Genomic DNA, 55,420 nt, shown 5'->3' on the forward strand with positions numbered 1-55,420 from the left:
GCACCGACGCCGAGGAGCTGTTCGCGCAGATGGTGCTGACCGCCGGCCCGACCGGGCTGCTCCCCGAGCAGTACGACCCGCTCGCCGAGCGCGGCCTGGGCAACCACCCGCAGGCGTACAGCCACCTCGGTCTGATCCGCTGCGCCCTGCTGCTGGACAACATGCTCAAGCAGTAGTCGACAGCTCGTGTGACGGGGCCGGAGCGCATGCTCCGGCCCCGTTGGTCACTGCGGGTACGGCAGGCTCGGTTGCCACCCGTACAGGTGGGCGTCGAGGTCGGTGGGCACCGTCCAGTGCGCGTACGGCAGCACCGCGCTGCTGCCGGTGTGGATCAGGCGCAGTAGTGGGGCGTCGCCGGTGTGGTCGAGCGCGAGCTTCGGTTTACGGGCCGCGCCGACGCCGCCGAGGCCGAACAGGACAACGGAGTCCTGGACCGGAAGCCCCTGTGCCTGTCGGGCGTCACGCCAACCCCGGTACGCCGCGTCCAGCCGCCAGGGCGCGAGGTCGGCGAGACCGCGGTACAGGTTCGCCACCCAGGTCGGGGTGAGTTCGGCGTCGGAGAGCCGGTACGGCACCCCGGTCAGCAACGCGTCGAGCTCCGGATCCGTCTCCACCCCGGCGTTGGTCAGCGCCTCGGGCAACGCGCCACGGCGGACGGCCGCTACCGCAGGGGCGGCCTGCTCGACCCGATCGACCTGCCAGCGAAGCCCTGCCGGGGTGTTCGCCGCTCGGCGGTCCCACAGCCAGCGGGCGTTGTCCCAGCGGTGCCGCTGGTTGGCCGGGATCAGGTCGTCGATGCCGAAGACCAACTCCTCACCCTCGACCCGTGCGGTGAGCCACCGGCCCCGCAGGTGCGACCGCTGCTCGCCGTAGCCGGCCAGTGCGACCACCGCGGACCGCAGGTAGGCGCCGGTGTTCCCGCGCGGGAAGTGCCAGCACAACGAGGACGCATCGAGGGCGTCGAGGTCGGACGCGGCCTCGTCCGACACCACGCCGACCCGGACCAGTGGCGATGCCGCACTGGCCTGGCGATTGTCGAACTGTCGACGGTCCCGGCGCTGACGCATCTCGGCCCGCTCGACCGACGGGCTGACCGAGTACGCCGCCTTCTTCCCGGCCCACCGCAGCGCCTCCGCCCCGGCCGCCTGCGGGTCGCCGAAGAGCCGGAACGCCAGCAGCTCGTGCTCGTCGGACCCGTCGTCCTCGGTCACCTGCAGCTCGTACACCAGGTCGCCGGGCGAGTCCAGGTTGTAGGCGGTGTGCGGGTCACGGCCGAACTCGTTGCCGACGAGCGAGTCGCCCGGCTGTTGGCGATAGCCACGGACCACGGTGACCAGGACGGCCCAGGAGCCGTCCGCGTCCGCGCACCTCAGAGTCCGGACCGGAGCATCGCGCCATCGCGAGGGGAGGTCCTCGAAGCTGGTGGTCAGGCCGGGACGCCCACATCGCAGCGCGACCGGGGTGAGCAGTTCCGTTCGCCACGTCTCGTGAGGGTCCTTCAGGGTGAGCATGAGCGACATTGTGTCCACAGCGACCGACAACCGCCGCAGCTGGCAATCTTGGACGGTTTCCGCTACGCGCCAACGGAAACCGTCCAAGATCTACCGGGTCAGTGCCCTCCGAAGCCCGGGTCCGCCGCCGGACGGGTCACCGCCGCGTCCGGTCACGTGTCAGCCGTCGAGCGCGCCCACCACATCGCCCACCACGACGACGGCGGGCGGGCGTAGGTCGGCCGCACTCAGGTCGGCCGCGACAGCGCCCAGCGTGGACCGCAGGACCCGTTGGGTGCCGGTGGTGGCTTCCTGGACGACTGCGGCCGGCGTCTGGGGCGACCGACCGTGGGCGATCAGGGTGGCCGTGATGGCCGCGAGGTTCTTCAACCCCATCAGGATCACCAGGGTGCCGTGCAGACCGGCGAGGGCGTCCCAGCGCACCAGCGAAGCCGGCGCGTCGGGTGCCAGGTGCCCGGAGACCACGGTGAACTCGTGCGCCACCCCCCGGTGGGTGACCGGGATGCCGGCCGCGGCCGGCGCGGCGATGGAGCTGGTCACCCCGGGCACCACTGTCACCGGCACGCCGGCGGCCGCGCAGGCCAGCAGCTCCTCGCCGCCGCGGCCGAAGACGTACGGGTCACCGCCCTTGAGCCGCACCACGAAGGCGCCGGCCAGGGCCCGGTCGACCAGGATCTGGTTGATCTCCTCCTGGGCCCGGGACGGACCGTAGGGAATCTTCGAGGCGTCCACCAGCTCGACGTCCGGGCGCAGCTCGTCGAGGAGCAGCCCGGGCACCAGTCGGTCGGCGACCACCACGTCGGCCTCGGTGAGCAGCCGCCAGCCCTTCACGGTGATCAGCTCAGGGTCACCCGGCCCCGCCCCGACCAGCGCCACCCGCCCGGCCTGCTGCCCACCGGTCGTCCCGGTGGAAGCGTCGGGCCGGCCAGCGATCCCGTCCGGTGCCAGGCGGACGGCGAGGAGGTCGCGGATCGCGTCGCGAACCGTCATCGCCCGGCGCGGGTCGCCGCCGCCGAGCACCGCCACGGTGACCGGGCCGTGCCGGGTCACGGCCGGGGTCCAGGCGGTGGCGGCCGTCCGGTCGTCGGCCCGGACACAGAAGATCCGCCGCTCGGCGGCGACGGCGCTCACCGAGGCCGCCGCTATCGGGTCGTCGACCGCGACCTGGACCAGCCAGGCGCCGTCCAGGTCCTCGGGCACGAACCGGCGCGGCACCCAGTGCAGCCGACCCGCGTCGGCCCGGGCACGCAGCGCCGGAGTCAGCTCCGGCGCCACCAGCAGGACGTCCGCACCGGCGTCCAGCAGCGCGGGTACGCGCCGGGTGGCGACCGCGCCACCACCCACCACGACCACCCGCCGCCCGTGCAGCCGCAAACCCAGGGGGTACGGATTGGAGGTCACGCCGCACCACCGAGGCGGACGGCTCGTTCGCTGCGCGTGCTCACTTTTCGGCCACCCCTGCGGAGTCGAAGGTGGCCACCTCGTGCAGCACCCGGACCGCGCCGGTGACCACGGGCAACGCCAGCAGCGCGCCGGTGCCCTCACCGAGGCGCAGCCCCAGGTCGATCAGCGGGTCGAGGCCGAGGTGGCGCAGTGCGACAGTGGCACCGGGCTCGGCCGAGCGGTGGCCGGCGACCATGGCGTCGACCGCCGCCGGGGCGAACGCGGCGGCGGCGAGCGCGGCCGAGACCGCGATCACGCCGTCCAGCAGCACCGGCGTGCGGCGTGCTGCGGCCCCCAGGATCAGCCCGGCCAATGCGGCGTGCTCCAGACCACCGACGGCGGCCAGCACCCCCAGCGGGTCGGCCGGGTCGGGGGTGTGCCGGGCCAGGGCGGCCCGCACGACCGCGACCTTGTGCGCGTACGTCGGGTCGTCGACCCCGGTGCCCCGACCTGTGGTGTCGAGCGGGTCGGCGCCGGTGAACGCGGCGATCAGCACGGCGGCCGGTGTGGTGTTGCCGATGCCCATGTCCCCGGTGAGCAGGATGCCGGCACCGGCGTCGATCAGTTCGTCGGCGATCCGGATGCCGGTCTGCACCGCCGCCAGCGCCTCGTCCCGGGTCAGCGCGGCGGTCACCGTGAGGTCGCGGGTGCCCTGGCGGACGGACGCGACAACGAGCCGGGGCACTGCCGGGTCGAGCACTGCCGGATCGAGCACGGCCGGGTCGGTGGGCAGCGGGGTGGCCACGCCGACGTCGACCACTGTGACCGAGGCGCCGGCCTGCCGGGCGAACGCGTTGACCACCGCTCCACCGGCCAGGAAGTTGCCGATCATCTGCGCGGTGACCTCCTGCGGCCAGGGGCTGACCCCCTGGGCGTGCACCCCGTGGTCGCCGGCGAAGATCGCCACCGCGGCCGGCTCGGGCAGCGGTGGCGGGCAGACTCCGGCCAGGCCGGCGAGGCGTACCGAAAGCTCCTCCAGCGCGCCCAGCGATCCCGCCGGCTTGGTCAGCCGGCCGTGCAGCTCCCGGGCGGCGGCCATGGCCCCTTCGTCCGCCGCGCGGATCGCCGCAATCGTGGTCTCCAGCATCATGCCTCCATGGTCTCGCGCAGCACGTCGATGAACGCGTCGGTGGTGTTTCGGTCGCGTACCGCCACCCGCAGCCAGTCCGGGCCGAGGCCGGGGAACGTGTCGCCTCGGCGCACCGCCCAGCCGCGCTCGCGCAGGGCGGCCCGGATCGGTGTCGCGCCCGGTAGGTGCAGCAGGACGAACGCGCTGGCGGGACGGCCGACGACGCGTACACCGGGCAGTTCGGCGAGGCGCGCGACCAGGTGCTCGCGGTCGGCGGCGAGCTCGGCGGCGATCGCGCGTTCGGCCTGGACCGCGACGGCGCTGGCGCAGGCCGACGCGGCCGCCAGCGCGGGCGTGGAGACGGCCCAGAGCGGCTGGACGGCGGCCAGCCGGGACAGCAGCTCCGTGGCGCCGATCAGGTAGCCGATCCGCAGGCCGGCCAGGCCCCACGTCTTGGTGAGGCTGCGCACCACGAGCAGGCCGGGCAGGTCGCGGCGTTCGGCCAGCGACTCCGGTTCGCCGGGGTGCCCGGGGACGATGGTGGTGTCGGCGAACGCCTCGTCGACAACCAGCACCCGGCCGGGGCGGGCCAGCGCGGCCACGGTCTGGGCGGGGTGCAGCACCGAGGTCGGGTTCGTCGGGTTGCCGATCATCACGAGGTCGGCGTCGGCGGGCACCCGGGACGGGTCGAGCCGGAAGCCGTCGGCGGCGTCGAGCAACACCCGCTCGACCGGGTGTCCGGCGGCCCGCAGCGCCGCCTCCGGCTCGGTGAACTGAGGGTGCACCACCACGGGGCGGTGCACGCCACGCAGCGCCTGGGCGATCAACACGAAGCCCTCGGCGGCGCCGGCGGTGAGCAGCACCTCGTTCGGGTGACGGCGGTGTCGGGCGGCGACCGCCGCCCGGGCCGGCGCCGGGTCCGGATACCGGGCCAGGTCGGTCAGGGTCGCGGCGATCGGGTCGGCCAGCCAGGCGGGAGGACGCGCCCGACGGACGTTGACGGCGAGGTCGATCAGGCCGGCGGTCGCCTCCGCGTCGCCGTGGTGGGCGAGGTCCGGCTCGACCCCGGTGGGTGGGGCGACCGCGCTCGGCTGATCAGACATGTCCGCGATCCTGCCGGGAAGGTGGCCGGTGGGACAGTCGATCTCAGCGTAAGCCGCGTCACCACTCGCCGGTTTAAGAGTTCTTCTCATGTACGAATCGGAAATGTCATAACTTGGCCAGGTGAGCAACCGACCCCTTGCTGCCGCTGGTCGTCTTGTCCCTCTCCTCCGCGCCGGACTGATCGCCGGAATCGTGATCGCCGCCGTCGCCTATCCACTGGTCGCCCTCACCGGGCTCGGCGCGAAGGCCACCGCGCACGCCGTGGACCAGAAGACCCGGGTGCTGAAGACCGCCCTGCCCGCCGAGACCTCGTACGTCTACGGCCCGGACGGCAAGACCGTGCTGACCATGTTCTACGAGGAGTACCGGCAGTACACCAAGCTGTCGGACATGTCGCCGAACATCCAACAGGCGATCGTGGCCGCCGAGGACTCCCGCTTCTACCAGCACCACGGCGTCGACCCGAAGGGCGTGGCCCGGGCCTTCGTCTCCAACGCCCGCTCCGGCGGCTCCCAGGGCGCCTCGACCCTGACCATGCAGTACGTCCGGATGGCCCTGCGGGACAGCGCGACCACGCCCAAGGAGGTCCAGGAAGCCACCCAGCAGACCAGCATTCGCAAGGTCAAGGAGATGCGGATGGCGCTGGACCTGGAGAAGGAGTTGAGCAAGGAACAGATCATGGAGCGCTACCTGAACTCGGCGTACTTCGGGCACCGGGCGTACGGCATCTACGCGGCCAGCGAGATCTTCTTCTCCAAGACCCCGAAGGACCTCACGCCGGTCGAGGCCGCCACCCTCGCCGGACTGGTCAAGTCCCCGTCCGAGTACGACCCGGCCGACTCCGACCAGAAGGAGGCCACCGGGCGGCGCAACTACGTGCTGGACCGGATGAGCCAACTCGGCTACCTCTCCCCCGACTCGGCCGCCGCCGCCAAGTCCGAGCCGATCCGGCTCAGGCTGACCACCCCACCGCACGACTGCGCCGCGGTGGCGGAGAAGTACAACAGCTGGGGCTTCGCCTGCGACTACCTGAAGAACTGGTGGAGCGCGCAGCCCGCGTTCGGGGCGAACCGGCTGGAACGGATGGACAACCTTCGCCGGGGCGGCTACCGCATCGTGCTCAGCCTCGACCCGAAGATCCAGGAGGCCGCGGAGAAGAGCGTGGGCACCAAGGAGGCCACCGGCAGCCCGTTCGCCAACGGCATCGTGGTCTCCGAGCCCGGCACCGGGCGGGTGAAGGCCATGGCGGTGAACCGGACGTACTCGCTGGACCTGGCCGAGAACCCGCAGAGCTCCAACCCCGAGGCCGGGCCGAAGGTGAAAGCCAACTACCCGAACACTGTGGCACCGCTGCTCGGCGGCGGTGACCTGGCCGGCTACCAGGCCGGGTCGACGTTCAAGATGTTCCCGATGTTGGCCGCGCTGGACTCGGGGATGACCCTCTCCACCTCGTTCAACGCGCCGTACCGCTACAAGTCGGCAGTGTACGACGGCTGGGCGCCCTCCAACGCCAGCGGCGCCATGACCGGCCAGCAGACCATGTGGTCCGGCTTCGGCAAATCGGTGAACACGTACTTCGTGTGGCTGGAGGAGAAGGTCGGCGCGGACCGGGCGGTCCGGTTGGCCGAACAGCTCGGGCTTCGGTGGCGCACCGACGTCGACCGGGAACAGGCGTCTCCGGCCAAGGCGAAGAAGTGGGGTGCCTTCACCCTGGGCGTCTCCGACGCCACCCCGCTGGAGATGGCGAACGCGTACGCCGCCATCGCGGCCGACGGCCGCTACTGCGAGGCCATCCCGGTGCAAGCGATCATGAACAGGGACGGCACACCCGCCACGTACGCCACCCCGGGCGGTCTGCACCGCGAGGTGGCCAAGCCGCGCTGCCGGCAGGTGGTGAGCGCGGACGCCGCGCGGGCGGCCACCGACGCGGCCCGCTGCCCGACCGGAGACACCCCGGCGCGCGGCAGCTGCGGCGGATGGTCCACCGCCGACAGCGTGCGGGGCACCGTCGGACGCCCGGTGGCCGGCAAGACCGGTACGACCGACAGCACCCGATCGGCCTGGTTCGTGGGCTACACCCCGGAGTTGGCCGCGGCGAGCTTCATATCCGACCCGGACAACCCGTTCAACGCGGTCGGTGACGGGCAGTCCCAGATCCCGATCAAGGCGGTTTCGGAGACCCTGCGCGACGGCCTGAAGGGCACCCCGACCCGCCAGTTCACCCCACCGTCGGACGCCATCGTCGGCTGACCGGCGCGAGAGTCAGCGCAGGTCGGCGGGGCTCGGCGCGACTCAGCGCAGGTCGGCGGCGACGAACGACCACAGCTCCAGATCCACCCGGCCGCCGCTGACGAACCCGGCGTTCCGCAGCAGACCCTCGTAGCTGAACCCGGCCTTCTCGGCGACCCGGCGCGAGGCCAGGTTGCCGGGAGCCACCCGCAGTTCGACCCGCTGGAAGCCGTGCTCCAGGATCAGCGCGATGGCCACCGCGTCGACCGCCTCGGCGGCGAAGCCGAAACCCCGCGCGTGCGCAGCCATCGCGTAGGAGATCTCGGTGAGGCGGGCGCCCCAGTCGGTGCGCCGGGTCCACAGCGAGCCCACCACCTGGTCGTCCTCCCGCCGGAGCACCGCGTAGTGGTCGCCCTCCCCGCTGTCGCGCCGCTGCCGGGCCAGATCGGTGCACCAGGCCAGCCCGTCGATCGGGCCGGAGTCGTCGGGCAGCGGCAGCCAACGCCGGGTCAGCTTGTCGGCGAAGATCTCCCCGGCCGCCGCCGCGTCGGCCGCCGTGAGCTGACGCACCTCGGTACGCGGGGTGGAGACCGTCAACGCCGGGAAACGGCGCACCGCCACCTGACCGATCACACCGACACCTCGCCCGGCTGCGCGGGTACCACCTCGCTCGTCGGGTCGGCCGCCGCCGCGGCGACCAACCGGGCCGCCGTCGCCGGATGGCTCGCCCAGTGCAGAGCGAGCTGCGAGGCGTGCACGTTGCGCCAGACGAAGCCCTCCGGCGCGCCGCCGTCCCAGCTCCAGGCCGGGCGCTGACCAGCGCGCGGGGTGAGCACCGCACGGTGTGCCTTGTGCCCGACCAGCACCGTGCCGGTGGCGGCGACCACGCTGTCGGTCTGGGCAGTCGCCTCCCGGTAGCCGGCCACCACCCCGTCGCGGCTGACACCGACCGCGTCCAGGACACCGCACATCGGCAACCCGTCCAGTTCCCGCGCCAGCCAGAGCAGCCCGGCGCCCTCGGCGATCACCGGACGCCCGGTCCGCGCCAACTCGGCCACCGCGATGCAGAGCCGCCGGTTGGCCGACAACTGCTCGGCGTACGCCTCGGGCAGCGCGCCGCCGACGACCAGCGCGCGGGTGCCGACTGGCAGCGCCTCGTCGCGCAGCGGGTCGACGACGACGACCTCGGCGCCGGCGGCCCGGAGCAACTCGGTGGTCTCCGGGTGGCTGAAGCTGCCGCCCGGCCCACCGGCCACCGCCACCAGTGGGCGGTTCGCCGGGGGTGTGAACGTGCCGAGGGCCTCCTCGGGAGACCAGGCCGGTGCCGGCAGCGCCGGGGCGGAGCGGGCCAGCCCGAGCAGCCGTTCCAGGTCGACAGTGGCGGCGACGGCCTCGCCCAGCCGGCGGACCGCACGGACGGCGTCGGCCGAGTCGTCGACCACCGGTGCCACCCCGTGCCGCCGCGACGGCAGCACCGCCGGCAGGTCCTGTCGACGCAGCGCGCCGTAGACCGGCACCCCCACGTCGTCCAACGCCTCGCGCAGCATCCCCTCGTGTCGCGACGACGCCACCCGGTTGAGGATCACCCCGCCGAGCCACAACTGCTCGTCGTACGAGCGGAAACCGTGCACCAGGGCCGCCACCGACTGGCCCATCGCGGCCACGTCGACAACGAGCACCACCGGGCTGCGCAGCGCGGCGGCCGCGGCGGCGGTGGACTCCTGCTCGGGACGGCCACCGACCGAGTCGTACAGCCCCATGCTGCCCTGCACCACGGCCAGCCCGGCACCGGCGGCACCGTGCGCCACCAGCGGGGCGAGCCGATCGAGGCCGACCAGTCGGGGGTCGATCACCCGACCCGGCCGACCGGAGGCGAGGCCGAGGTAGGCGGCGTCGACATGGTCCGGCCCGAGCTTGAACCCGGCGACGTCGACCCCTCGCTCGGCCAGGGCGGCGAGCAGCCCGATCGCCAGCGCGTTCTTACCGTGCCCGGAGGACGGCGCGCTGAGCACCAGGCGCGGCACGACGGTCATCATCGACTCCTCGCGAGCGGCGGCGGGTACGCGACGGGACGACCAAGGCCGATCCGTCGGCGTGACGATACCCGCCCGGCTGGAGGCGCGAGCACCGCCAACCGGGGTGGGCGGCCCGGCCCTGGCAGTGCCCGAGGCGTCGACCCCGGCGCGGTCCGGCCCGGTCCAGGTCAGTGGCGCCGGTCATACGAGTAGCCTCGGTGCCGTGTACCGGTTCCTGCTGAGCCCACGCTGGCTGGGCGCTCTCGCGCTGACCCTGGTCGCGGCCGCCGTCATGGTGTTCCTCGGCAACTGGCAGCTGGACCGCTACCGGGGGCGCACCGAGGTCAACGAGCGGATCGACGCGGGCCAGCGGATGGCTCCCGTGCCGCTCGCCGACGCGCTGCGCGCTCCCGCCGGCGGTGCGGGAACAGCCGGTCCGGCCCCCGCCGAGGACAAGGTCTGGACCCGGGTCACCGTCACCGGCCGGTACGACCCCACGAACACCGTGCTGGTCCGCGGCCGGACGGTGGACAGCCGGGTCGGTTTCGAGGTGCTCACCCCGCTGGTGCTCGCCGACGGCACGGCGCTGCTGGTGGACCGGGGCTGGATCCCGCCGGCGCCCGGTGGGGCGACCGCCCAGCCGTCGGTGCCGGCCGCGCCGACCGGCGACGTGACGGTGGTCGGCCGGGTGCACGAGACCGAGAGCGGCGCCGGCGCGGTGGCCCGACGCGACGGGCTGCTGGAGATCCGGCGGATCGGGGTGTCGCGGCTGGCCGGCGAGCTTCCCTACCCGGTCTACGGTGCGTATCTGCTGCTCGACGAGCAGACCCCGGCAGCCGATCCGGTGTTCAAGGCGGTGCCGGTGGGGCACGCCAACAACTGGCAGAACTTCGGCTACGTCGTGCAGTGGTGGCTGTTCGCGGTTATGGCCCTCTTCGGCTATGGCTGGGTGGCCCGTCGGGAGGCCCGCCGGGCCGCCGGCATCGGCGCCACCTCGGCTCCGCTGGACCGGGCCGCCGAACCGACGCCGACCGCTTCCGCCTGACCTCGCCCGGTCAGCCAGTCAGGCGGCCGGCGTGGATGGCACGGACCGCGTCGATGGTGTCCGCCTCCGCGGCGGACTTGTCGTCGCGATAGCGCACCACCCGGGCGAACCGCAGCGCCATCCCACCGGGATAGCGCGAACTCGTCTGCACCCCGTCGAAGGCGATCTCCACCACCTGCTCGGGCCGGACCCGGACCACCCAGTCGCCGCGTTCCACGGCGAGGTCGAGGAACCGCTCGGTCTGCCACCGCAGCAACTCGTCGGTGAGCCCCTTGAACGTCTTGCCGAGCATGACGAAGTCACCGGTGCGCGCGTCACGCGCACCCAGATGCAGGTTGGACAGCCAGCCCTTGCGTCGGCCGCTGCCCCACTCGACGGCGAGCACCACCAGGTCGAGGGTGTGCCGCGGTTTCACCTTGACCCAGGCGGCACCGCGCCGGCCGGCGTCGTAGGGGGCGTCCGGCGCCTTGACCACCACGCCCTCCTGCCCGGCGTCGAGCGCGGCGGCGAACGCGGCGGCGGCCTGCTCCGGGCCGTCGACCTCCATCCGGCCGACCAGCAGCGACGAATCCACCGAACCGGCGAGGGCGGCCCACCGCTCCCGGCCGGGAAGGTCGATCAGATCCTCACCGTCGAGGTGCAGCAGGTCGAAGAAGTACGGGGTGAGCACCGTCGCGCCCGTGCTGGCGGCCGCCGCGAGCACCGCCGGGGCGACCGGTGTGCGCCCGGTGGTGCTGGGGGTCGTGCGTCGGGCGGCCCGGCTCGACGTCTGCTGGAACGGCAGTGGGCGGCCGGTCTCGTCCAGGCCGATCGCCTCGCCGTCGAGGACCAACTCCCGGCCCGGCAGGGCACGGACCGCGGCGACCACCTCGGGCACCCGGGTGGTGATCTCGTCGAGGCTGCGGGTGAACACGGCGATGTCGGCGCCGGAGCGGTGCACCTGGATGCGGATGCCGTCGAGCTTCACGTCGACCACCGCCGGCGTGCCGGTCGCGGCGAGCGCCTCGTCGACCGAGGGGGCGCTCTGCGCGAGCATCGGCGCCAGCGGGCGGCCAACCTGCAGACCGAACCCGGCCAACTCGGCGGCACCTCCGGCCAGCGCGGCCACCGCCACGGCCCGGAGATCACCGGCGAGCAGCAACGCCCGGCGGACCGCCGCCACCGGCACCTCGGCGGCCCGGGCCACCGCGTCCGCGAGGAGCCCGGCCTGGGCGCCCTGCCGTAGCTCGCCACTGAACAGGCCGGTGAGCAGCCGCTGCTCGTCGGCTGTCGCCGCCGCGTAGAGGGCACCGAGCAGCGCCCGACGCCGAGCCTGTGAGCCCGAGCCGTGCACCGCGGCGATCTGCGCGATGGCCGCGTCCACGGCGGCCACCGTCAACGTCGGCTCGGCGGCCGGCGGTGGCAGGTCGCGCAGGCTCGCGTAGCCGACGCCGGTCTGCCGTTGGCGCAGCTCACCGGCGAGATAGCCGGCGCCGGGCTCGACCTCGCCGGGGTCGAGCCGACGCAGCGCGTCAGCGAGCAGCTCCACCTTGGCCCGTCGGCCACTGGTGGCGCCGACGGCGGCCGAGGTGGCTGCCAGATCGAGGAACCGCACGCAGCTCATCCTGCCAGTCACCTCCGACACCGCCCGGGCATTGCCGTGCCCGGGCGGTGTCGGCAGGGTGCCACCCACTCACGCGGGCGACGGTTCAGGCGGAGACGGGTTCCTCGATGCGCAACCCTCGGGCGCGGACCTCGCCGGCGACCCGGGAGAGCACCGAGTCGAGGGCGACCAGTGCGGCGGAGAGCTCACCGAGCTGTTCGTTGAGCGTGTCCTCGGACCACGCGGAGACATCGACATCTCCCAGCGCGCTGACAGCGGCCCCCAACCGGGCCATCACCTCGTTCGTACTCATGTACGAAAGGCTATAACAGCCGACCATCCGACACGCCGTAAACTCCCAGATCAGGCCCAAAGTTGCCGTTCTGACACCTAACCGCCGACCGCCGCCACGTTGCGCAGGAGCAGCGCCTCGGCGAGGCAGACCCGGGCGAACTCCCCCAGGTGCAGACTCTCGTTCGGGCCGTGCGCGCGGGCGTGCGGGTCCTCCACGCCCGTCACCAGGATCGCCGCCTTCGGAAACATCTCCTGGAAGGTGGCGATGAACGGAATCGAGCCGCCGACGCCGATGTCTACCGGGGCGGTGCCGTCCCAGGCGGTCCGGAAGGCCGAACGGGCGGCATCGAACATCGGCCCGGACGCGTCGATCACGCACGGGTCGCCGTCGTGTTCGAAGGTGACCGTCACCTGCGCACCCCACGGCGCGTGCTGCTCCAGGTGCGCGCGCAGCGCCGCGTACGCCCGCTTGGGGTCGTCGCCCGGGGCGAGGCGGACGTTGAGCTTCGCCTTCGCGGCCGGGACCAGGGCGTTCGGCGCCTCGCCGGTGGACGGCGCGTCGACACCGAGGATGGCCAGCGCCGGCTTGGTCCAGAGCCGGTCGGTGATCCGGCCGGTGCCGATGAACTGCACGCCGTCCGCGAGCCCCGCCTCGGCTCGGACCCGGTCCTCCGGGTAGTCGACGGTGGCGCCCTCCCGGCCGACGAGGCCGTCCACTGCCACGTCACCGGCGTCGTCGTGCAGCGTCGCCAACAGCCGGACCAGCGCGGTGAGCGCGTCCGGCACGGCGCCGCCGAACATGCCGCTGTGCACCGCGTGGTCCAGCGTGCGCACCTCGACGAAGCAATTGACGATGCCCCGCAGCGAGGTGGTCAACGCCGGTACGCCGATGTCCCAGTTGCCGGAGTCGGCGATCACGATGACGTCCGAGGTGATCTCGTCGCGGTGCTCGGCCAGGAGTTGCTCCAGCGAGTCGGAGCCGTACTCCTCCTCGCCCTCGATGAAGAGGACCACGCCGACCGGCAACGCGTCACCGTACGCGCGCAGCGCCGCCACGTGCGCCATGATGCCGGCCTTGTCGTCGGCCGCACCCCGGGCGTAGAGCCGGCCGTCCCGTTCCACCGGCTCGAACGGGTCGGACTCCCACAGCGACCGGTCGCCGACCGGCTGGACGTCGTGGTGGGCGTAGAGCAGCACGGTGGGCGCGCCGGGCGGGGCGGCCCGACGGCCGATCACCGCCGGCTGGCCGCCGGCTCGTACGATGTCGACGTCCAGGCCACAGCCACGCAGCAGCTCGGCGACCGCCTCGGCGGAGCGTTCCACGTGCGAGTGGTCGAAGCCCTCGAAGGCGATGCCGGGGATGCGGACGAGGCGCTCCAGGTCGGCCCGGACGCCGGGCATCTCCCGCTCGACGGCGGCCCGCACCTCGGACTCGGACATGATCGGTGAGGTCATGACCGGCATCGTATGCCGGCCTTACCGGGGCGTGCCGGCGGAGCCCGTACCGTCACCGCTGTCCGCGGGGCCGGCGCCGGCCCGCGCGCCCGGGGCGGCCCGCCCGGCGCGGTGTGCGCGGCCCGCCGCCTCGGTGGCGGCGTCCATCCAGGAACGGGCCCGACCGGCGGTGCCGCCCACCCACTCGCCGACGTCGCTCGCGCCGTCGCCGAGCCGGCGCAGCAACCCGACCAGCGGGTCTGTGGAACGGCTGAACTCCTCCCGGTACGACGCGGCAGCCGCCTTGATCTCCTCCGACACGCTTGTCGAGCTGTCGTCCTCGCGGCGGGGATAGTCCCCGGCCAGCACCTGCCCGTACGCCCCGGAGTCGATCCACTGGCGCAGCGACGCCGCCCGCGCCACCGGCACCGGGTGGGTGCTCCACGCGGTCATCCGGATCTTGTGCAGGCTGTCGCGCAGGTCGCCGCCACCGGAGTACTCGGCGGCCTGCTCCAGGAAGGCGGTGGTGTCGACCTGGGACAGGTCACCACCGCCGGCGAGCTTCATCAGCAGCCGCAGCGCGGCGGCCGGGTCCTGCCCGGCGAGCAGGCCGGCCCGGTCGGCGGAGAGTTCCGCCTTACGCCACCACTCCAGCATCGCCGCGATGATGGCGCGCAGCGCGATCGCGCCGACCGGCAACCAGCTCAGGTTGGCCGCCCACCGGGTGAGGATCATGAGCATGGTCTTGTAGACCGCGTGCCCGCTGCCCACGTGCCCCAACTCGTGGCCGAGCAGGCAGCGCAGCTCGTCCTCGTCGAGTTGCTGCACGCAGGCGGAGTTCAGAACGATGAACGGCCGCTCCAGCCCGACCGCCTCGGCGCCCAACCAGGGCGACTGGGTCACGTACAGCTCGGGTAGTTCGGCCACGTCGAGCGCCGCCGCGGCCTCGGTGTAGCGCTGCCACACCGCCGGGTACTGCCTGTGGTCGACCCGGATGCCGGAGGCCAGCACGGACAGCCGGAAACCCCGCTCGTTCCACATCCCGAAGAACGCCCGCACCACGTCGTCGAAACCGCGCAGCTCCCGCAGCGCGACCAGGGCACCTCGGTCGGCCGGATGCTCCCAGGCCCGCGAGCTGATGCCGCTGAGGGTGATCCGACGCCGCGCTGGCGCGTCCGCTGCCGTCATGGTGGCTCCCCGTTCGCCGTAGCTCTCCCGCATCGTGCCGCAGTCGGTGGCCCACGTCCATGCCCCGCTCAGCGAAGCCGCACGTAGTACCGGTCCGCGTCGTACGGCAGTGTCGGCGCGCCGTCCACCAACAGGTCGGCGTGGGTCGCGGTCTCGTCGACGGCGAAGTGCGCCCGCTCCCCGTCATGCCAGCGGCGCAGCTCGGGCAGGATCTCCGGCCCGTCCCGGGCGACAGCGCGAGCCAGCCGCAGCGACGTGGGCGCGGTGACGAACACGGCCAGCGTCAGCTCCGGCCGGACGACCGCCCGGGCGGCACTGACCCCCTCGACCACCAGCACCGGAGCCACCGGCACCGGAACCGGCCGGGGCAGAAAACACTGCCGGACCCAGCTGTACCGCCGGTAGGCGCCCGGCTCCCCGTTACGCAGCGGGGCGAGCACCCCCTCGTCGAGCCGGGGCCAGAAGGTGACCTGGTCGTCCCACCCGTCGAGCAGGTCGTCGGTGTGCACCACCGGCGGTCGGCCGCCGAGCGGCCCCGCCAGGGCATCCGCGAGCCGCGCGGCGAACCGGCTCTTGCCCGCGCCGCTCGGCCCGTCGACAGCGACCAGCCGGGTCCGCCCCAACCGCGCCGGGCCCGCGAGCACCCGACGAGCCAATTCGGCGTACGCCTCGACAACCGCAACGGTCGGTCCGCCAGTTCCCGGGTTCAGCGCAGCCTCCCGTGGTGCATGACCGAAGTATGCCGCCACCGCTGCTGGGCAGGGTGATCGACTCGGGTTCATCGACGTCGCGGTATCCCTGTTGGCCCGTGTCGATCGTGCCGGTTGCGGGGTCGGCGTGGGCCACTCTGACACGTCCGGCTGACCGCCCTGGCCGGTCACCGTCACGTCCGGGGGAATTGGTGCGGCGACGGGTGACGGGCGGCCCGTTCGCCGCCCGGGGTGCCAGCGAATCGGCATGATCGGGTGGTGCTCCGAGACGTGATGAGCCCCGGTATAGACGCCCTACTCGAACAGGCCCGCGCCGGGCTGCACCGACTGACTCCGCAGCAGACCGTCGAGGCGGTCCGCGGCGGCGCGTTGCTGGTCGACACCCGTACCGAACTACAACGCCGCGAGCAGGGCGACCTGCCGGGCGCTGTCGTCATCGACCGGACCGTACTGGAGTGGCGTCTCGATCCGGCCAGCGCCTGGCGGATCCCGGAAGCCACCGGGTACGACCGGGAGATCATCCTGGTGTGCCGACAGGGTTACAGCTCCAGCCTGGCAGCGGCCAGCCTGCAGACCCTCGGCCTGCGCCGGGCCACCGACATGATCGGCGGCGTGGACGCCTGGCTCGCCGCCGGCCTGCCCACCACCGACCGTCCCGCCGACATCCGCCCCTGATATCCCCAGCCTTGCCATGCGCGGTCCCGCCTGCACCCGCCCCAGGGGACGGGGCGCCGGTCAGGACGGGGCGCCGGTCAGGACGGGGCGCCGGTCAGGACGGGGCGCCGGGTGGGATGAAGGGCAGGTCGGCGGGTGGACCGGATTCGATGAGACGCCAGAGGGCATCGGTGTCCAGGTGTTCCTCGACCAGGTCGCCGAGCAGGTCGAGTGAGCGCTCGCGGGCGGCGGCGAAGCTGGTGGCCGGCGCGACCCGGAACCCGCTGCGGCCGGCCAGGCGAGCCGCCTCGGTGAGGAACCACCGGCGGAACTCGTCGGACTCGAACGCCCCGTGCCAGTGCGTGCCGTGCACCACGCCGAGCACCGCACCCTCCCCGACACCGTCGTCGCTGGTCAGCAGCGGGGGCAGGCCCGGGTCGGCGTGTGAGACGTACCCGTGGTGGATCTCGTAGCCCCGCACCGGGAGGCCACCGTGGCCGGTGCCCACCGACTGCCGGACGGTCTTGCGCGGGTCGAAGGTGATGTCGATTGGCAGCAGACCGAGACCCGGGACGCTGCCCTGCCGGCTCTCCACCGGGTCGTGGATGGCGCGGCCGAGCATCTGGAAGCCGCCGCAGAGGCCGAGCAGGGGCTTGCCGGCCGCCACATGGGTGGCCACCGCGTCGGCGAGACCGGTTTCGCGCAGCCACCCGAGGTCGGCGACGGTGGACTTGGAGCCGGGCAGGACGACCAGGTCGGCGGCGGCCAGTTCGGCCGGTTCGATGGTGAGGCGTACGCGGACGCCCGGCTCGGTGGCGAGCGCCTCCACGTCGGTGGCGTTGCTGATCCGGGGCAGGCGGACGACGGCCACGTCCAGCCATTCGCTGCCGTGTGGGGCGGCGGGTCGGCCGAGCACCCGGCCGTAGGCGAGTGAGTCCTCCGCGTCGAGCCACAGGTCCAGTGCCCAGGGCAGCACCCCGTACGCGGGACGGCCGGTGACCTGACGCAGCATGTCCAGGCCCGGCTGGAGCAGCCCGAGGTCGCCCCGGAACTTGTTGATCACGAATCCGGCGATCAGCGCCTGGTCGGCCGGGTCGAGCAGGGCCACTGTGCCGAACATCGAGGCGAAGACACCGCCCCGGTCGATGTCGCCGACGACGATGGTGGGCAGGTTGGCGTGCCGGGCCAGCCCCATGTTGACGTAGTCACCGGCCCGCAGGTTGATCTCCGCGGGGCTGCCGGCGCCCTCGCAGATCACCACGTCGTACGTCTCGCGCAGCTCGGCCAGTGCGGCGTACGCGGTCTCGGCGAGCCGGGGACGTAGCTGCCGGAAGGTGCCCGCGGTGATCGTGTCGACCGCCTCGCCCAGCAGCACCACCTGACTGGCCAGGTCGCTGCCCGGCTTGAGCAGCACCGGGTTGAACCGCAGGTCGGGTGCGAGCCCGCACGCCGCTGCCTGCATGGCCTGGGCCCGCCCGATCTCGCCGCCGCGCCCGTCCGGCCCGACGACCACCGCCGAGTTGTTCGACATGTTCTGCGCCTTGTACGGCGCCACCTTCACACCCTGCCGGTGCAGCCAACGACAGATGCCGGCGGTGAGCACGCTCTTGCCGGCGTCGGACGTCGTGCCGGCCACCAGCAGCCCGCCGGTCACCGCCCACTCCCCCGCCGCACCCCGACGCCCCCGGCCACGCCAGCCATTCCGCGCCCTCCGGCCGCCTCTGCGGGCCCTCGCCGACCCACCGCGCCGATCAGTGCACGCCTGCTCACCGCGCCGACCAGCCGGCCGAGCGTCACCGGGTACGCGGCGGCCAACCCGACGGCGGCGAGCCCCACCGCGCCGGAGATCCGGGCGGCCCGCTTCAGGTGCCGCGCCTCCGGGCGGGGACCGTCGCCGAGGAACGGCCGCACCTCGGAGCGCCCGAAGTAGACGTTGCGACCACCGAGGCGGACCCCGAGCGCACCGGCCATCGCCGCCTCGCACTGACCGGCGTTGGGGCTCGGGTGGTCGTTGCGGTCCCGCCGCCACACCTGCCAGGCGCGCTGCCGGTCCCCGTGCGCGACCGGCGCGACGGCGATGGTGAGCAGCCCGGTCAGTCGGGACGGCACGAGGTTGAGTGCGTCGTCCAGCCGAGCGGCCGGTGTGCCGAACCGCGCGTAGCGCGTCGACCGGTGCCCGACCATCGCGTCGAGGGTGTTCGCCGCGCGGTAGCCCAGCAGCCCGGGCAGACCGGCGACCGCGCCCCAGAGCAGCGGAGCGACCACCGCGTCGGAGGTGTTCTCCGCGACCGACTCGACTGTGGCACGGGCCAGCTCCGACTCGCCCAGCGTCGACGGGTCCCGCCCGCAGAGGTGACCGAGGCGTCGCCGGGCGGCGGGCAGATCACCGTCACGCAGCGTACGACCCATGGCGGTCGCCTCGTGCCGCAGAGTGCGACCGCCCAGCACTGTCCACGTGCCGGCCGCCACCAGCACCGCCCGGGTCACCGGCCGGTGCCGGGTAGCCGCCGCGGCGACGGCCCCGAGCAACACCGGCCCGCCGACGGCCAGCGCGGTGAATGCCGCACCCGCCGTTCGGTCCGGGCGGTAGAGGCGGCGCTCCAGCGCGCCAGCGGCCTGCCCGAAGCCGGCCACCGGGTGCCACCGGCGGGGGTCGCCGAGCACCCTGTCCAGCGCGTACCCGGCCAGCAGCCCCACCGCGTTCGCCATTGGCGCTGTCCGTCGCACCCGCACCACCTCCGGCCGGCCAGCCTAGACGAGCACTCCGTGAGCCAGCCCAACCCACGGTCCCGTACCGGCAACGAGAACCCGTGGAGTGAACAGGCAGGCCAGCCCGCCGACGCCCGTCACGCGGGGTGACGACGCTTGTCGCGCCGCCACCCCGCCCCCGTCGTGCCGCACCGTGCCGTGCCGGGTGGTGCCGTTTTGCCGCAGCACCCGTGACCGAGACGGTGCCTTGGCCAGCTCGATCGCCGCCCAACCCGCGACGGCCGAGCCGATCGGTCAGGCTGGCTGCGGGACCCGGCCCCGACCACGCCGCCCTCGACCGGGCTGCGCCGGCTCCGGCTGCCCCTCGTCGGGCACCGGCCCCAACTCGATGTCCAGGTCACCGTCGGCGTTGTCGTCGTCCGCCTCGGGCGGAGGGGCCAACTCGTCGTCGAGGTCCGGCGGAACGTCGACCTGCCCGACCTGCCCGACCTGCCCGCCGCTCGCAAGCGCCCCGCCGTCGCCGAAGACCCCGCCGCTCGGGGAGCTGTCGTCGCCCGCCGGGACGTTGCCGAACGGGCTGGTTCGCAGCTCCGCGTAGTCGGGCAGCTCGAAGTCGTCGTCCAGCGGACGGTCGTCGGGCAGCACGGGCGCCTGCCCGGCCGGCACCGGCTCGGTGGGCTCGCCGTGCACCCGGCTCTCGGCCTCCGCGTCCTCCAGGGTGCTGGTCGCCATGCTCGGCCGGTTGCGCAGGAAGCGGGCGCGCCCCCGGGACAGGTCGTGGCCGACGGCCACCGCCTCCAGCTCGTAGAGCGTGCGGTGGTTACCGCCGTCGTCGGTCCAGTCGCGGGTGTAGAGCCGCCCGCAGACCACCACCGGATCGCCGACCATGACGGAGGCCGCCACCCCCTCGGCGAGCTTGCGCCAGCAGTTGACGCGGACGCGGAGCGAATTGCCGTCAACCCACCGGCCGCTGTCCCGATCGAGTCGGCGGGCGGTCGAGGCGACCTTGAAGTTGGCCACCAGGGTGTTGCTCTGGGTCGTACGCCGCCACTCGGGCGTAGTCAGCACATTGCCGACGATTGTCACGTAAGTGTCGAACATCGTCCCTCCAGGGGGATCGGGGCTGCCAGCGCGAGTCGACTCGACACCGAGCATCGACACTGAGGACGCCCTTCGTAAGCGCCCACCCCCGACCTGTGGATGACGAACCCACCTGTGGACAACGCCCTGATCACGCCCGGATGTGGTACGCCCGACCCGCCCGACCCGCCGGCCACGGTTTCCCAGGCCACCGGAACTGGGTAAGGACTTGATCAACGCACCACCGACAGCTCCACGTCGACGAGAGGTCAGCGCCATGATGATCACTACCATCGGCTCCGCGAACGCTTCCGAGGCGCAGCGGTGAGCGCCGTGGCGAACCCGGCCACCGTGGCTGAGTGCCTGCGGGTGGGCGCCGGGTTCTCCCAGGGCGACCGCAACTGGATCGCCGAGCAGTTCGCCACCCTCGACGCCCGGCTCGCCAGCTTCCACGCTGACGCCACCGAGCTGGAGGTGTCGGTGAAGGACCGGGAGGCGCGTGGTCAGAAGGTCACCCTGGAGTGCTGGATCGCCGGCCGGCAGAAGATCGTCACCACCTCCGCCGAGGAGGACCTGCACGCGGCCCTGAACGACGTCCGTGACGACCTGCGCCGTCGGCTCAACGACGCCAAGACCCGCCAGGAGCCCCGTCACAACAAGCACCTGCGCGACCTCCCGCAGCCGCAGATGGAGGCTGACGAGTCCGAGAACCCGGCCCCGCGCGCCGACGCGGAAACGGTCTGACCCACGCCCCACCCCCGCGATCTTGCGCTTTCGGCTCCCGAACAGCGGCTGTTGCCCCTGATGTCGGGACAGAAACTGCAAGACCGCGGGGGTGAGTGGGGTGAGCGGACGTGAGTGGGGCGGGCGGGCGCGGGCTACCGCTCAGTAGGTTGGCGGCGTAGCGTCGCGTTCGTGGAACCGGACGTGTTGGGGCCGCCCTACGAGCGGCAGACGATCGACCTGGGCACCGACGACGAAGGCCCCGTTGTCGCGACACTGGTCCGGCGGCGGGCCGAGCGCCCCACCGGGCGGGCCGTGCTCTACGTGCACGGCTTCGTCGACTACTTCTTCCAGACGCATCTGGCTGACTTCTTCGCCGAGCGAGGCTGGGATTTCTACGCGCTCGACCTGCGCAAATACGGCCGCAGTCTGCTCCCCGCCCAGACCCCCAACTTCTGCCGCGACATCAGCGACTACTTCCCCGAGCTGGACGCCGCCGCCGAGATCATCCGCAAGGACGACGGGCACGACACCCTGTTGGCGATGGGTCACTCCACCGGCGGCCTGATCATCTCGCTCTGGGCGGACGCCCGCCGCGACACCGGCACCATCGACGGCCTGGTGCTCAACAGCCCCTTCTTCGACCTGAACGCTCCCTGGGCGGTCCGCCGACCCCTCGCGGCCGCCGCGTCCCGGCTGGGCCGCAGGGCGCCGCACCGCATCCTGCCGTTCGGGCTGGGCACCGTGTACGGCGAGAGCATCCACTCCGACCACCGCGGCGAGTGGACCTATGACCTGGCGTGGAAGCCGCTGGCCGGGTTCCCGGTCCGGGCCGGCTGGCTGAACGCGATCCGCACCGGGCAACGCCGGCTGCGCGCCGGGCTGGACATCCAGGTGCCGGTGCTGCTGGCCTGCTCGACCCGGTCCTTCCGAGGCACCAAGTGGCACGACAACGCGACACTGGCCGACGCCGTACTGGACGTCGAGCACATGGTCCGCTACGCACCCCGCCTCGGTCGCCACGTCACACTGGCCCGCTTCGACGGCGGGTTGCACGATCTCACGCTCTCCGGCCCCGCCGTACGGACAAAGGTCTTCGACGAGGTGGGCCGCTGGGCCGAGGCGTTCCTCGCCGCCGGCCCCACCGCCCCGGCCGATGCGGCGGGGGCGACGACGCTCGGCGGCTGACCAGGCCGGACGGAACGCGGCTCAGACGTCGCCGGGCGTCGCCGGGAGGACGGCACGGATCCGGTCGAAGGTCGCCACCGGGTGCGCGTCGACACCGGGCAGGACCAGGCCCAGGCAGTACGGGGAAACCTCACCGGTGGGTTCAGCCTGAACGATGAAGACCGGCGCGCCGACGTACCCCGGCGGCAGCTCGGTGGTGATCAGCACGGCGTCCCCGTCGCGGACCACCCGCTCGATCGCGACCTCCAGCGGCCGCGACCCGTCTTCGCGTACCCCATGGGCCAGCACGAAAGCGGAACTGGCGTCGGCGCCGAGGCGGGCGACCACCTCGGGCCCGGCGGCGATCCCCGCCGGCACCGGCTGGACGCGCCACCGCCAGCCGCCGTCGCCGGCGTACCGGTGCAGGCCGGCGGTCGGCAACACCGCGACCCCGTCGCCCGCGAAGCGAGCCCAACCGGGCACGATCTCGGTCTCGGAAATAACGGCCGGGGCCACCCCCGCCGGCTCGGTGACGCTCGCCCGCAGGCTCAACTCACCGCCCGAACCGCTCACCAGGTCGGCCGCCGTCAGCAGCGACTCCCCCACCGGATCGTCGCCGCCCTGGAAGAAGAACGCGGTACCGACGTCGTCCGAGGACCGGTACGGCAGGATGGCGCGACCGACGACCTGGCACAGCTCGTAGGCGACGTCGCTCTCGGCGTCGGAATCCAGCAACACCAGCCAAAGGTACGGTCCGCGGCCAGGCCGCTTCGCGGTAACCCGGATGCCCGTTACGAGGCGGACGTGAGACTCTGCTCGGCAACGTGGACGCGGGCACCCTTTTCGCCGTCGGGCAGCGGGACGGCGGTACCCTCTGGGCGCGACATCCACGCCACACGCGCCCGTAGCTCAGCGGATAGAGCAGGGGACTTCTAATCCCAAGGCCGCAGGTTCGAATCCTGCCGGGCGCACCCACCGCACCGCAGGTCAGCGGCTTGCCTTGCCCGGTCCGGTCGATCATCACGACCCGCATACAGCCATTCGTACAGCCAAGTCACCCGAAGAGGTGCTTCGCGGCCTCGTCCACGGCGGCCCGCTCGATCTCCGGCAGGACGTGGGCGTAGGTGTTCATCGTGAGCCCGATCTGGCTGTGCCCGAGCACCTTCATCACGGTCCGGGGCGAGGCACCGGAGATGAGCAGGAACGTCGCGCAGGCGTGCCGCAGGTCGTGCAGCCGCAGCCAGTCGAGGCCGGCCGCCGCCCGGATCTTGTGCCACGTCCGGTCGATGTGGTCCGGGTCCGTCGGCGTACCGACCTTGGACGGGAAGACCAAGCCGTGATCCTGCCATCGCTCCCCCGCCGCCAACCGATCCGCGGCTTGCTGTCGACGGTGCGCACGGAACAGGGCGAGGGTCTGCGCCGGCACCGGAACCGTCCGCCGGGACCGCTCCGTCTTGGGCGCCACGAGCTGGAGGCGACCCTCGGCCCGCTGGACGGTTTGCCGAACGGTCAGGGTGCCGGCGTCAAAGTCGATGTCCGACCAAGCGAGCCCGAGCAGTTCCCCGCGACGGAGCCCGACCGTCAAGGCGCAGACGTACAAGGCTTCCAAGCGGTGCCCCCGCAGCACGTCGAGCAGCCGCTTGGCCTCATCCACGCCCAGGGCGCGACGCTCGGTCTGCCTCATGGCCGGCGGACGGACTGACTTGGCGGCGTTGCGGTGCACCAACTCCTCCCGCTCCGCGTCACCGAGTGAGTTCCGGATCAGCCCGTGGATGTGCCGAACCGTCGTTGCCGACAGACCCGTGTCTGTCTTCTCGGCCAGCAGCCGGCGGATGACGGTCGGCGTCAGCTTGTCGAGTGCCAGCCGGCCAAGCGCCGGGCGGACGTGATTCTCAATGAGCTTCCGGTAGCCCTGCATCGTCGACGGCCGTGTCCCGTCACGCTCCTTCATCCGCAACCACTCGTCCAGCCACTCCCCGACCGTCCTAGGAGCGGCGGCGAGGTTCTGCCCCTGCTCCTGGCGGCGGCGAAGGTCGGCCAGCTTTCCGAGCACTTCCCGTTCCGTCTTGCCGTAGACCCACTTCCGCGACCGCTTGCCCTCACCCCAGCCCACATCGAGCACCGCTGCGAAGCCATCCCGGTACTTGAAGACCGATCCCTCACCGTGAGACCGACGCCGCTTGCCGCTCATGCCGCGTACTCCTCGGTTGCTGAAAGAAGTTCCTCGATCGCGGCAACCGGAATCAGGCGAGCCCTGCCGAGCTTCACGGACCGCAGGCGGCCCGATCTCATCAGGACGTAGACGGTGTCCCGACAGACGCCGAGCAGGGCCGCAGCCTCAGCCGGGCGGACACTCTTCTTCTCGCTCATGCTCCGGTCCCTTCCTGCTCTGCCGACTGATGCGAGGTGGTTGCCGAAACGTCGGGTGGGTCGGCCACACGCCTTGCGGCGTCGAGTTGGACGCGCCATTGGATGCGCTCGGAGATGGCGCGCAGGACCCGATGCCCTAGCGGCGCAACGTCAGGGTCGGTCGGTCGGGCGAGTTCCCACGCGTGGCGTTGCTCGCCGCCGGGCGAGGCGGTGTCGGCGTCGGTGGTGACGCCCAGGAGCGCCTTGACCCACTCGCGCCGATCGGCCCGGTGGTCGGTCAGGGTCTTGCCAGACCATTGCCGAGAGATGAGGACGCGGCGCCCGCCGATGCCGAGGGTTTCCCGCTTGTGGACCTTGTTCTTGCAGTTGCCGGGTCGCAGTCCTTGCTTTGCCTTCTTGGGTTGGACGCCGTAGAGCAGCCAGTTGGCGCACCGCTCCGAGCACGGCGTGTGCCGCAGCTCTTGCCAGAGCCGTTCCAGGTGCGCCCGTTGCCGGCCGGTGGTCACGTCGTGGCAGTCGGCGGCCTGCTTGGTCAGGTACTTGGTGATGTAGCCGACGCACCGATCAGCATCCTTGGTGCCGGCGAGCACGCCCTTGGCGTCGACCTGAACACCGAAGCGGGCGACGTGGACGGGTTGCGCGTCGGGGTCGGCGTCGACCTGGTCCAGGGCGTCATCCCATGACGGCAGTAGCCGTCCGGTGGTCGGGTCGGTGTAGCCGGCAGTATCGGCGTCCCACTGCGGCGCCTGCCGCAGTTCGTAGACCCGCATGTCGACCGAGGGCCACCACACCTGGTGATACGTGGCGGCGGCGACTTGACGCACCAGCGCCCGAGGGATGGTGCCCCGGATGGCGAAGTGCGCGTGCGGGGCCAACCGGCGCTGTGGCTCGACGGCACCGGCGTATTGGACGTTCCAGCCGACCGCCCGGCGCAGGTTCTGCCAGAACCGGTCGAGCAGCCGGGGGAAGTGCACCGCATCCCAGGCGGCCCGCCGGTAGTCGTAGCTGTCCGGGTCGACCGGTGTCCCGTCGGAGTGGACACGGCCGTAGGAGCCGAGGGTGAGGGTGAGGAACATCGACGGCCGGAACACCTGCCCGCCTCGCCCGTCGAAGGTCCGCCCAACGGTCCGGTTCTCGACCGGGAGGCGGGGTAGGTCCGGGGCGTCCTGCCTACGCTTGGTGGATCGGACCCGCCGTTTGCCGTCGCCGTCGTCCTGGTCGTCGCCGCCGTGGGGTGGGGCGGGGCGGCCGCGCATGCCTTCGGTGGTGATCTGGCTTTCCAGTTCCTCGATCGCGTCGTCCAGGTCCGCGACCTGATCCCACTGCGAGATCCGGGTCGCTTCGTCGCGGGCGAATTCGAGGTGCGCGCGGGCGACGATGAGGCCGCGTTGCGCGTCGGTGGCGGGTTGCGGGCCGGGGTCGGGTTCGTCGTCGCGGTGCCAGCCTTCGCGGATCTGCTGCTGTCGCAGCCGGCGAGCCTTGGTGGCGCAGGCGGGGCATTTGGCCTCTTGGGTGGCGCCGCAGGGCATGTCTATGACTTCGGTCTGTCCGGAGTCGAGGTCGGTGCGGCGCAGGGAGACGGGTCGGGTGCAGACGCCGTAGTCGGTGGCGAGGTCTTTGACTACGTCGACGGAGCGGGGCATCAGCATGCGGGCGGCGCGGGAGCCCGGCCTCGGCTCCACCACGGGCGCGGGTTCGAGGCCGGGCAGCGTCGGAGTGAGCGTCATCGGCCCACCCCCAGCGTCGGGGAGAGGTCGCGGACCCGCACGACCGGACGGGGGTCGGCGGTGGCGTGGTCATCGCGCAAAGGGTCGAACGCCACCACGCCGGCCCGGGTGGTCTTGGCCCGGTACATGGCCGCGTCAGCGTCGGCCAGGGCGGCGGCGAGCCCGGCCGGGCTGGCGGGTGCGAGGCCGATGCTCGCGGTCACTGACACCGTGATCCCGGAGGGCAGCCGGACGGGGGCGGCGATCGCGGCGGCCATCTGCCGGGCGGCAGCGGCCGGGTTCGGGTCGAGGAGCAGCGCGGCGAACTCGTCCCCACCGAGGCGGGCGGGCACGCCGTGGATGGTGCGGAGGCGGGAGGCGACGGCGGTGAGGACCAGGTCTCCAGCGGCGTGGCCGTGGGTGTCGTTGACCGGCTTGAAGCCGTCCAGGTCGACCACCACCACCCACGGGCGCAGCGGCGCGAGCTGTTCCCAGCCGGCGGCGAGACCGGCACGGTTCGCTAGGCCGGTCAGCGGGTCGCGCAGGGTGGCGCGGTGTAGGGCGGCCAGTTCGTAGCGGGCGACGTAGAGCCGGTACTGATCCCAGGCGAGCAGGGCAAGAAAGGCGACGAGGAGCAGGCCGGACAGGAGTGCGTCGGTCATCGGGTCACCTCTCCGATCAGCGGAACGCCGTTGCGGCGAACGAAGGCAGCCGGCGGCACCGGAGCCAGCGGGGCGACCGGGGCCGGGAGTGCCGGCTCGACCGGGGCCAGAGCGACGGGCTCAGCCACGTCCGGCGCGACGACAGGGGTCGGGGCCGGCGGGGCGGACTGCGCGACCGGCTTGGCCGGCGCGTTGTCGGTGGGGGCCGGGGCGGTGGACAGGACGAGCTTGGACAGGCCGATGAACGCCAGCGCGGGTACAGCGGACAGCAGCCATCCGGACAGGCCCGGCTTGGCCACGGCGAGCTGCGCGGCGAGGGACAGGGAGACGGCGGCGACGAGTAGGAACATCGGGTAGCCGATCGGCCCGCCCGTGCGGCGTCGGCGGCGGATGGTCAGCAGCGCAGCGGCCGGGATCAGTTCGCTGATGACGGCGTTGGCCCAGCCGAACCACTCGCCGGTGCCCGCCGGGGAGTTGTCGAGGGTCCAGTCTTTGACGTGGGTGAACGACGCGGCGCCCGCGAAGCCGGCGACGATGAGCAGGATGACGACGAGGATCAGGGCGTCGATGCGGTCGGCGCGGGTGGCCGTGGGGTGGGGCTTCATGCGGCACCTTCCAGGATCTCGCCGTCGATCACGCGCAGCCGGCCGTAGGTCTGGGCCATGGCGCGGATCTCGTCATCGCTGAGGTAGGAGAAGCGGACCCGCATCGGGGTCGGGTCACCGTCGATGACCACGAACCCGACACCGGGCAGGGACTGCGGAATGCGGTCACACAGCGCCCCGCGATCGCGCATCCCCTCGCCGAGCACGAGGTCGACCTGAGCGGCTTCGGCGAGTCGTAGGCCGATGCGGGTGGGGAACAGGTCCCGGAACGGCAGGACTTCCTTGCGGGGGTCCTGGATCGCGGCGACCACGTGCACGCCGACCGCGCGGCCCTGGGACAGCAGGATCGAGAGCGCGGCCTTGATGCGGTCCTTGAGTTGCCGGTCGGTGAGGTAGGCGGTCAGGTTCGCCAGCTCATCGATCACCAGGACGATCAGCGGCTCGTCCGGGGTCGGGGTGTGCTGGCGGGTGCGGCCGTAGAGCTTCCCGGCCCGGTCCTTGGCGACGGTCGCGGCTTCCTCGATCAGCTCACACATCGCGGCGTAGTCCTTGCGGGCGAACCGGGTGAACATCGGCGCACCCATGCCGAGTTCCATGCCGCCTTTCGGGTCGAGGCCCCAGATCTGCACGAGCCCGGAGGTGACCCCGGCGGCAAGCGAGCGGACCACCGACCAGATGACCGAGCCCTTCCCCGACCCGGTCGCGCCGACCACGAGGACCTGCGTGCCGAACAGGGGCAGCTCGTAGCCGTCGCCGTCCTCGCGCTTGCCCACCGGCAGTGCGGTGAACTCAGGTACGGCAGGCACCGGCAGCGGGCGGACGAGCTTGGCGAGGGGGTCACCGCGGAACAGGTGCAGCAGCACCACATCCGGGCGCGGACCGGGCGCGGCCTTGACCTGCCGGACCCCGAACGTGTGGGCGAGGCGTTCCGCCACCTTGGCGAAGTCGTCGGGGATCTGCCCGGTCACCATCCGCACGACCACCACGTCGACACCGCCGCCGCAGCGCACCCGACGCAGCACCGGCAGGACGGTGTGGGAGTCGAAGGACACGGCGAGCTTGGCGGTCACCATCGCCGCCATCCACTTACGGCGGTAGAGCATCCGGCGGTAGCAGGACAGCACCGGCCACCACCCGAACCGCAGGAACGACGGCCGGTGCCCAAACGCCCAGCCGGCGGCGACGGCGGCGACCAGGGCGACGAACCCGACCGGACCGGCCCAGCCGAACCGTCCGTAGAGCCAGGCAAAGAACACCGCCGGGACGGTGACGTACCAGAACCGCACCACCACGAAGACCAGCCGGCCCAGGGCCTTGAGCGTCCACCAGGTCAGGGCCACCCACATCGGGATGCGGATAAACGGGGTCCGGACGTTGATCGGAGCGGAGTCGATCCGGTCACCCCGGATCACGTTGACCAGCGGCATTGCTCAGCCCTCCCCAGCGGCAGCGGCGAACAGGGCGGCCTGCCCGGGAGTACCGGGACCGCGACGCACCACCCGGCGGCGGACCGGCGTCCGGGTCGGCAGCAGCGCGGCCAGGTCGATCGGTCCGGATTCCGGGGCGGGGACGTGGCGGGTCATGGTCGGCAGCCACCGGCCCCGACCGAGCACCGCGCGCAGGTCGACGCGATCGGAGACGTGCGGGGCGATCAGGTCCGGGTCGAGGTGGCGCAGCTTGACCACCGTGCGGGCAAGAGCAGCAGCGGCGGCGGCGGCGATCTCCACCAGCGCCGCCACGCGGACCGCGTCGGCCGGGACGGTGGTGTAGACCTCGCGGGCGGCCCGGATACCAGGACCGGCGAGGCGCATCACCGTGCGGCGGTGAGTGCGGCGGTGGGGGGCGGGGCGCGGGTTCCCGACGATGCGGGCAGCGTCAGCTAGCGTGGGCATCAGCCCAGCTCCTTTCAGGGAGATGAGGGTCAGGCGCGGGGCGGGAGTTGTCTTGGCGGGCGAGTCCCACCCCGCGCGTTCCTGTCTGGTCAGGCCGCCTGCTTGATCGCGGCCGGTTCGGTCATGGCCCCGGCGCGGACCGACCACGCCTGACGCGCCCGGCACTTCCCCGAGCCCTTGCACCGCTGCGAGTCCACATACGGCGTCAGGGTCACGTCGGTGAAGGTCACGGCCGGCGGGTAGCCGGGGATCTTCGACGCCGGCGGCACCGGCTGCACCGGGGCAGCGATCTTCACCTTGACTTCCTTGGTCCCGCCGAACTTCCCGGCCTCCGGGTCCAGGTCCAAGACCTTGACCACCCACAGCCGCTCGCCCGTGTCCTTGTCGCGCGCCTGGTCGTCACCCTGGCCGCGCTTGTCAAAGTCCGTCACCGGCTCCGCACCCAGGCACAGCGCACCCTGCGGGAACACGTAATCGAACGGCACGGGGACCTTGATCGTGTTGGGAATCGCCATCGGTTCCACGTCCTCTCAGTCGCCGCCGGCTCGTCGCCGGCACTTGGCGTTTCGTGCGGCCTTGCCGCACACAAGGGACGGTACCCGCACTTTTAGTGTGGCTCAATACTTAGAGTGCGGGTCGATACGGTGAGCGGGAAAACAGACAAGTCGCCCGCCGTTGGCGCAGGGCCAGCAGCGGGCGACTTGTGATGGTGACTATGAGCAGAGGCAGGCCTCGATCTCAGCGCATGCCGAACCTCTCGGCGAGCGCGCGCAGGTCCGGATCTTCTGACTGGTCCATCCGCAGTAGGTCTGCAACAAGCCCACGCGCCAGCGGGTGTGCCGCCACCCGCTCGGGCGTCAAGTCGGCGGCCTGTGTCAGCGCCTCCACTGCGGCGGCCAGGTTGCGGCGCTGGCCATGGGCGCGAGCGATGTCGATGAGGTACCGGCTCCGCCGTTCAGGCGATAGCCCTGATGGGTCGAGGGTGGCGGCAGTTCGCAGAGCAAGTCCGGCATCGCCCAACTCGACCGCGACAGCCACCTCATGAAGCGCGACATTGGTGGGACCAAACTCCGTGTTGTAGTCGTTGCGGTCCTCGCCGAGGCGTTCCGCAGCTCGTCGCGCTACCTCAATCTCCTGATACGCCCGCTCGGCGTCGTTCTGCCGGGCCGCCACGATGGCCAGTTGGAGATGCAGCGCGCCCGACACCGACAGGGCTCCTGGTTCGCCATCGTCCGCGCGGTCCTCTAGGGCCACCGCGGCTGTACTGGCGGTCTGGTGCGCCCGGTCCAGCCGTCGCGCGGCCTGAAAGACCAGCGTAAGCCGAAACGCGCCCTCGCCCATGAGGAGCACGTCCTCCGCACGCTCGGCGGCAGCGATCGCGCGGTCCGCTGCAACCCAAGCAGCCCCCGAGTCGCCAATCGTGGAAAGCACTGCCGCACAGGCGTGGTACGCCCGAGCAAGCGCCGCATAGACGGCCCGTTGCCCTTCCCCTTCGGTGGAACGAGCCGCGCTCTCTAAATCCGGCAGCAACTGCACAAGCAGCTCGCCGACCTGAGTGACCTCCGACGCGTGCGTATGGCTCCACGCTCGCTCGACCCGATCCGACAGCTCGCCGATATCGACGGGAGGCGACTCTGTCCTGAGGACGGCAGCCAAGGCGTGACTTGAACTCAACGCCAGGCTCAGCTCCGTTGCCGCTTGTGGCTCTTCGTGTACGGCAGCGATCACCGGAGCCTCAGGGGCCAGTTCCGACAGCGGCACATCGAGGACCTGGGCGAGACGCTCAAGGACCGTCATCCGGTCGATCTTTCGAGCCCCCCGCTCAACCTGGGACAGCCACGTCTCGGACCGATCGATCAGACGGGCAAACTCCCGCTGCGACAGCCCTCGCCGCTGACGGTGCAATGCAATCCGCCGCCCCAGCGCGCGCTCGGCGCTCGGGTCCTCGCTCACGAGGCCACACCCTTCATGCCCATCGGCTCCAAGAACTCCACACGAACTCCCGACAGGTACTGCTCACGCTCTGCGAGAGCCCGAAGAGTGTGCGGCTGCCGCTCATGTTCCTCAAAGGCCGCACGATCCCGGTACGCCTCGTAGAAGACCCGCGCCAGCGGCTCACCCTCGACCCGGTGGGTGGCGTAAACCAGCGTCCCGGATTCTAGAGATTCAATGCCTGGCAGCGTCTCCGCCATGAGTCGGTCGAAGCCCGCCGCAGCGTCCCCGTCTTTGAGGTCAAACCGAACCACCAGCGCAAACATTGCAACCTCCCGAGAAGTAGACCCGCACTCTATGTGTGCCATCGTACCGCTGCTGCGGGAACGTGAATGTGATCCGTCCGGTGAGGTGCGACGGGTGGTCTAGGAGACTGAGGTAGCGCTCCGCCGCGCTCAGGCCCCGTTCATGGGTACGACGTGGTTTGCCGCGTACGGGCATGATTCCAGAGTGTGACGAGACGGTTGAGTGTCGCTCTGATGGCGGTCGGCGGGTTGGTTCTGCTGTCGGTCGCGCTGGTGTCGGTCCCCCGGTCCTGGTGGGGTGTCCTGGCTTCCGGATGGCCGGTGCTGGCCCCGGCGGCGGTAGGCGTGGCGGTCCTGGTCGCGGGGGTGCTGCTCTGGCAGCGGAACGGCGTAAAGGCTGAGCTGTCTGCCGCGCCTACACAGCCGGATCGGCAGGTGCAGCCCTTGCGATCGTGGGTGATCCCGGTTGGGGTGGTCCTGGTGGGGATGGTCACCTGGGCGGCGGTCGCCTGGTTGCAGGGCTCAGTGCCGGCGGTGGGTGACGGGGTGCAGCGGGCGCGGTTGCGGGTGGAATCCATCCGCACGGGCTTGACCATCGGCGCGGCGGTAACCGCCGCGTTCGCGCTCCTGCTGGCGTTCCGCCGGCAGCAGTTGGCCGAGCGCACCCAGCAGGCCACCGAGTACGACGCCGGGGAGAAACGGGTCACCGAGCTGTACGTCAAGGCCGCCGACCAGCTCGGCGCAGACAAGGCTCCGGTCCGCCTCGCCGGCCTATACGCCCTGGAACGCCTCGCCCAAGACAACCCGATCCAACGGCAGAACATCGTAGAAGTGATTTGCGCTTACCTGCGCATGCCCTACACCCCACCCGACGACCAGCCGACCCCTACGCACGCCGCCCAACCACCTGCAAACGCCCCCGCTCCCGCCGCCCCAACGGTCGCCACCGGTGACAGCGACAAACCAGCCGTGGACCCCAGGGAAGAACGCCAGGTCCGCCTCGCCGCCCAACGCATCCTCGCCCGCCACCTGCAACCAACAGCCCCAGACGGAGAACCCCACTCCCTGTACTGGGGCCCGAAGATGACAATTGACCTCACCGAAGCCGTCCTCATCGACCTCGACCTCACCGGCTGCCACCTTCACGACGCCACCTTCACGAGAACCCACTTCACCGGCAGCCCCAGGTTCGACGGAGTGACGTTCAGCAGCACCGCCAGGTTCGACGGGGCGACGTTCAGCGGCGCCGCCTGGTTCGGCGGGGTGACGTTCAGCGGCGACGCCGGGTTCGGCGGGGTGACGTTCAACGGCGCCGCCAGGTTCGGCGGGGTCACTTTCAGCGGCGACGCCGGGTTCGCTGGGGCGACGTTCAGCTGCACCGCCTGGTTCGACGGAGCGACGTTCAGCGGCATCGCCGGGTTCGGCCGGGCGACGTTCAGCAGCATCGCCAGGTTCGACGGGGCGACGTTCAACGGCACCGCCTGGTTCGGCGGGGTGACGTTCAGCGGCACCAATTGGTTCGGCGAGGCGACGTTCAGCGGCGACGCCGGGTTCGACGGGGTGACGTTCAGCGGCGACGCCGGATTCGACGGGGCGACGTTCAGCGGCGACGCCAGGTTCGACGGGGCCACCCTCGGCGGGACGAGCTACGACGGACCGAAGCCAGTGACCGAATAGTGTTGCCGAATTGGCCTCTATGGGATCAAGGCGGCCCGCAAGCGGGCGCGCCGGCCCGGCCCCGGCCTGCTGGCGACCTCCGGCCGGCATCGGCCGGGCCGGCCGGCCACGTTGAGGATCGATCAGGTTCTGAAGACCTCGGGGCTCCGCCCCGAACCCCGGCCCTCCTCAGAGATGGGCCGCGGATCCCCTCGCCGGCCACCACGAGGGCTACCAGCCTTCCCGGACAGGGACCAGGTCGTTCGTCCGGTGGGGCGCTCCACCTGGTCCCTGTCCGGGAAGGCTGGACGGTCTGCGACTGCCCGACGAGGAGATCCGCTCTAACCCTTTCCCCCGGCTCTTCGCTGCTGGAACTCCTGAAACTTTGCGGTGAGAACGAAGACATAGTCGAGTAGCGCTTCAGCCAGCGCCAGGGCGTCCTCCGCGTCTTGCCTTGTAATGGACTCCTCCGTGTAGTGGGCGCCTGCGTTGCCCAATACGCGCAACTCTTGGGCCCACTCCAGTAACCGTCCATCGATCACCCCGGCCTTATTGAGGGCTTCGAGCGATCGCCTGAGAACCGACTCCTCTACCCCGTTTTCGGCGCAAACTCCTTCGATCGTGCGCCGTACCATCACGACGGACGCTCTATAGGCCTTCGCCTTGAAACACGTGCGTGCCTCTTCGTGGATACTGCGGAGGCCCGCGGGGATCGCTGTACTGAGAAGGCGGTGCTGCGGTGGCCACATGACGAACGGGTCGTCCCACTCGACCCCGGGGCCCAAGTGTTCACGACCGACTAACAGTGGACCCCGGCAATGCTCGCACTGCACCAAGGCAATCCGCGTTGGCGGCGACCAGCCATCGCTACTCGGGTTTTCCTGGTACATGAGTTCCCCAGCGATCACGCAGCTAGAAGGCTTCTCGCATCCAGCGCAGATGAGCGACATGCGGGGCGATTCTTTGTTTCCAGCCATCAAACCCATCCCTTGTAGGACCTTCTGACTGGATCGGCGCCCGGCGCTGTCCCGATTAGCAACAGCCAACAGAGTTGTGCATCGAATCCAGCTTGGTGTCGAACGGCATTGAATTTACGGGGTAGGCCCCTGTCTTGCCAGCCCAATTTCCTCACGGAACCATGCTGCCACGTGGTGACTTCCAAAGATTAGGTCGGCAACCATTGAGCCAGTAGGGCTAAGTGCGATCTGCGGGTCGCTCTTCATTGTCGTTCCCGTGAAAACAAAGAGGTCTAAGCTCATGAGCGTGTTAAAAATCTCGCTCGACCGAATGCTCGTCCCGGCCATGAAGTGGCGGGCATTGCGTCGACGCATGCCGTAAACGATGCTCGTGAAAAGAAGAACGGCATTTGGGTCGAGTTCACGGAACAGTCTGACCGCGGTACGGCCCAAGCCTTCCGGCAGTGGGGCTCTATCACGATCGAAAACCTTGGACCGCCCCACCCCGTCGCCTTGCTGGTGGTTGGCCAGCAGTTGCCTAACCCTTATCTCGACACGCTCTGCTACCGCTTCGGGGTCTATTGACTCAGCCTGGGGTGCAGCTTGCCCCGTAGGTCCGGAAGAAGCCGCCTCGGCGACCTCTCTCACTGCATCCTCTGTAGCAGACCGGAGAAGAGCAGAAAGAACCTTATTGAACTGATCAGACTGGTTCGTCAGTAGAGCGTTTGCGGTAGACCGTACCTCGGCAAGGGCAGACTGCGTTTCCGAGTTGACCCGCTCGGTTTGGGTCAACTGCTGCGCCGATCCCTGTGCTTGCGCTAGCGACACAATCAGCTGCGCTGCAAAGGCAAGCACGGCCAATGCCAAGGCGATCGTAGACAACACGTCTACGTCCTTAATTCCTACTATTACACTCAGTGTCCCCAGTGACGTTATGGCAACCGCAAGGAGCGCCAGGGTGAGCCACGACCACGGCACGTGCAGACCAGGCCGCCGATGGTCGCGTCTCTCACTCCATTCCACGGAGGAGTGAGCGTCGCTGCCGATCCTGGGCTGTGAACTGTCCCGCATGTTAGGCCGATCGCTAGGGGAAGGTGGTATGAGATGACATGGCGTATCGCTGCTAGACCCTGGTGCAGGGTGATCCGGGATGGACAACCTAGTTTCGCAATAGTCCGATCATGTCCGGGCCGAGCCGGCTGGCCTCGGACCTCCGTCGGGAGCATTCTTGGGCTGCGCCGCCCACCACTCGTAGCGCCAGTTCATTGCGTCCGAATGAGGCTTCTTCGGTAGGTCCGCGATCGTGGCGACGTAAATCCCCAGGTTGGCTGCAGTAAGGCCCGGCTGCGTCTGCACCTCGAACGTCTCTGGATGGATAGCGAAGAGGCCGGAATCGAACGCACGATGGAGGGCAGCGTTCATTGGCAGACCGTTCCGTGGGTCACTGGATCCACCCGCGGCATCAGGAACTAGGTGAGCAGCATCAAGCATTTCCGGGACCGTTACGCCCGTGAGCGGACAGCGCGACCCGTACCTCTGGATAACCCTGAGCTTGAACAGACGCTGCCCTGGACGTTGCTTCCGCGACCCGTTAGCACGGCGGCTGTTGTTGCCGAACAAGCTGAAGGGCTGATTGTCGGAATCGTCATGGCTTAGGACCTTCGTCGGCGCCTGGCCGTCGAAGGTCAGGGAGAACACCCTCGCCCGATCATCCCACCCTTCAACCCAGGCGAGACGCACCTCCCGCCAGCGTGATGACGGTGTTGGCTTCGAGATGACGAAGAGCGGAACGCGCAGCTCGGCTGCCTTCTTGATGGCGTCGATTTCGCTATCGTCCCGCTTACCCGCTCGGTTGGTCATTGGGTAGTGGTAGAGGATCCCGTCGTCGCTCAGGTCGTCGGCGTAGTGGATGCCCGTGTGCAGGACGCCCACCGCAACGCCCGCCGGATCGATTTCCTTGGTTCGCTCGGAGTCGACCCACACTCCTTGCCCGCCGCCGTACGCACCCCACACGCGTACGACGTCCGCCGTCACGTAGCCGCTGGTGTTTTTCGCGTGTGCGAGATGCTGATTGACGGATAGACGCCAGGTCCTCTCTCCGTCTGCCGTCGCCGGCTTGCTGTTGACGACCGTGAACCCCAGCCGCGACAGAGCCCGGTTAGCACCCGCTTCCCCGCCACTGAACTGATCGTGCCGAAGGGGACCCATGTCGGGGCGTTGGTGCCCGTACGCCACCCCCGCGATGGCCTTCGCGTCGTGTAGCTGGCCATCCACGACAACCCAGTAGCGCTGCACACCGCCATAGCCGTAGCGGTCGCGAAAAATCGTGCGGCCAAGCGCGCGGTATTCCTCAGCTGCTTTGCGGACCGCGGCCGCCTCGGTAAGCCCATCCAGGATCATCTCCGCCACCCCCTCTAGGTCCCGCATCGTAAGGGCAACCGCCCACAGGTGGGTGACAGCAGCGAGTGACAGCACCGGCCCTGGACGGACCGACGTAGCGGCGAACGGGTAGAGCGCTGGGACCGTTGTTCGGACCCTTCCGCACTGAACCAGACAGTCCGGCCGAGGCACGAATCAGCGGGTGCGGCCTGGAAGCCATGATGGGAGGCACCGGGCGGAACAAAGCCGGACGGTCGTCCGCGTCACTGCCAGACCTCGTCGCCCTCACCATCAAGATCCGGGTCGTTGGAGCGAGGGATAAGGCTGGCGCGGCTGGCGCCGGCCAGCTGTGAGTTGAACGTGTAGGACAAGAGCGGGCTCCACCTGCGACGGGTCCGCCAAGACCGCGGCTCCACAAGTGCCTCGATCGTCGCCTTGTACGGTCCGTCCTCAAGAAGGCGAGGCGGGTCGGCGCGCTGAAACTCGATGAAACACTCAACTGCCTTACGGCCGTCTACTGCAAAGGGCGCCGCGAACGTGCGGGTTTCGTCCTTGGGGTAGACCGCGGTGTGAGAGGCGATCCAGCGAAGCTTCATCGGAAACCCTGCCAGGTCACTGCTAGGCCCGCCCTTCGATGCGTCAATCAGGAGCCGCAGGTCGGTCACCACCAACGGGGCGGGAGCCGGGTTGTGTAAGACCAGAGGCACCACGAAGACGAGCTTCCTGGGAGAGAAGGCGCCGCTATAGACGTGGGAGGTGTAGCAGCGCAGACGTCCCCGCCGGACCTGGATCCACCAGAAGGAGGCAACGGTGAAGAGGAGAGCCAGGACCGCCGTCGCCAGGCTCGGCGTTATCCAGGCATCCCTGCCGTCAAAGATCGGCATGGCGAAGGGCATTGCCGCAAGGTACACCTGAAGGGCCGATCTGGGCGGTACAGCCTTCCGTACAGCCAAGACTGCGGCCAGAGGCTGACACCAGCCGACAACGACAGACGGGCTGACCAGGAGCGCCATAGTCTAACCAGCCATCCGCGATCTTCTTCTAATCCCAAGGCCGCAGGTTCGAATCCTGCCGGGCGCACAGGCAAGCCCTCCCTCTGACCAGCTCCATGGGGCAACTCGTGCTGCGAGCGCGCTCCGGTGGCCCGTGGCAGCCTCGAGCGGACGCAGCAGCGCCTGTGCGGCGAGATCGATACCCTGCCCAGTCGGTCACTGCGGGTGAAGGTCTACGCCGGGTCGGACCCGATCAACGGGAAGCGGCACTACCTGACCGAAGCCACCCCTGCCGGCCGCACCGCGGCCGAGGAAGCCGAGAAGGCCCGTAACCGACTGCTGGTCCAAGTGGATGAGCGGCGCAACCCGCGCACCCGCGCCACGCTCGACCTGCTGGCAAATCCGTCACCTCGTCAATGGCATCGGGATGGCTTGACGACAAGCTGCACGTGTCGTGCGGGGTTGCAGCATTATGACCGTCCATATAGTCTTCCCGGCACTGACGGCAGCTCAAGGGCTGTCGCTTACAAACCATCAACGGGGGAACTAGTGGGAATTAAGCGACTGGCGGCGATTGGTTCTGCCCTCGGGATCGGCATCATGATGACCGTTCCTGGGGTAGCCAATGCAGCAAACTCTGGATGCGTTTACGAGGGCTCCGACCGAGCGTGCTTCATCAACCTCTCTAATGGGCAGGCCCAACTTGAGGTGTGTGACAACGAGGCCGACGGCAACGGTGTGTATGCATGGTTCTACAGCGGCATCTACCACACGGCCTCGATCAAGGTCGGTGACGGCAACGGAAGCAGTGCTGGCTGCGGGACGCGCGTCTGGAGCGTGGGAGTTTACGACGTGAAGATCTGCGAAGATGACGCAGGCGAGGACACCTGTCGTTGGTTCACCTCGTCCTAAGGTGGCAAGCGAATCTCCTCGCCGAGCGTGGTTAACCAGCCGCCTTCCGGTAGTCCCGGCTGCTTGCCCAAGCTCGGAGAGGAGATTCGCAACTTCTCCGTGACATGACCCCGCTACCGAGTACCTGCGGGAGTAGTAGGGGTGACGTCCGGGCCTCCTCTGCGGAAGGTGCCGCCAGTCTGTCTCCATCCCTGGATAGGGGCCACGGACTGCGAAGCCCGTTCGGGGTCAAGGGTGGTCGTAGCTCATCGGTGCGCCAATGCGTAAGGCCTTGACGCCGGGCGGCATAAAGGCCACCATCACAACGCCTACAGCCTGTCCCCTGCGGCGGACCACTGGACCATTTTTCATCCCTTGTGGAGGGGTTGAGCAGCGAATCCTGCCGCGTCTTGCTCATTGCGAAGTCTTGGACGTGCATCCGGCCTTGCTTTTTCACCCACTGACGGTAATATCTCCGTGTTTTTGCTTGCAACGGGGAGGAAGACCACATGCGATGGAAGTTCCCGGCCGGCGCCCTATTGGCGCTGGCCTTTTTGATTCCGGCGGCACCGGCGGTGGCTCACATCGAATCGCCCGGGCTGAACGAGGCCTGCCAGACGGTCGAGCGCAAGGTGTACAAGGACATCCGCGAACTTGTCACCATCGACCTGGATACCGCCACCGATCAGGAGGTACGGGTGTTGGCCGCCCAGATCCTGGCCGCGGCGAACGCCGACTCGTTGCCCGTTCTGCCCGGCGCCATCCAGGATGCGCTGAAGGGCACTGAGGACGAGCTCCGCGCATTCCTCAAGACGGGCGTGCAGAATGCCTGGTCAACGGCTCTGCGAATCACTGTGGTCCGAACGTTGACGGACGCCGGTGCCAACGTGGAGGCGGCCGCACAGAAGGTGCTCGGCGAGGCGACCGTCGATGCCTACCTGGCTTACCTGAACGACGGCCTGTACGCCGCCCGTGAGCTTGACTGCGCGTCTCAGCCCACCCCGACGCCGACGGCTCAGCCCACACCGAGCGCTACGCCCAGCGCCACGACGACCGCTGTACCGACTCCTACCGTCTCCGGCAGCCCGGGTGCACCCGGCGGCGACGGTGGCGAGGGCGGTGGGCTGCCCGTGACCGGTGCTGACACCGCGACCGTGGCCGGCATTGGCAGTGTGCTCCTGCTCCTCGGCGGCGCGGGCTACCTGATCGGACGCCGACGCCGTTCCCGCTTCGTGGCGTAGCTCAACTGACGCGCCCGGCTCGATGCGTCGTCGAGCCGGGCGTGTCAACGCCGTTCGTGGCCGTCGCGGATGCAGCGGGGGCGGTCGTACTGGGCGAACGCCCGCTTGCGCCATTTCGTCGGACCTGCCCGCGTAGCGAGAAGTCACTGCGTTGATAGCGTCGGACGGTGTCGATGTTCCGCACTCCCCAGGTGATCCTCTTCAGCGAGGACGTCTCCCGCGCCGCCGAGTTCTACACCGGTCTCGGCTTCACCGAGACTTTCCGGGTGCCGGCCGAGGGTGAGCCGATCCACATCGATCTCGTGCTCGACGGCTACAAGATCGGCGTCGCCTCGGTGGCCTCCACCCGCGACGACCACGGGCTCGACCCCGTGTCCCAGGGCCAGCGGGCCGCCGTGATCCTCTGGACCGACGACACCGCCGCCGCGTACGCCGAACTCACGGCGGACGGCGCCCCCGCACTGGCCGCACCACACCGGTGGCTTGATCGCCTGCTGATCGCCTGGACCGCCGACCCGGACGGCAACCCGATCCAGATCGTCCAACAGCTCTGACGGTCTCGTCTGGCAGGCCCGCCCGGACGTGTGCTCAGCCCTGCTGGTGACGCTCATTGCGCCGAAGGGCCTCTTCGAGTTGGTCCTCAAGAATGATGATCCGGCAGGCCGAGGCCAGGTCGGTGCCCTGGTCGCACATCTCCCGAGCTCGCGCGGCAAGTCGCAGTTGGTAGCGGGAGTAGCGGCGGTGCCCCCCACTGGACCGCTGCGGGTCGATCAGTTTCGCAGCGCCGAGTCGGCGTAGGAAGTCCTGCGAGCAGCCGAGGATCTCGGCGGCACGGCCCATCGTGTAGGCGGGGTAGTCCTCATCGTCGAGCATGTCGTCGGGTTGAGCCATGGAACCTCCATCACGAGGGCCCCGGTGCTCGGAAGCACCGGGGCCCAAGGGTTGTGGGTCAGGAACACCATCTACCGACAGAACGTCGGCTTGTCTTGTCCGCACCAGCCGTCAGGGACGGCTTCGGGTGCGAGGATCGCGTAAGCGTGACCGGAGACCACCTCTCGTTCGAGGGAAACTGCGGTGTCCGCGCCCAGCCCGTGAATGCGACTGGTAGCGGGCGATCCAACGGTGTAATGCCCTCCCTTGCCTCTGATTTCCTCTGCCGTACTCCGTGCTGTCCGTCGGTGTCCGAGCCCCACGCGACTTCATGGCCCCAACACGTACGACGAACTCTTCTCACCTCGGGTGAAGCCCTGAACAAGCGTCGGCCCCACCCGCTGTCACACGCATTCCTGCGTACTAGCCAACTGCGGCAGATGTCTGCCGCCGAGCTGAGCAGGCCCTACAGGTTCCCTGGGCCCCACTCCTTCGCCCTCGTGCGGGGCGGCACCGTCAGCGTCTTTGTTTGCTCTGTTCTCGACCACAGGAACGTTAGTTGGCGACGGTGCCAATGTCTAGCGCTTCGCTCATAGATTTTCTCCGAGGACGGAGACAGTCCTGCCGGTGCAGCCATCCGTGCGGCACAAGACCGCTGCGGTGATCCTCTGGACCGACGACCCGGACGGCAACCCGATCCAGATCGTCCAACAGCTCTAGAGCGTGGACTGGTGATGACAGTGCCGCAGCGGGGCGCCTACGTCAGCGAGTAGGCCCGCCACGACGCCCTGCTCGGCAGAAAGTGCCCGGCAGGTGTCTACGGACGGGCCGGCCGACGGCGTTAATAGGGCGTGACGTTCGAGGAGTACGCGTTCGCTCGCACTTCGGCGCTGGTGCGGCTCGCCCGGCTGCTGACCGGTGACGAGCACCGAGCCGAGGATCTGGTTCAGGATGTCCTCGCGCGGGCGTACGCCCGGTGGGGCCGCATCTCGCGGACGGACCGTCCCGATGCCTATGTCCGGCGCATGCTCGTCAACACCCACAACTCGTGGTGGCGTCGGCTCAGCAGCCGGGAGATCTCGGTTGCCGCGGTCCTCGATCGGGCCGGCGACGTGGACGAGGCCGCCGGGGTCGCCGAGCGCGACGCACTGTGGCGGTTGGTCTGTGCTCTGCCGGCGCGTCAGCGCACCGTGATCGTCCTGCGCTACTACGAGGATCTGGACGACACGTCGATCGCCGAGATCCTGGCCTGTTCGACCGGGACGGTACGCACACACGCGAGGCGGGCCCTGGCGGCGCTGCGTCAGCGTCAGGTTGCAGCAACCCACGCATGGGCAGGAGAGCTCTGATGTTCAGTGACCTCGATGAGCAGCTCGCCACCACGCTCAAGCATCGGGCGGGCGGCGACATCGATCCGACGCCGATCGTGCAACGGGCCCGCCATCGCGGCCGGCGGTTGCGACTGCGGCGACGAGGACTGATCGCCGGCGGCGTGGCAGCGGCGTGTGCCGCTCTCACCTCGGTGGTTCTGGTGACCCCGGGCGTTCGGGGCACCGATGACCCGATCATGCCGGCCGCGGCGCTGATGCTGCCGGAGGCACAGAGCGATGGGACCGTACGCCCCGAGGAGGTCGGTGCCGATCCCGCGACTGTGCACTTCTCGACCGACACGCTGGTCAGCGATGCCAGTTTCGCGTCGTGGCGCACCGGGCGCGGCATCGAGAGCGTCGAGTTCCGGGGCCCGACCGGTCAGGCCCGTTTCGTGTTGGCGCGCACCGAAGGGTTGCTGGACGGGCTCCAGCAGACGTTGTCCTCGCAGGGGCGACCGCAGGGACGGACCGAGGTGCGGGTCGGCGACCGCTCGGGGGTCGCCTGGTTCGATCCGTCCGGCGACCGGAAGCTGTGGTTTGTCCGCTGGCAACCCACCGACGGGCTCTGGGCCCAGGTGGACGTGTACGCGACCACCCGGGACGAGGCGGCCGGCACCGCGAGCCGGGTCCGGTTCGACGGTGCCCACCGCTGCGTCGTGCCGTTCCGCCTGGAGTCGCTGCCGCCCGACGGACGGCTGCTGGAGTGCTCGGTCACGCTCGGCCGGTCGGCGCGGGACTCCTTCGTCGAGGGCTCTCTGGTGGTCGGTGACGCATCCGGCCGTTGGCTGACCGTTCGGGCGCAACCCGCCCCGGCCGGCGACGACGCCCGGCGCGGAGATCTTGTCGCCGGGCCCTACCGGGCCCGCCGGCAAGGCAGTGACGTGCTGGAGATGGTGGTCAAGCCCTGCCACGTCGAGGCGTTCCGTAAGGGTTGGGGGAACGGCTACACCGAGGCGGAGGGCTTGGCGATCCTCGGCGGGTACCAGCCGGCCCGCGACCTCGACCGCCCGGACACCTGGTGACGCCACCGCATGGCGAGGGTGTGGTTCATGAGCTGCGGATCAGCCGAGCCGCGCGGTTGGGCCGGTGTCTTGTTCGGGGCCCAGGAGCAGGCGCTCCACCCCGGTGATCCGCAGCACCCGCTGGGTGATCCCCCCGGCGCCCCGGATCGAGAAGCGGGAGCCGACCTGGTCCGCCCGGTGCCGCGCCAGTAGGAGTACACGCACACCGGCGGCGCTGAAGAAGCCGACGCCGGTCAGGTCGCAACAGACTTCGGGATGACTGTCGATCGCGTTCATCAGGGCCGTGGCCAGGCGTGGGGCCGTGTCCATGTCGACGTACCCCACCGGGGCGACGACCATCCGGTCGGCCGAGATGGTCGCGGACAGGTTCGTGGGCTCGGTGTAGCGGGTCACCTGGAACGACGGCCCGGAGGAATCGAGGTCGAATCGGCCATCTCGCCGGCTGCCGGCGAGCGCCGCTGACGTGACCTGACCGAGGGTGACTGCCGTCGGGAATCTGTCGAAGTGGCTCTGGAAGAACCAGGAACGCTCAGTCATAGGAGCACACGCCTCCTGTTGAAATCCGTAACAGGATTGGCGCATGGCTTGACCAACCTCGACGATAACCGCCTGGACAGTCGGCCGCCACTCGGCGCGTCAGCTTCCGGCCGACCTCAGTCGGCGCTGCGCTGGCGGCTCGCCACCTTCCGGCGACAGCAGCCGGTCGCCGAACGCCTACGGAAGGTTGCCGGACGCGCCGCGATCACGCTTGAGACCCGGTGCCCGGGTGGTCCTCTCCACCAGGGCGGCAGCGACCTCCCGCACTTTGCGATTGGAGTCCTGGGAAACCTTCGCGAGGACGGCGAACGCCTCGTCGGGGGTGCAGCGGCGTTCGCCCATGATGATGCCCTTGGCCTGCTCGATCACGGCCCGGCTCTGCATGGCCAACTGCATCTGCGCGGCCATGGTGGCGGTGGTGTCGTAGAGGTGGGCGTTGGCGAGGGCGACAGCGGCGTACCCCGCGAACGTCTCTGCGAGGGCGACCGCGTCGTCGTCGAAGGCACCCGCCTCGGCCCCGTAGATGTTCAGCGCACCGAGCACCGACTCCTGGATCGGGAACCCGATCGACAGTGAGCTGTGAGCTCCACCCTGCACGGCTTCGGCCGCCCACTGCGGCCAGCGGACCTCCTCGGACATGTCGGGGACTGACACGACGGCGGAGTCTCTGGCCGCCTCCAGACACGGACCCTCACCATGCTCGTACTGCAGCTCGTCGAGTCGCAGCGCCATCTCACCGCTGAACGCGGCGGTGTGCGCACCCTCCTGCTTCAGCAACGTCACCGACACCTCCTCGGCGCCCGGGATCGTTCGCCGTGCCAACTCGGAGACCTGGGTCAACACTCCAGACAGGTCGGTTTCGCCGAGCTTGATCTGGCCGAGTTCGGAGATCGCCGCATTGGGATCAATGGGCTGCTGTGCCATGACTTCAAGGTCCTCGTGCCCGGGGCGCGTACCGGTTGCAGGAAGGCGACGGCAGCGCGCGTGGTGATGGCGCACCCGCGAGCACGGGGCGCCGCACGGACTCGCCAACCGAGCCCGGGCGCCCGCTGCTGGACGCTGACTGACCGACGCCCAGGCGTCGGCTGCGGCGACAACTATACGACGCGGAGTGGAACGTCCCCGAGGCAGCCGGATCGGCTCGGGCGCTCTTGTTTGACCCTGCGGACGGCGGGGCATCGTGCTCAGACAGCGTGAACACCACGCCCCGGCTCGGAACGTGCCGATGTCAGATCAGAAGCGTGCGAGCCGGGCCTCGACCGCACCGACAGCGGAGGTGGGAGGCACCGATGCCAGCAGGATCGAGCCCGAAGAGAGAACGGCAGTACGAGCACATCAAGGAGAGCGCGCAAGAGCGGGGCGCCTCCGCCGGGCGGGCCAAGGAGATCGCGGCCCGCACTGTCAACAAGGAACGGGCCCGCTCGGGTGAGTCCCGAACGGCGAGCCGGTCCTCCCGGAACGACGTGTCGTCCGGGCACCGTGGCGGTAAGCGCTCCCACAGCGGCGCCCAGGGTCGCACCAAGGAGCAGCTGTACAACGAGGCGAAGCAACGCGGCATCAAGGGCCGCTCGTCGATGTCGAAGAGCGAGCTGGAGCGGGCCCTGTCGAAGTAGCGGCCGGTCGGGTGTCGTGGACTCGCCGAGCCAGCTCAGACGGGCCCCAGCAGGGCGGCCAGCGCGTCGTCGCCCTGGCCGAGCTGCGCACCGCCGCTCGCTGGCGCGACCAGGAACCGGCGGCAGCCGTCGAGTTCCACGTACCGGTCGGGGCCTGCACCTTCGAGCGGGCGTAGCACCGCGAAGCGGGTCGCCGGGGTGGCACAGTCGACCACCGCCCGGCGGTTGGACAGAGCCCGGAGCACGCCCGCCTGGCGCTCGATTGGCAGCGGACCGCCGTACACGAAGTCGCCCGCAGGTTTCTCGCCTTCCTGAAGCGACGCGGGCACCTGGTAGACGCAGAGGCGCAGCGGCCCGGCTGCCGGCGGTAGCCCGGGCCCTGCCGGCCCGGGGTTACCGTTCCGGGTCTCCACCCACACCATGTCCGTCCACTGCTGCGCGCATCCGGCGGCCTCGGCGGCCGCGGATTCGATCTGCCGGATGGTACGGGTGCCCACAGTGGTCCACTGCGGCCCGGCCAGCGCGGCGATCACCTCGGCGCGAGGCTTGCCGCAGGAGTCCGTCGGGATCTGGGGCCGCAGCCAGCGTCCCCGGTCGTCCACCAGGGCCAACCACGGCGGGATGACCATCTCGAGGGTGCAGGCGACCTCCCCGCCGGTCTGCTCGCTGGGCAGGCGCAGCGCGGTGAGCAGCGGTGCGATCTGCTCGGCGCGTCGCTCGGTGGCGATCTGTTCCTGACCGCCGTTGGGGCCCGGCCGAATCTCGCGCCCGCAGATCACGGCCGCGACCGCTGTGAACGCCGGGTCGATGCGACCGATCGTCGGCTCCTTCACGGCCGGCGGTGACGTCTCCGTAGTCGGCCCCGTGATCACCTCGCCCGCCCGGGGTGCCGCCTTGGCACAGGAGGTCCACCCGTCGACGATCTGGGCCGGAGCGGGCTCGTCGGCCCGGCCCGGCCCGATGTCAGTGCCACCGCAGCCACCCAACGCCATGCCGAGCAGTGCCACCACCAGTACGGTCCGGGACGAACGCATCCGGCTCACCACCTTCCACCCGGGGATGGGACGGACACCAGACGCGTCTGGTTCCGGCCGACCGGGCCGCGGCGTGACGCGGGTGACCGGTGGGGACGTCGCCGGCTGGGCCCGGGGCATCCGCCGGCAGAATGGCCGAATGGCACATCTGGGACTTGTCGCGCTGCTGGTCAGGGAGTACGACGAGGCGATCGACTTCTATGTCGGCGACCTCGGTTTCGAGCTGGTGGAGGACACCGCCCGACCGGACGGTTCACGCTGGGTGGTGGTCCGCCCGGCGGGGGCCCGGGAGACGGCAGTGCTGCTGGCCCGGCCGAGCAGCGCCGAGCAGCAGGCTCGGATCGGCGACCAGACCGGCGGCCGGGTCGGGCTGTTCCTCTACACCGAGGATTTCGCCCGGGACCATGCCCGGATGGTGGTGGCCGGGGTGCGTTTTCTGGAGGAACCGCGGCACGAGGCGTACGGTTCGGTAGCGGTGTTCGTCGATATCTACGGCAACCGCTGGGACCTCCTCCAGCCCCGCAGCACAGAGTGACACATTAGCGACACTCCGCACGCAAAGGATCACCCCGTCACGGTCCACCATGCTATTGTCCGATGTCGATCTACGCCGCGTGGACCCGGACCGGGTCGTTGTCGGAAGGACACTTCCCGATGCCGGCCGTTGCCACCCCAACCGTGCCGCCGCCCACGCTGGACAACCCGGCCGGCGGGGCCCTGGGCCTCATCTTCACCACCCTGCCAGCGCTGCTGCGGCTGAGCTGCGGGCTGTTCGGCGCGGCGGTGGCCGTGTCGGTGCAGACCCCACCGGTGGAGCAGGCGGTGTTGCTGCCCGCTGTGGCAGTGCTGACCGGCTGGTCCCTCTGGTACGCGCACCGCGCGTTGCGCCACGGCATCGGCCCCGGCCTCGTCGCCGGTGACGTGGCGGTCACCGCGCTGACCTGCCTGCTCATCCCGGTGTTGGTGGCGCCCGAGGTGCTGCCCGGCGAGGGCAGTTGGATCGCCGTGCTGGCCAGCACCACGGTGATCAACACACAGGCCACGACCTCCGCGCGCTGGTCGATCCCGGCCGGGCTACTCGTGATAGCCACCTACGTGACCGGGGCGCAGGCCGCCGGCAACCCCACCGAAGCTCGGGCGCACGCGGCCACGCTACTGGCGCAGACCGCCTGCACGGCGATGATGGCGGCGGTCATGCGCCGACGCATCGGCCGGGCGGACCGCGCCTTCGTCGAACACCAGCGGATGACCCGGGAGGCGTTGGTCGCGCGCGCCGCCCGCGAGGCCGAACGCCAGCAGAACCGCGACCTGCACGACACCGTGCTCGGGACGCTGACCATGGTGGGGCTGGGCGCGGTGGCGGGGCCCTCGGTCGCCTTCCGGGACCGGTGCGCGGCGGACCTGCGTACCCTCGTCTCGCTCACCGACGCCGGCCCGGTGGCCGGCGACGGCCCGGTGCCGCTCGACGGGCGGTTGCGGTTGGTGGTCGGCCGGCTGCCCGAGCTTGCGGTACGGCTCGACCTGGCGTCCTGCGCCGTCCCGGTCGGGGTGGCCGACGCGATCAGCGAGAGCGCTTACGCGGCACTGTCCAACGTGGTCCGCCACGCGCCGGGCGCCGGGGCCACGCTGCGGTTGAGCCGCGACGCGATCGGCGTCGTGGTCGAGGTCGCCGACGACGGCCCCGGCTTCGACCTGGCCACCGTCCCACCGCACCGGTACGGCTTGCGCGAGTCGATCCGGGGCCGGATGGCGACGGTCGGTGGGCGGGCCGTCGTGCACTCTGCCGTCGGCACGGGCACCCGGATTCGACTGGAGTGGCCCGGTGTCGGCTGACCTGAACGCCCCGGCGCACCCCACCGACGCGCCGGAGGCACCGAACCGCGCCAGCGTCCCGACGCCCAGGGAGCCGGACTCCCCCGCAGCGCTCGCCGCGCCGGCCGCCGTGGCGCACGCGTCCGACCGGGGTGCCCGGATCGCCGCCGTCGCCATCGCGTTGGCCTGGCACGTCGCGATCGCGCTGCCGGCGGTGCTGTCCGCCCGCGCGGAGTTCGCCGCGCCAGCGGTGGTGCTCGGCGCCTGGATCCTGGTCGCCGTGACCGGCGCGGTGGCCGGGGTACGGCTGCTGCAAGGCTCGCCACTGCCGCCGTGGCCGCTGGCCGGGCTGCTGCTGGTCGTCGACGCGGCCGTCTTCGCCGCGGCCGGTGAGCGGCAGTTGTTCACCGCCGCCAACTGGGTGTGGGGCACGCTCGGGTGGTTCTTCGTGCTGGCGGTGTGGGGTCGGCGCGTCGTGGGCCTGATCGCGCTCCTCAGCACGCACGCGTTGATCGCCCTGGTCGCCGTGCTCGTGCACGGCCCCGATCCGGCCGACGTGGCCCGCTACGTGATGTACGTCTACGGCACGTTCTCCCTGCCGGTGGCGGTCTTCGTGGGCAGCACGGTCATCGTCGGCCTGGCTCGGGAACGGGCCGCCGTCTCGGCCGCCGGTCACGCGATGGCCGCGGAGCGGGATGCCGCCGAGCGGGGCCTTCGCGAACGCCGGGACCGGCTCGCCCTGGTCAGCTCGGCGGCCGGGCGGGTCCTCGGGGACCTGGCCGGCGGCCAGGCCGACCCGGACGACCCGGAGGTGCAGCGCCGGTGCATGCTGGCCGCCGCCCGGCTGCGCCGGCTGATCGCCGAGTCCGACGATGTGCCCGACCCGCTGTTGCACGAGTTGCGAGCCGCCGCCGACCTGGCGGAACGCAACGGCCTACCGATCGACCTGGTCACCATCGGCACCCCGCCGCCGCTGCCGGTGGAGGTCCGCCGCCGGCTGGCCGACCCGCTCACCGGCACCCTCGCCGACGCCCGGGGATGGGCGCGACTGACAGTGGTCTCCGGCCCGGACGAGGTGGTGGTCAGCCTCGTCACCCCGGACCGGGAGGGACCGGAGTCGACCGGCCCGCCCCCCGGGGAGCACGACGACGGGCCGGTGCAGTACCTCTACGAACGGGACGGGAACATCAGATGGGCGCAGACCCGGTGGCGGCGGTGACCGGCGATCGGCCGGTCGGGGTGGCGATCGTCGATGACCATCCGGTGGTGGTCGAGGGGGTCCGCGCCTGGCTCGCCACCGAGCCTCGTCTGACGGTGCTCGCCACCGGCGACGACCCGGACGCGGTGTTGCGGGCGGCGCCGCACGCCGATGTGATCCTGCTCGACCTGCGGCTGCACGGGCGGATGGCGTTGGACAAGTTGGCCGAGCTGAGCGCCGCCGGGCGGCGGGTGGTGGTCTATTCGGAGCACACCGACCCGCAGACGATGCTCGCCGCGCTGGACGCCGGGGCGGTGGCGTTCCTGGCCAAGCACGAGGGCCGGGAACACTGCGTGGAAACGGTGCTGGCCGCCGCGAGCGACCGCCCGTACGTGCCGCCGGCGCTGGCCGGTGCGATGGTCGGCGACCCGCGGCCGGACCGGCCGATGTTGTCCGACAAGGAGCGTGAGGCGCTGCTGCTCTGGTTCCAGTCGATGTCCAAGGCGTCGGTGGCTCGGCGGATGCAGATCAGCGAGCACACGGTGAAGCAGTACGTCGACCGGGCACGGATCAAGTACACCCGGGCGGGGCGACCAGCCGCCACAAAGGCGGCACTGCTCGCCCGTGCGATCGAGGACGGTCTCGTCCGCCCGGAGGAGATCGGCATCTACCGGTCACAGGCGACACACGACCGGCCGACCCCCTAACAGGCGTCATGACAGGGGCACTCCGGTCCGGAAGGCTTCAGTACACAGCCAGCTGACCGGAAGGTCGTGACGATGCACGCCGACGCGTCCCCCTTCTTCATCGGTCCCCACCGGTTCGACGCCCCCGACGACGACGTGGGCCCGACCCTGGACCGCCGCTACAACCTGCGACCGATGCCCGGCGAACGGTTGCTCGGGCGACACCGGCTGCTGGTCGCTGGCTACCTGCTCGGGCCGAGCGAGGTGCGACGCCGTTGGCAGTTGCCCGAGCCGGTCGCGGTGACCGTCACCGACCAGCGGATCTGTTGGGTGGGCAGTGGCTCGCAGCTGTCGCTGGTCGCCGACGGCACGCACCGGGCCCGACCGCCGGCTCGACTGAACGGCCTGATGAGCGGTCAGATCCGCTGGCAGTGGCCGTCCCGGTTGGAGCTGCCGACGAGCGCCCCGGACGCCCCGGCGCAGTTGCTTATCGTCTGCGACGCGCTGCGCACCATTCAGCAGCCGGCGTTGGCCCTCAGCGGAACGACCGCCGAGGTCGTGGCGCTGGCCCGGCAGGTTCGCCGGGCGGTGGCCATGTTCCGGCTCAACCGTCCGCAACTGGTCGACCTTTCGGCCCAGGAGCGCGACGTGCTGCTGCTGCGGGCCGGCCCCGGTCTGCTCGCCGGCGACACCCGGGTCACGCTGCCCGGCTCGTTGCCGGTGGAGTTCCACTCCCGGGACGACTACTACCGTTCGCGACCGGATCCGACCTCGTGGGGCGGGCTCGCAGGCGGCGCAGCATCCGGGCATCGGTGAAGCCGACAGCCCGCGCGGCGGCTTCCACTGTTGTGCCGTGCCCGATCAGGTGCTCGGCCCGTTCCACCCGGAGCAGCTGCTGGTAGCCGAGCGGAGTGAGGCCGGTGCTCGCCCGGAAGAGCCGGGTCAGGGTTCGTTCGGCCACACCGCCGGCGGCGGCCAGCTCGGCCAGCGGCAGGGGCTCGGCGTACCGGCTGTCGATCAGATCCTGCACCCGGTGCACCGAATCAGACAGGTGTGAGCGGTGCCGCATCAACGCGCTGGCCTGCGGCTCGTGCCCGTTGCGGCGGGCGTAGACGACCAGCGTGCGGGCGATCTTCGCGGCGGTCGCCGGACCGTGCCGGGTCGCCACCAGGTGCAGCGCCACGTCAATGCCACTGGCGATGCCCGCCGAGGTGACCACCCGGTCGTCCACCACGTACAGCACGTCGCGGACGACCTGGGCCGCCGGGTGCCGGCGGGCCAGGTCGTCCTGCACCTCGTGGTGGGTGGTGCAGCGTCGGCCGTCGAGCAGCCCGGCCCGCCCGAGCGCGTACGCCCCGGCGCAGACACTGGCCACCGTGCCACCGGCCGCGTGGTGTTCGGCGAGCCGCCGCAGATCGCCGGGCGACACCGGCCCCTGCGGCCCGTGCGCCGCCGGCCGCCAACCGGGCACGATCACCAGGTCGTCCGGGGCCAGCTGGGGCCACCGGGTGTCGGCGACCAGTGGTACGCCCTGCACTGTGGGCACCTGCTCGCGCTCCGCGACGTAGTGCAGTTGATAGTCGTACCCGAGGTCGGCGGCGCTGGAGAAGACCTGAGCCGGCCCGGCGAGGTCCAGCAGGTGCAGCTGCGGGACCAGCAGGAAGACGACCCGGGTCACGACGTCAGCCCCGGCTGCCGGCGAATGTCGCGCCGGTGACCTCGTCCACGGTGCGGATGGTCGCGAAGCGGCCGGCCAGCGCGTACTCGGTGCGGGTCACGATCTCCTCGTTCGTCAGGGTGCGCGGGTCAGCGAGGATCTCCGCGACCGTGGCGGTCTCCGGCAGGTCCCGGTGCGGGATGGGGAAGGTCAGCGTGGCGTCGGTGACGAAGGTCATCCGGTAGCCGAGGTCCGCGCCGACCCGGGTGGTGGTCTCCACGCACTGCTCGGTGCGGATGCCGCAGACGGTGATGTCGGTGATGCCCGCCTGGGTGAGCAGTTGCTGGAGGTTCGTGGTGGTGAACGCGTTGTGCGCGGTCTTGACCAGCGTCGGCTCACCCTCGGCGGGGACCAACCCGTCGATCAGCCGGACGTACCCGCGGGCGGGGTCGAACAACCCGCCCGTGCCGGGCTCCGAGTGCAGGACCCAGACCACCAGGTCGCCGCGCTGCCGGGCGGCAGCCACCAGCCGGTCGACCTGGCGGATCATGTCGGGGTTGGAGCCGTACGCCCAGATCGGGCGCTGACGGAAGGACTCTTGCACGTCGATCACGACGAGTGCTGCTCTGCTCATGACGTCGATCCTGGTCGGACGGCGTTCGCGCCGGCAGACACCATTCTGTCCGGGTGCGGAACGATCCGGCCAACTGGCGTCAGGCGCTGGGGGCGCGGTGCTCGGCGGCGGCGTCCAGAGCGGCGGCCTCCTCCGGTGTGGGCGCGCTGCCGCCCAGGTGCGCGGGCTGCCACCAGGTGTCGTCCGGGCCGGCGGGAGTGTCCGGATAATCCCGCTGCGCCCGGTCGACGAGGGCGCTGAGGCGGGTGGTCAGCTCAGCGGCCAGCACGTTCGGGTCCGGGAAGTCCGCCGGGTCGATCGGCTCGCCGATCAGGATGGTGATCGGCGTGTGCCGACGGGTCAGAGTGCGCGGGCGGCCCTTGGTCCATAGGCGCTGGGTGCCCCACAACGCGACCGGCAGCACCGGCACCTTCGCCGAGCGGGCCATCCGGACCGTGCCGCTCTTGAGCTCCTTCACTGTGAACGACCGGCTGATCGTCGCCTCGGGGAAGACGCCGACGACCTCGCCCTGCTTGAGAGCGCCCACGGCGGCGCGGAACGAGGCCGCGCCGGCCTGCCGGTCCACCGGAATGTGCCGCATCCCGCGCATCAGCGGGCCGGAGATCTTGTGCGTGAAGACCGAATCCTTTGCCATGAAGCGGACCAGCCGGCCCGACGCGTTCGCGCCCAGACCGGCGAAGATGAAGTCGAGGTAGCTGACGTGGTTACTGGCCAGCACCGCCCCGCCCGTGCGGGGTACGTGGTGGGCGCCCTCGATGGTGATCTTCAGGTCGAGGACCCGGAACAGCGTCTTGGCGGCGGCGATAACGGGCGGGTACACGAGCTCCGGCATTCGCAGAATCTACCCTGACCGGCTGGGGATCGGCTGGGTGGAGAACCGGCGGCGACGCGGGTGGCGCGCCACCGCCGGTTCGGCGGTCGAGCGTGTCAGTCGGCGAGCTTGTTCAGGTCCAGTCGGCCCCGGGCGAACGCGTCCACCCGACCCCACCGACCGGGGATGTCCAGCACCTCGATGCGACCCATCCCCACCGGCAGCCGTGGCTCGACCGCCAGGTGACCCTCGTGCGGCTCCAGGCCGAGCATGGTGCGCAGCAGCAACAGCGGCGTACCGGTCGACCAGGCCTGCGGACTGCACGCCGTCGGGTACTCCACCGGGAACTTGGTCAGCTCCCGCGGATAGCCGCCGAACGCCTCCGGCAACCGGCCGTCGAAGTACGTGGCCGCGTCCAGGATGCCGTTGGCGATGGTCGCGGCCTCCTCGGCGAAGCCGTAACGGCGCAGGCCCCAGGCGATGAACGAGTTGTCGAACGGCCAGATCGTGCCGTTGTGGTAGCCGATGGGGTTGTAGCGGGCCTCCCCCTCGGCGAGGGTGCGCACCCCCCAGCCGGAGAAGAGCCGCGGCCCGACCAGGTGCGCGGCGAGCTTCTCCGCCCGCTCGGGTTCGACGATCCCGCTCCACAGCAGGTGGCCGATGTTGGAGCTGAGGATGTCGCACTGCCGGCCGTCCGGGTCCAGGGCCAGGGCGAAGTACTCGCCGTCGTCCACCCACCAGTCCCGGTTGAACCGCTCCTTCAGCTCTGCCGCCTCCCGCTCCAACTGGTCGGCGAACTCCGGGTCACCCCAGAACTCCCGCGCCAACCGGGCCGCGCGGACCTTCGCGTCGTACGCGTACCCCTGCACCTCGCAGGTGGCCCGTGGGAACGGTGGCAGCGTGCCGTCGGAGTAGGAGATCGAGTCCCAGGAGTCCTTCCAGCACTGGTTCTCCAGGCCGGTGTCGGTGTTGCGTCGCTCGTACCAGATGTAGCCGGTGCCGACGAGGTCGGCGTAGTTGTCGATCCACCTCAGCGCGGCCCGGGACTCCTGCTCCAACTCCTTGACCAGCGCGACGTCACCGCTCCACCGCTCGTACTCGTCGAGCAGCACGATGAACAGCGGCGTCGCGTCGACCGAGCCGTAGTACGGCGAGTGTGGCTGCTCCTCGAAGGCCGCGGTCTCGCCGTAGCGCATCTCGTGCAGGATGCGGCCCGGGTCCTCGTCCCGGAAGTCGTCGAAGCGGCTGCCCTGCAGGGACGCCAGGATGCGCAGCGTCGTCTTCGACAGCTGCGGGGTGAACGGCAGTGTCTGCAGGCAGGTGAGGATGCTGTCCCGGCCGAACATGGTCATGAACCAGGGCAGACCGGCGGCGGGCAGGGTGGCGCCGCCCAGCGACAGCGGCGAGAAGCGCAGCGCCGCCAGGTCGATCAGACTGCGCCGGTACGTGCTGGCCACCCGGCCGTGCTCACTGTTGACCTTGGGTGCGTCGGCGATCCACTTCTCCAGGTCGTGTTGGAGAGCGAGCCGCTCGGTGCCGTGCTGGCGCAGCCCGAACCGCAGGTCCCGGCCGCCGGGCCCGACCGCGTGGGTCTGGACGTCGATCGAGGCATCCCACTGCTCGTTGGGCTCCAGGTGCACTGTGTACGCGAAGCCTCTGCTGTCGTAGCGGGCCGACATCGACGACGAGATGATCGTCTCCCGACGGAAGTTCCCCCGCCGGTACCCCAGCCGCAGCCGGTCCGACTCCACCTCGGTGTAGATCTCGCCCTTCTTGTTCAGGATCTCGTCCTTGACCTGGAACAGGTCGGCGAAGTCGGACGCCGCGTCCATCCGTACTTCCAGGTCGACCGGCTTCTCGTCGTGGTTGAGGATGGTCAGCTGCTCACAGAAGCTGCCGCCCACCGTGCGCTCCCGAATGATCGACAGCTTCGCGTCCACGTAGTGCGTGGCCATCCCCGGGACCAGGAAGAATCGCGACTCGAAGTACTGCAGGTCGTCGTAGGAGAGCGAGTTGAGTCGCTCGCCGTTGACGGTCAGCACCCAGGTCGACAGGAACCGGGTGTCGATGGAGAAGAGCCCGGTGGGCTCGCTCGGCGTCGCCTCGATGTCACCGGTGTCCTCGCAGACGACGAACGTGTTGCCGTCCAGGATCCGGATCGTGTTGCTCTGCCCCATCAGTGCACCTCCCCGGCGAATCGCCGACGCGGCCCACGGGCGTCCGGGGAACCCGGGAAGACCCGTTCCACCTGTACGACGAGACGCGCGTCGCCCGACACCGTCATGTCCCCCCGCAACAGCGCGGCCAGGCCGTGCTCGCGCCCCGAGGCGATGTCGTCGAAGAGGACCGGGCTGGCGCCGATCACCGTGTCGGCCTCCTGGTCCTCCTGACTCACATTCAGCCGGCCGTGGTCGATCCTCAGCAGCCAGTGCCGGGTCTGCGCCCCCTCGTGCAGGTCGATCCGCAGCGTCCCGGAGGTCTTGGCCAGCAGGGGTTCGTACCCCCGCCGGTCCAGGTCCTCGAAGAACCTCGTGGTCGCGTCCACCATCGGGTCCACTCCTCCCAGTTGCCGGGCCGGGGATCCCACCCACCGCGCTCGCGTCGCACGGACGGCCGGCGTTGCACGTCCCCG

56 protein-coding genes and 1 tRNA gene (1 of these 57 cut by a window edge) are annotated in these 55,420 nt (G+C 70.7%); 19 read left to right on the forward strand and 38 right to left on the reverse strand.

What is annotated here, in order from left to right; genetic code table 11:
* A protein-coding gene (gene otsB, locus MED15_RS29215) for a trehalose-phosphatase (protein WP_112584176.1) crosses the window boundary here: on the forward strand, positions 1-176 show its final stretch. The gene continues 2,389 nt to the left of window position 1, outside the view; the window shows 176 of its 2,565 coding nt (coding positions 2,390-2,565); its start codon lies off the left edge, out of view; the stop codon is at positions 174-176.
* A gap of 48 nt (positions 177-224) precedes the next feature.
* On the opposite strand, the gene MED15_RS29220 is transcribed toward otsB, so the two are convergent.
* The 4 genes from MED15_RS29220 to cobC all read right to left on the reverse strand — a co-directional run bounded on the left by MED15_RS29220 (position 225) and on the right by cobC (position 5,126).
* On the reverse strand, positions 225-1,511 hold the full coding sequence (locus MED15_RS29220; protein ID WP_146766757.1) for a hypothetical protein: 1,287 nt from the start codon (positions 1,509-1,511) through the stop codon (positions 225-227).
* Between the two features lie 159 nt (positions 1,512-1,670).
* A complete protein-coding gene (cobA, locus tag MED15_RS29225) occupies positions 1,671-2,912 on the reverse strand; it encodes a uroporphyrinogen-III C-methyltransferase (protein ID WP_112697960.1) in 1,242 nt (413 codons plus the stop codon).
* A 40-nt stretch (positions 2,913-2,952) separates the two neighbouring features.
* Positions 2,953-4,041, reverse strand: coding sequence for a nicotinate-nucleotide--dimethylbenzimidazole phosphoribosyltransferase (gene cobT, locus MED15_RS29230; RefSeq protein ID WP_112737500.1), 1,089 nt, complete (start codon positions 4,039-4,041; stop codon positions 2,953-2,955).
* Positions 4,041-5,126 carry an Rv2231c family histidinol phosphate aminotransferase CobC gene (gene cobC, locus MED15_RS29235; RefSeq protein WP_112737502.1) on the reverse strand — a complete coding sequence of 362 codons (1,086 nt, stop codon included), beginning with the start codon at positions 5,124-5,126 and terminating at the stop codon, positions 4,041-4,043. Before cobC ends, cobT begins: the two co-directional genes overlap by 1 nt.
* A gap of 121 nt (positions 5,127-5,247) precedes the next feature.
* Here cobC and MED15_RS29240 point away from each other — a divergent pair, with 121 nt between their 5' ends.
* The gene (locus MED15_RS29240) at positions 5,248-7,377 is read left to right on the forward strand and encodes a transglycosylase domain-containing protein (RefSeq protein WP_112584121.1); all 2,130 of its coding nucleotides are present in this window, start codon (positions 5,248-5,250) and stop codon (positions 7,375-7,377) included.
* 42 nt (positions 7,378-7,419) lie between these two features.
* Here MED15_RS29240 and MED15_RS29245 read toward each other — a convergent pair whose 3' ends face one another.
* Both MED15_RS29245 and MED15_RS29250 read right to left on the reverse strand, forming a co-directional pair.
* Positions 7,420-7,989, reverse strand: a complete 570-nt coding sequence (locus MED15_RS29245) for a GNAT family N-acetyltransferase (protein WP_091405515.1) — start codon at positions 7,987-7,989, stop codon at positions 7,420-7,422.
* Complete coding sequence (locus tag MED15_RS29250) at positions 7,986-9,389, reverse strand: cobyrinic acid a,c-diamide synthase CobB (RefSeq protein WP_112584120.1); 1,404 nt, start codon at positions 9,387-9,389, stop codon at positions 7,986-7,988. The genes MED15_RS29245 and MED15_RS29250 overlap by 4 nt, the downstream gene beginning before the upstream one ends.
* Positions 9,390-9,594: 205 nt before the next feature.
* Here MED15_RS29250 and MED15_RS29255 point away from each other — a divergent pair, with 205 nt between their 5' ends.
* On the forward strand, positions 9,595-10,416 hold the full coding sequence (locus MED15_RS29255) for an SURF1 family cytochrome oxidase biogenesis protein (protein WP_112584175.1): 822 nt from the start codon (positions 9,595-9,597) through the stop codon (positions 10,414-10,416).
* A gap of 10 nt (positions 10,417-10,426) precedes the next feature.
* Here the strand turns inward: MED15_RS29255 and MED15_RS29260 are convergent, their stop codons facing one another.
* The 5 genes from MED15_RS29260 to MED15_RS29280 form a co-directional block, all read right to left on the reverse strand.
* Positions 10,427-12,019, reverse strand: coding sequence for an ATP-dependent DNA ligase (locus tag MED15_RS29260; protein WP_244220633.1), 1,593 nt, complete (start codon positions 12,017-12,019; stop codon positions 10,427-10,429).
* A gap of 85 nt (positions 12,020-12,104) precedes the next feature.
* The gene (locus tag MED15_RS29265) at positions 12,105-12,311 is read right to left on the reverse strand and encodes a hypothetical protein (RefSeq protein WP_030333429.1); all 207 of its coding nucleotides are present in this window, start codon (positions 12,309-12,311) and stop codon (positions 12,105-12,107) included.
* A 77-nt stretch (positions 12,312-12,388) separates the two neighbouring features.
* Positions 12,389-13,732 (reverse strand): dipeptidase, encoded by a 1,344-nt coding sequence (locus tag MED15_RS29270; protein WP_181518425.1) that lies wholly within the window; start codon positions 13,730-13,732, stop codon positions 12,389-12,391.
* A gap of 36 nt (positions 13,733-13,768) precedes the next feature.
* Complete coding sequence (locus MED15_RS29275; RefSeq protein ID WP_112601440.1) at positions 13,769-14,914, reverse strand: M48 family metallopeptidase; 1,146 nt, start codon at positions 14,912-14,914, stop codon at positions 13,769-13,771.
* Between the two features lie 68 nt (positions 14,915-14,982).
* Entirely contained in the window at positions 14,983-15,696 is a 714-nt protein-coding gene (locus MED15_RS29280) for a uridine kinase family protein (RefSeq protein WP_425271094.1), read from the reverse strand.
* 201 nt (positions 15,697-15,897) lie between these two features.
* On the opposite strand from MED15_RS29280, the gene MED15_RS29285 reads away from it, so the two are divergent.
* A complete protein-coding gene (locus MED15_RS29285; protein ID WP_112584171.1) occupies positions 15,898-16,299 on the forward strand; it encodes a rhodanese-like domain-containing protein in 402 nt (133 codons plus the stop codon).
* Between the two features lie 94 nt (positions 16,300-16,393).
* Here MED15_RS29285 and MED15_RS29290 read toward each other — a convergent pair whose 3' ends face one another.
* From MED15_RS29290 to MED15_RS29300, 3 genes are all read right to left on the reverse strand, one after another.
* Complete coding sequence (locus MED15_RS29290; RefSeq protein WP_112584118.1) at positions 16,394-17,932, reverse strand: cobyric acid synthase; 1,539 nt, start codon at positions 17,930-17,932, stop codon at positions 16,394-16,396.
* Positions 17,929-18,987, reverse strand: a complete 1,059-nt coding sequence (locus MED15_RS29295; RefSeq protein WP_112584117.1) for a cobalamin biosynthesis protein — start codon at positions 18,985-18,987, stop codon at positions 17,929-17,931. Before MED15_RS29295 ends, MED15_RS29290 begins: the two co-directional genes overlap by 4 nt.
* A gap of 294 nt (positions 18,988-19,281) precedes the next feature.
* On the reverse strand, positions 19,282-20,088 hold the full coding sequence (locus MED15_RS29300) for a single-stranded DNA-binding protein (RefSeq protein WP_112584116.1): 807 nt from the start codon (positions 20,086-20,088) through the stop codon (positions 19,282-19,284).
* A gap of 303 nt (positions 20,089-20,391) precedes the next feature.
* On the opposite strand from MED15_RS29300, the gene MED15_RS29305 reads away from it, so the two are divergent.
* Complete coding sequence (locus MED15_RS29305) at positions 20,392-20,811, forward strand: HPF/RaiA family ribosome-associated protein (protein WP_112584115.1); 420 nt, start codon at positions 20,392-20,394, stop codon at positions 20,809-20,811.
* A gap of 171 nt (positions 20,812-20,982) precedes the next feature.
* Positions 20,983-21,978 (forward strand): alpha/beta hydrolase, encoded by a 996-nt coding sequence (locus tag MED15_RS29310; protein WP_112584114.1) that lies wholly within the window; start codon positions 20,983-20,985, stop codon positions 21,976-21,978.
* Positions 21,979-21,999: 21 nt separating this feature from the next.
* Here the strand turns inward: MED15_RS29310 and MED15_RS29315 are convergent, their stop codons facing one another.
* Positions 22,000-22,695 carry a hypothetical protein gene (locus tag MED15_RS29315; protein ID WP_112584113.1) on the reverse strand — a complete coding sequence of 232 codons (696 nt, stop codon included), beginning with the start codon at positions 22,693-22,695 and terminating at the stop codon, positions 22,000-22,002.
* Between the two features lie 160 nt (positions 22,696-22,855).
* On the opposite strand from MED15_RS29315, the gene MED15_RS29320 reads away from it, so the two are divergent.
* Positions 22,856-22,928: transfer RNA gene (locus tag MED15_RS29320), tRNA-Arg, on the forward strand.
* A gap of 83 nt (positions 22,929-23,011) precedes the next feature.
* Here the strand turns inward: MED15_RS29320 and MED15_RS29325 are convergent.
* From MED15_RS29325 to MED15_RS29370, 10 genes are all read right to left on the reverse strand, one after another.
* Complete coding sequence (locus MED15_RS29325) at positions 23,012-24,148, reverse strand: tyrosine-type recombinase/integrase (protein ID WP_112737504.1); 1,137 nt, start codon at positions 24,146-24,148, stop codon at positions 23,012-23,014.
* Positions 24,145-24,327, reverse strand: coding sequence for a helix-turn-helix domain-containing protein (locus MED15_RS29330; RefSeq protein ID WP_112737506.1), 183 nt, complete (start codon positions 24,325-24,327; stop codon positions 24,145-24,147). The genes MED15_RS29325 and MED15_RS29330 overlap by 4 nt, the downstream gene beginning before the upstream one ends.
* The gene (locus MED15_RS29335) at positions 24,324-26,054 is read right to left on the reverse strand and encodes a replication initiator (RefSeq protein WP_112737508.1); all 1,731 of its coding nucleotides are present in this window, start codon (positions 26,052-26,054) and stop codon (positions 24,324-24,326) included. Before MED15_RS29335 ends, MED15_RS29330 begins: the two co-directional genes overlap by 4 nt.
* A complete protein-coding gene (locus MED15_RS29340; protein WP_112737510.1) occupies positions 26,051-26,695 on the reverse strand; it encodes a GGDEF domain-containing protein in 645 nt (214 codons plus the stop codon). The genes MED15_RS29335 and MED15_RS29340 overlap by 4 nt, the downstream gene beginning before the upstream one ends.
* Positions 26,692-27,300, reverse strand: a complete 609-nt coding sequence (locus tag MED15_RS29345) for a DUF2637 domain-containing protein (protein WP_112737512.1) — start codon at positions 27,298-27,300, stop codon at positions 26,692-26,694. Before MED15_RS29345 ends, MED15_RS29340 begins: the two co-directional genes overlap by 4 nt.
* Complete coding sequence (locus tag MED15_RS29350) at positions 27,297-28,727, reverse strand: FtsK/SpoIIIE domain-containing protein (protein ID WP_112737513.1); 1,431 nt, start codon at positions 28,725-28,727, stop codon at positions 27,297-27,299. Before MED15_RS29350 ends, MED15_RS29345 begins: the two co-directional genes overlap by 4 nt.
* 3 nt (positions 28,728-28,730) lie before the next feature.
* The gene (locus tag MED15_RS33675; RefSeq protein WP_167457760.1) at positions 28,731-29,192 is read right to left on the reverse strand and encodes a hypothetical protein; all 462 of its coding nucleotides are present in this window, start codon (positions 29,190-29,192) and stop codon (positions 28,731-28,733) included.
* 89 nt (positions 29,193-29,281) lie between these two features.
* Positions 29,282-29,707, reverse strand: coding sequence for a hypothetical protein (locus tag MED15_RS29360; protein ID WP_112737665.1), 426 nt, complete (start codon positions 29,705-29,707; stop codon positions 29,282-29,284).
* Between the two features lie 223 nt (positions 29,708-29,930).
* Positions 29,931-31,145: a helix-turn-helix domain-containing protein gene (locus tag MED15_RS29365; RefSeq protein WP_112737517.1), complete on the reverse strand. Its 1,215-nt coding sequence runs from the start codon at positions 31,143-31,145 to the stop codon at positions 29,931-29,933.
* Complete coding sequence (locus tag MED15_RS29370; protein ID WP_112737519.1) at positions 31,142-31,450, reverse strand: putative quinol monooxygenase; 309 nt, start codon at positions 31,448-31,450, stop codon at positions 31,142-31,144. The genes MED15_RS29365 and MED15_RS29370 overlap by 4 nt, the downstream gene beginning before the upstream one ends.
* Positions 31,451-31,636: 186 nt before the next feature.
* On the opposite strand from MED15_RS29370, the gene MED15_RS29375 reads away from it, so the two are divergent.
* On the forward strand, positions 31,637-33,106 hold the full coding sequence (locus MED15_RS29375) for a pentapeptide repeat-containing protein (RefSeq protein WP_244220634.1): 1,470 nt from the start codon (positions 31,637-31,639) through the stop codon (positions 33,104-33,106).
* Between the two features lie 320 nt (positions 33,107-33,426).
* Here MED15_RS29375 and MED15_RS34730 read toward each other — a convergent pair whose 3' ends face one another.
* The 4 genes from MED15_RS34730 to MED15_RS29390 form a co-directional block, all read right to left on the reverse strand.
* The gene (locus tag MED15_RS34730; RefSeq protein ID WP_112737521.1) at positions 33,427-34,071 is read right to left on the reverse strand and encodes a DUF4145 domain-containing protein; all 645 of its coding nucleotides are present in this window, start codon (positions 34,069-34,071) and stop codon (positions 33,427-33,429) included.
* A gap of 105 nt (positions 34,072-34,176) precedes the next feature.
* The gene (locus tag MED15_RS33305) at positions 34,177-34,926 is read right to left on the reverse strand and encodes a hypothetical protein (RefSeq protein WP_146766759.1); all 750 of its coding nucleotides are present in this window, start codon (positions 34,924-34,926) and stop codon (positions 34,177-34,179) included.
* Positions 34,927-35,220: 294 nt separating this feature from the next.
* Complete coding sequence (locus MED15_RS29385) at positions 35,221-36,441, reverse strand: HNH endonuclease (protein WP_208646747.1); 1,221 nt, start codon at positions 36,439-36,441, stop codon at positions 35,221-35,223.
* Between the two features lie 242 nt (positions 36,442-36,683).
* Positions 36,684-37,316, reverse strand: a complete 633-nt coding sequence (locus MED15_RS29390) for a hypothetical protein (protein ID WP_146766760.1) — start codon at positions 37,314-37,316, stop codon at positions 36,684-36,686.
* Between the two features lie 243 nt (positions 37,317-37,559).
* On the opposite strand from MED15_RS29390, the gene MED15_RS34420 reads away from it, so the two are divergent.
* From MED15_RS34420 to MED15_RS29405, 3 genes are all read left to right on the forward strand, one after another.
* On the forward strand, positions 37,560-38,324 hold the full coding sequence (locus MED15_RS34420; RefSeq protein ID WP_225855365.1) for a hypothetical protein: 765 nt from the start codon (positions 37,560-37,562) through the stop codon (positions 38,322-38,324).
* A 488-nt stretch (positions 38,325-38,812) separates the two neighbouring features.
* Positions 38,813-39,544 carry an LPXTG cell wall anchor domain-containing protein gene (locus tag MED15_RS29400; protein ID WP_112584112.1) on the forward strand — a complete coding sequence of 244 codons (732 nt, stop codon included), beginning with the start codon at positions 38,813-38,815 and terminating at the stop codon, positions 39,542-39,544.
* A 173-nt stretch (positions 39,545-39,717) separates the two neighbouring features.
* Complete coding sequence (locus tag MED15_RS29405) at positions 39,718-40,098, forward strand: VOC family protein (protein WP_244220642.1); 381 nt, start codon at positions 39,718-39,720, stop codon at positions 40,096-40,098.
* Positions 40,099-40,132: 34 nt separating this feature from the next.
* Here the strand turns inward: MED15_RS29405 and MED15_RS29410 are convergent, their stop codons facing one another.
* The gene (locus tag MED15_RS29410; RefSeq protein ID WP_112584110.1) at positions 40,133-40,435 is read right to left on the reverse strand and encodes a MerR family transcriptional regulator; all 303 of its coding nucleotides are present in this window, start codon (positions 40,433-40,435) and stop codon (positions 40,133-40,135) included.
* Between the two features lie 830 nt (positions 40,436-41,265).
* On the opposite strand from MED15_RS29410, the gene MED15_RS29415 reads away from it, so the two are divergent.
* On the forward strand, positions 41,266-41,763 hold the full coding sequence (locus tag MED15_RS29415) for a SigE family RNA polymerase sigma factor (RefSeq protein WP_112584109.1): 498 nt from the start codon (positions 41,266-41,268) through the stop codon (positions 41,761-41,763).
* Positions 41,763-42,806: a hypothetical protein gene (locus tag MED15_RS29420; protein ID WP_112584108.1), complete on the forward strand. Its 1,044-nt coding sequence runs from the start codon at positions 41,763-41,765 to the stop codon at positions 42,804-42,806. Before MED15_RS29415 ends, MED15_RS29420 begins: the two co-directional genes overlap by 1 nt.
* Before the next feature lie 39 nt (positions 42,807-42,845).
* Here MED15_RS29420 and MED15_RS29425 read toward each other — a convergent pair whose 3' ends face one another.
* Both MED15_RS29425 and MED15_RS29430 read right to left on the reverse strand, forming a co-directional pair.
* Complete coding sequence (locus MED15_RS29425; protein ID WP_167457762.1) at positions 42,846-43,343, reverse strand: STAS domain-containing protein; 498 nt, start codon at positions 43,341-43,343, stop codon at positions 42,846-42,848.
* 177 nt (positions 43,344-43,520) lie between these two features.
* Complete coding sequence (locus MED15_RS29430) at positions 43,521-44,267, reverse strand: GAF and ANTAR domain-containing protein (RefSeq protein WP_112584106.1); 747 nt, start codon at positions 44,265-44,267, stop codon at positions 43,521-43,523.
* A gap of 365 nt (positions 44,268-44,632) precedes the next feature.
* Between MED15_RS29430 and MED15_RS29435 the strand changes: the two genes are divergently transcribed.
* Complete coding sequence (locus MED15_RS29435; protein ID WP_112584105.1) at positions 44,633-44,956, forward strand: plasmid stabilization protein; 324 nt, start codon at positions 44,633-44,635, stop codon at positions 44,954-44,956.
* A gap of 35 nt (positions 44,957-44,991) precedes the next feature.
* On the opposite strand, the gene MED15_RS29440 is transcribed toward MED15_RS29435, so the two are convergent.
* A complete protein-coding gene (locus MED15_RS29440; protein WP_112584104.1) occupies positions 44,992-45,990 on the reverse strand; it encodes a hypothetical protein in 999 nt (332 codons plus the stop codon).
* 139 nt (positions 45,991-46,129) lie between these two features.
* On the opposite strand from MED15_RS29440, the gene MED15_RS29445 reads away from it, so the two are divergent.
* From MED15_RS29445 to MED15_RS29465, 5 genes are all read left to right on the forward strand, one after another.
* Positions 46,130-46,525: a VOC family protein gene (locus MED15_RS29445; RefSeq protein ID WP_112584170.1), complete on the forward strand. Its 396-nt coding sequence runs from the start codon at positions 46,130-46,132 to the stop codon at positions 46,523-46,525.
* Positions 46,526-46,644: 119 nt separating this feature from the next.
* A complete protein-coding gene (locus MED15_RS29450; RefSeq protein WP_112584169.1) occupies positions 46,645-47,823 on the forward strand; it encodes a sensor histidine kinase in 1,179 nt (392 codons plus the stop codon).
* The gene (locus MED15_RS29455; RefSeq protein ID WP_181549281.1) at positions 47,813-49,021 is read left to right on the forward strand and encodes a hypothetical protein; all 1,209 of its coding nucleotides are present in this window, start codon (positions 47,813-47,815) and stop codon (positions 49,019-49,021) included. Before MED15_RS29450 ends, MED15_RS29455 begins: the two co-directional genes overlap by 11 nt.
* A complete protein-coding gene (locus tag MED15_RS29460) occupies positions 48,994-49,707 on the forward strand; it encodes a response regulator (protein WP_091405585.1) in 714 nt (237 codons plus the stop codon). The genes MED15_RS29455 and MED15_RS29460 overlap by 28 nt, the downstream gene beginning before the upstream one ends.
* 72 nt (positions 49,708-49,779) lie before the next feature.
* Entirely contained in the window at positions 49,780-50,502 is a 723-nt protein-coding gene (locus tag MED15_RS29465; RefSeq protein WP_145789558.1) for a hypothetical protein, read from the forward strand.
* Here the strand turns inward: MED15_RS29465 and MED15_RS29470 are convergent.
* The 5 genes from MED15_RS29470 to MED15_RS29490 all read right to left on the reverse strand — a co-directional run bounded on the left by MED15_RS29470 (position 50,384) and on the right by MED15_RS29490 (position 55,336).
* Positions 50,384-51,364: a GlxA family transcriptional regulator gene (locus MED15_RS29470; RefSeq protein WP_112584103.1), complete on the reverse strand. Its 981-nt coding sequence runs from the start codon at positions 51,362-51,364 to the stop codon at positions 50,384-50,386. The two genes, MED15_RS29465 and MED15_RS29470, sit on opposite strands and share 119 nt — an antisense overlap.
* 4 nt (positions 51,365-51,368) lie before the next feature.
* A complete protein-coding gene (locus tag MED15_RS29475; RefSeq protein WP_208646748.1) occupies positions 51,369-51,977 on the reverse strand; it encodes an isochorismatase family protein in 609 nt (202 codons plus the stop codon).
* Positions 51,978-52,056: 79 nt separating this feature from the next.
* Positions 52,057-52,809, reverse strand: a complete 753-nt coding sequence (locus MED15_RS29480) for a lysophospholipid acyltransferase family protein (protein ID WP_112584101.1) — start codon at positions 52,807-52,809, stop codon at positions 52,057-52,059.
* A 95-nt stretch (positions 52,810-52,904) separates the two neighbouring features.
* Positions 52,905-54,965, reverse strand: a complete 2,061-nt coding sequence (locus MED15_RS29485; protein ID WP_112726434.1) for an amylo-alpha-1,6-glucosidase — start codon at positions 54,963-54,965, stop codon at positions 52,905-52,907.
* Complete coding sequence (locus MED15_RS29490; RefSeq protein WP_112698026.1) at positions 54,965-55,336, reverse strand: SCP2 sterol-binding domain-containing protein; 372 nt, start codon at positions 55,334-55,336, stop codon at positions 54,965-54,967. The genes MED15_RS29485 and MED15_RS29490 overlap by 1 nt, the downstream gene beginning before the upstream one ends.
* Positions 55,337-55,420 lie beyond the last annotated feature (84 nt).

This window comes from Micromonospora noduli (genome assembly GCF_003264475.1).
Lineage (GTDB): Bacteria > Actinomycetota > Actinomycetes > Mycobacteriales > Micromonosporaceae > Micromonospora > Micromonospora noduli.

Bases quoted from the DNA above. Each gene is read 5' to 3' on its own strand.
- MED15_RS29345 (WP_112737512.1), bottom strand. From the start codon at position 27,300: ATGAAGCCCCACCCCACGGCCACCCGCGCCGACCGCATCGACGCCCTG.
- MED15_RS29490 (WP_112698026.1), bottom strand. From the start codon at position 55,336: ATGGTGGACGCGACCACGAGGTTCTTCGAGGACCTGGACCGGCGGGGG.
- MED15_RS29295 (WP_112584117.1), bottom strand. From the start codon at position 18,987: ATGGCGAACGCGGTGGGGCTGCTGGCCGGGTACGCGCTGGACAGGGTG.
- MED15_RS29465 (WP_145789558.1), top strand. From the start codon at position 49,780: ATGCACGCCGACGCGTCCCCCTTCTTCATCGGTCCCCACCGGTTCGAC.
- MED15_RS29475 (WP_208646748.1), bottom strand. From the start codon at position 51,977: ATGAGCAGAGCAGCACTCGTCGTGATCGACGTGCAAGAGTCCTTCCGT.
- MED15_RS29270 (WP_181518425.1), bottom strand. From the start codon at position 13,732: ATGTCCGAGTCCGAGGTGCGGGCCGCCGTCGAGCGGGAGATGCCCGGC.
- MED15_RS29360 (WP_112737665.1), bottom strand. From the start codon at position 29,707: ATGGCGATTCCCAACACGATCAAGGTCCCCGTGCCGTTCGATTACGTG.
- MED15_RS29340 (WP_112737510.1), bottom strand. From the start codon at position 26,695: ATGACCGACGCACTCCTGTCCGGCCTGCTCCTCGTCGCCTTTCTTGCC.
- MED15_RS29480 (WP_112584101.1), bottom strand. From the start codon at position 52,809: ATGCCGGAGCTCGTGTACCCGCCCGTTATCGCCGCCGCCAAGACGCTG.
- MED15_RS29440 (WP_112584104.1), bottom strand. From the start codon at position 45,990: ATGCGTTCGTCCCGGACCGTACTGGTGGTGGCACTGCTCGGCATGGCG.
- MED15_RS29280 (WP_425271094.1), bottom strand. From the start codon at position 15,696: ATGAACCCGAGTCGATCACCCTGCCCAGCAGCGGTGGCGGCATACTTC.
- MED15_RS29445 (WP_112584170.1), top strand. From the start codon at position 46,130: ATGGCACATCTGGGACTTGTCGCGCTGCTGGTCAGGGAGTACGACGAG.
- MED15_RS29425 (WP_167457762.1), bottom strand. From the start codon at position 43,343: ATGACTGAGCGTTCCTGGTTCTTCCAGAGCCACTTCGACAGATTCCCG.
- cobC (WP_112737502.1), bottom strand. From the start codon at position 5,126: ATGTCTGATCAGCCGAGCGCGGTCGCCCCACCCACCGGGGTCGAGCCG.
- MED15_RS29335 (WP_112737508.1), bottom strand. From the start codon at position 26,054: ATGACGCTCACTCCGACGCTGCCCGGCCTCGAACCCGCGCCCGTGGTG.
- MED15_RS29450 (WP_112584169.1), top strand. From the start codon at position 46,645: ATGCCGGCCGTTGCCACCCCAACCGTGCCGCCGCCCACGCTGGACAAC.
- MED15_RS29400 (WP_112584112.1), top strand. From the start codon at position 38,813: ATGCGATGGAAGTTCCCGGCCGGCGCCCTATTGGCGCTGGCCTTTTTG.
- MED15_RS29410 (WP_112584110.1), bottom strand. From the start codon at position 40,435: ATGGCTCAACCCGACGACATGCTCGACGATGAGGACTACCCCGCCTAC.
- MED15_RS29220 (WP_146766757.1), bottom strand. From the start codon at position 1,511: ATGCTCACCCTGAAGGACCCTCACGAGACGTGGCGAACGGAACTGCTC.
- MED15_RS33675 (WP_167457760.1), bottom strand. From the start codon at position 29,192: ATGCCCACGCTAGCTGACGCTGCCCGCATCGTCGGGAACCCGCGCCCC.
- MED15_RS29350 (WP_112737513.1), bottom strand. From the start codon at position 28,727: ATGCCGCTGGTCAACGTGATCCGGGGTGACCGGATCGACTCCGCTCCG.
- MED15_RS29265 (WP_030333429.1), bottom strand. From the start codon at position 12,311: ATGAGTACGAACGAGGTGATGGCCCGGTTGGGGGCCGCTGTCAGCGCG.
- MED15_RS34730 (WP_112737521.1), bottom strand. From the start codon at position 34,071: ATGGGTTTGATGGCTGGAAACAAAGAATCGCCCCGCATGTCGCTCATC.
- cobT (WP_112737500.1), bottom strand. From the start codon at position 4,041: ATGCTGGAGACCACGATTGCGGCGATCCGCGCGGCGGACGAAGGGGCC.
- MED15_RS29430 (WP_112584106.1), bottom strand. From the start codon at position 44,267: ATGGCACAGCAGCCCATTGATCCCAATGCGGCGATCTCCGAACTCGGC.
- MED15_RS29385 (WP_208646747.1), bottom strand. From the start codon at position 36,441: ATGATCCTGGATGGGCTTACCGAGGCGGCCGCGGTCCGCAAAGCAGCT.
- MED15_RS29460 (WP_091405585.1), top strand. From the start codon at position 48,994: ATGGGCGCAGACCCGGTGGCGGCGGTGACCGGCGATCGGCCGGTCGGG.
- MED15_RS29390 (WP_146766760.1), bottom strand. From the start codon at position 37,316: ATGCCCTTCGCCATGCCGATCTTTGACGGCAGGGATGCCTGGATAACG.
- MED15_RS29370 (WP_112737519.1), bottom strand. From the start codon at position 31,450: ATGTTTGCGCTGGTGGTTCGGTTTGACCTCAAAGACGGGGACGCTGCG.
- MED15_RS29485 (WP_112726434.1), bottom strand. From the start codon at position 54,965: ATGGGGCAGAGCAACACGATCCGGATCCTGGACGGCAACACGTTCGTC.
- MED15_RS29420 (WP_112584108.1), top strand. From the start codon at position 41,763: ATGTTCAGTGACCTCGATGAGCAGCTCGCCACCACGCTCAAGCATCGG.
- MED15_RS29325 (WP_112737504.1), bottom strand. From the start codon at position 24,148: ATGAGCGGCAAGCGGCGTCGGTCTCACGGTGAGGGATCGGTCTTCAAG.
- MED15_RS29300 (WP_112584116.1), bottom strand. From the start codon at position 20,088: ATGTTCGACACTTACGTGACAATCGTCGGCAATGTGCTGACTACGCCC.
- MED15_RS29250 (WP_112584120.1), bottom strand. From the start codon at position 9,389: ATGACCGTCGTGCCGCGCCTGGTGCTCAGCGCGCCGTCCTCCGGGCAC.
- MED15_RS29275 (WP_112601440.1), bottom strand. From the start codon at position 14,914: ATGACGGCAGCGGACGCGCCAGCGCGGCGTCGGATCACCCTCAGCGGC.
- MED15_RS29330 (WP_112737506.1), bottom strand. From the start codon at position 24,327: ATGAGCGAGAAGAAGAGTGTCCGCCCGGCTGAGGCTGCGGCCCTGCTC.
- MED15_RS29260 (WP_244220633.1), bottom strand. From the start codon at position 12,019: ATGAGCTGCGTGCGGTTCCTCGATCTGGCAGCCACCTCGGCCGCCGTC.
- MED15_RS29435 (WP_112584105.1), top strand. From the start codon at position 44,633: ATGCCAGCAGGATCGAGCCCGAAGAGAGAACGGCAGTACGAGCACATC.
- MED15_RS29285 (WP_112584171.1), top strand. From the start codon at position 15,898: ATGAGCCCCGGTATAGACGCCCTACTCGAACAGGCCCGCGCCGGGCTG.
- MED15_RS29405 (WP_244220642.1), top strand. From the start codon at position 39,718: ATGTTCCGCACTCCCCAGGTGATCCTCTTCAGCGAGGACGTCTCCCGC.